This is a genomic window from Pseudanabaena sp. PCC 9330, assembly GCF_055795045.1.
The window spans coordinates 1-55,442 of sequence record NZ_JAYFES010000101.1 but is presented as its reverse complement, the minus strand read 5'-3'; the positions used below and the strand labels follow the sequence as shown (position 1 = coordinate 55,442).

Sequence of the window (55,442 nt, the reverse complement as noted above, 5' to 3'; positions counted from 1 at the left end):
CTGCTGGGGCTGGCGGCCTTTGTGCGGCTGATGGAGCCTGTCACCGGGGGGCGATCGGTGCTGGCTGGGGCGCTCACCCTGGCCCTGCTGGTGCTGCCGATCATCATTGTCGCCACCCGAGAGGCGCTGCGGGCGGTGCCCGAGGGCATTCGTCTGGCGGGGCTGGCTATGGGCGGCAGCCGCTGGCAAGTCGTGTGGGATCACGTGCTGCCCGCCGCCATGTCTGGCATTCTCACCGGGGTGATTTTGGCCCTGTCGCGGGCGATCGGCGAAACCGCACCCCTGATTGCGATCGGGGCGCTGACCCTGGTGCCCTTTACCCCCGGCTGCACCGAGGAGTTTCCCTATCTCAACCCCTTAGATCTGGTGCGCTGCCCCGCCGATGTGGTGCAGAGCCCTTTCACGGTGCTACCGATTCAGGTGTTTAACTGGGTCGGCCGTCCCCAGCGGGCGTTTCACGTCAACGCTGCCGCCGCCATCATTGTGCTGATGGCGGTGCTAATTGCCATGAACAGCGTGGCGATCGCGCTGCGCAGCCGCTTTAGGCAGACTCGGTAGTGCCTATCTGACCCCCCACGATCGCCCCTTGCCAGCGCTAAACTCAGGGCATCGATGGGTAAACGCCATGGCTCACCTCCGCGATCGCCGCCCCCAAAATGCAGCGGGCAACCTCTACGTCGATAGCTCCTGCATTGACTGCGACACCTGCCGCTGGATGGCCCCCGCCATCTTCACCCGCGAAGATGGTCAGTCTGCCGTGGGCCGCCAGCCCGCCACCGATACTGAGCGGCTGGCGGCTCTCCAGGCTTTGCTCGCCTGCCCCACGGCCTCCATTGGCACCGTAGAGCCGCCCAAAGCTATGAAGGCCGCCCAGGCCAGTTTCCCAATCCCCATTACCGCCAACGTCTACCACTGCGGCTACCATGCCGAAAAGTCCTTTGGGGCGGCCAGCTACTTAATTCAGCGGCCCGAGGGCAATGTGCTGGTCGATTCGCCGCGCTTTGCCGCCCCTCTGGTAAAGCAGCTCGAAGCCATGGGCGGCTTGCGCTATCTCTACCTCACCCACCGCGACGATGTGGCCGACCACCAGCAGTTTCGCGATCGGTTTGGGTGCGATCGCATTCTCCACGCCGACGACATCAGCAGTGGCACCGCCTCGGTAGAGATTCAGCTCCAGGGTGCTGACCCCGTTGAGCTTGCGCCCGACCTGACAATTATTCCGGTACCGGGGCACACCAAAGGCCATACGGTGCTGCTGTACGACGACCGCGTCCTCTTTACGGGCGATCACCTGGCCTGGTCGGTGCGGCTGCAACAGCTCTACGCTTTTCGTCGCCACTGCTGGTACTCCTGGCCTGAGCAGGTGACATCGATGGAAAAACTCGCTGCCTACGACTTTGAGTGGGTGCTACCCGGCCACGGTCGCCGCCACCACGCCGACCAAGCCACCATGGCTCAGCACATGCAAAAATGCCTCGATTGGATGAAAGCGTAGTAGAAACTATGGCCGGTATTCGCCTTCATGGCGGCAGCCCGATGGGTGAATTGGCCGATTTATTCCACCGCCAGAGAGACGCGATTGCCGCCGATCGCCCGCAGGTCGGTCAACAGCCCAGCCACTTCGCTGTAGGTCAGCTCGCGATCGGCCTTGAGCACCAGCTTGCCGTTGGGGTTTTGGGCAAAATAGCTCCGCACCTCCTGGCTGAGCTGATTGAAGTTGACGGGTTCGTTATCCAATAACGTTCTCCCGTCTTTGTCTAGGCCCACCACCAGGGCATCGACCTGGACGATCTGAGTTTCTTCGACGGCCCCATCTCCTTCTACCGACTGGGGCAAACGCACATTGAGCAACTGCTGACCGGTCAGACTCATAGAAATAATGATGAAAAACGTCAGCACAGTCATCAGCACATCCATCATGGGGACGAGGTTGACCTCAGGAATTTGAGAATTGACCTGGCGACGGCGGCGAGAGCGCATGGGAAGTGAGTTAAAGACAGATCTTGAGGCAGCTTGGTTAAAGATGAGACCAGCTGTCGCCCGACAGCTAAGAATGACACTACTATAGAACGCTAAACCTGGGGTGGAAGCAGATCGCAGCGGCTCACTTGAGCCAGTCGTTGGCGATCGCTTCTTTACTTGGATGCTTGAGCAGGGGCTGTTAACCCAATGATACCTAAGGAAGTTTATCGGCACGTTAACCGCAGTCTGGGCTATCTGGGTCGGCAGCCAGGTCTATGGCTGCTGTTGTGGGTAGGCCTCTTGCTGTGGATCAATAGCCCCCAGCAAACCCTGATGGCCCAAGATGAGGGCTACTACGCCCAGCAGGCCCGATGGATGCTCGATCGCAACGACTGGATCACCGTGGGCTGGTGGGGGCAGCCTTTGTACGATCGCACCATTGGCCTCCAGTGGTTGATTGCCCTGAGCTATCACTGGTTTGGCATCAGCGAGCTGGCGGCGCGGCTGCCCAGTATAGTGGCCTCGGTGGCGGCGGTGCTGCTGACTTGGCGCATTGGCACCCGGCTGGTGCCGCCCCATGCAGGGCTGTGGGGCGCTGCTATTTTTGCCGTTATGCCCCTGTGGATGCAGACCAGCAAGCTGGCTACCCAAGATGCCTGGCTGATCACCCTAGAGCTGTTGGCGATCTGGGCGGTGCTCCGCAGCGAAGACCAGCCTCATCGGCGCATGGCTTGGGGCATGGTGGCGGGCGCGGCTCTGAGCCTGGGGTTTTTGTTCAAGAGCGTCATGGTGGTATTGCCCGCCCTGGCGCTGCTGCCCTACCTGGTGCGCAGCCACAAGACCCACCGTCACCTCACCAATCGAGGTCTCTACTGGGGGGTTGGGTTTGGGGCCATTCCTACCGTGGTTTGGTTGGGGAACAGCGTGGCTCGCTACGGCTGGCTGCCCCTCCAGCAGCTATTTGGCAAATTGCTGCTGCTGGCCCAGGCCAATTCGCCTACGGCCGCCGCCTTTCAATCGACCTCCACGGTGACCTATTACCTGTGGCACATTCCGGCCACCACGTTTCCTTGGGTGGGGTTTGCCCTGGGGGGGGCCTGGCTGGTGGGCCGCAGTGCAACGGTGGGCCGTCGCACCCTGTGGTTGGGCTACCCGCTGGTGCTGTTGGTGCTGCTGAGTTTGTTTGATACCCGCACCTGGTACTACTCTCTCCAGATCTATCCGTTTATTGCCCTACTGGCGGCGGTGGGGCTCGACCACCTGGGGCGGCTGTTTCGATCGCGGGCACCGCACCGCTACCGAGTGGCGATGGGGCTGAGCTGGGCCGCTGGGGTGTTTGGCATTTTGCTGATGTCAGGTGGGGTGGCGCTGCTGATGACCCCAGGCGAACTGATCGGCGACGCTCTGCGCCCCTACGGTTGGCTGGGGGTAGCGGGAGGGCTGGGCTGGCTGTTGCCCTGGCGCATGACCCTTAACCGCCACCGCCACGTCACCCGCCACGAAAAGCGCCTCTGGCAGTGGGGCTGGCTGCTGGGGCCGTGGTTGGCCATGGCGGCAGCTTCGGCTACCGGTCTGTTTGGCAACTATGAGCCCGCCTTTGTGCAGAGCCTGGGTGAACCGCCCACTGTTAGTATTTTGGCCAATAACACTATAGATATGGTGCGGCCCTCGGGCGATCGCGAGACCATTCTCTTCAGCTTCTACACCCCCCACCTGGGTGCAGCTCTAGATAATTGGAGCCAGCTGCCCCCAGAAGGGTATGCCTGGGGCAACCCTGCCCTCGTGCCTTTGCCCGAGGGTTACGCAGTTGTCGCCACTGTAGAGGACTGGCTGTTGGTAAGAGCGCCCCTGGTACCGACAGCTGTGCCCAGGGCCTAGGGGATCAGGAAATTTCTGGAAAAGGCGCTGCCCCCACCGGGGGGCGCAAGCTCTGCACATTCGGGAAGAAGCAAAATCCTGCGGTATTTTCTCGGCCAGAATCGTCTTTTACCAAATCCGAGTCCCATAACCCCGATTCCCAAAAGGCCAAACCGTAGGGGCAAACGGTTGTTTGCCCTGGTGAATCGGGGGTAGCCAAGGCGGATTTCGTCTTACCCAGTGGTGATTAGCTGCTTTTTTAGCCAGATGTCGTGGAGGGCGTGGAGGTAAACGGGGTCAGACAATAGGGCGATCGCCCGGTTGTACGACTCCACCGCATTGCCGTAGGCCCCGATGTCGGTCAACAGCTTGCCCCGGTTAAACCAGGCCTGGTGATACTGGGGGTTGAGGGCCACGGCCTGGTCGTAGGCGGCTAAAGCCTCAGCTTTACGATTGAGGCCGCAGAGGGCATTGGCGCGGTTATTCCAGGCGGTACAGTAGCGGTTGTCGAGGGCGATCGCCTGGTCAAACAGATCTAACGCCTGGTGAAACTGAGCTTGCTCACATAGGGCGCAGCCCTTGGCATTGAGGGCTTCTACAGGGGTGTCGTGGTCGGGCATCGGGTTCATAGGGCAATCGCTCGGGGGGCTATCTCTTGGGCAACAGTCCCCATTGTGGCCAAGGCGGAGAGTTGGCTGGAGGGGGGGTGTTACCCGATTTGGGTACGGGTTACAGATCGGCGGATGGGATGGGGAGATCGGTATTTTGCTTTAATCTAGACTCACGGTTGCATCTTTCAGTCTTTCCCCATGCCCCAGGTATCTCTAGCTGAGTTTGTCGCCGCTGTGCGGTCTGGAGAGTTGGTGAGCTTTCCGACCGATACGGTGCCAGCGCTGGCGGCGCGGCCTGAGTCAGGCGATCGCATCTATGCCGCCAAAGGCCGTAGCCCCGACAAACCCCTGATTTTGATGGGCGCATCTCTGGCAGATCTGCTGCCCTACGTCACCGGCAGTGGGGTTGAACTAGCCCAGTGGCGTGCCACCGCAGAAGGCTACTGGCCCGGGGCTCTGACTCTAGTGCTGCCCGCCAGCGATCGCCTACCCGCCGCCATGAATCCCCAAAATACCGGTACTGTCGGTCTGCGCGTGCCTGCCCATGCCCTGGCGCTGCATCTGTTGAACCAAACCGGCCCCCTGGCCACTACCAGCGCCAACCGCTCGGGCGATCCACCCCTAGAGACCATGACGGCGATCGCAACCAGCTTCCCCCAGGTATTTACCCTATCCCCAGCCGCCCTAGCTGATATCTATGCAGAACTAGGTCGCGAAATGCCTGCCCTCGATCGCCCCCAGGGGTCTGGGCTGCCCTCTACCGTGGCCCAGTGGCAAGGGCGAGAGTGGCAAGTGCTGCGATCGGGCGCAGTCACCCTTCCCACCATTGACAACCCTTCACCCTAGTTCCACCCCATCTCCCCATGCACTACCCCCAGGGCAACGACTTCACCGACCTAGCGGCGCTACAGCTGGCCTACGATCGCCTCCTGCACCAGTTTCAGCACCAGAGCGCTTTTTTGGGCACCGCCTCCCACGAGCTGCGATCGCCGATCAACCAGATCATCAGCCTGCACCAGCTCATTCTCGAAGACCTGTGCGAAAGCCCCGCCGAAGAGCGAGAGTTTATTGGCCAGGCCAACCAGGCCATTCAAACGGTGCTAAAAAATCTCGACCTGCTGATCACCCTCTCCAAGCTCGACATTGGCACCCTCACGCCCCAGCCCCGGCCCACCGCTCTCGCCCCGATTTTGACTCGGGTGCAGCGCCTGATTGAAATGCAGTGCATCAATCGCCAATGCCGTTTTGCCCTTAGCCCATTGGATGAGAGTCTGACGGTGCAGACCGATACCGCCTGGCTAGAGCAGGTGCTGGTGATGCTGATTGAGGCGGCGCTGCATGAGGGTAGTCCTCAAATTAGTCTGACCGTGGCAGACGCCCCTGCCAGTGGCGATGTCGTTTTGCACCTGGGGGCCAACCCGGCTGAGCACCCAGCCCCAGAGATACCGGGCTTCTCCCCTGAGTTTCGGCGTCGGCTCGCCGCCCGCCTCGTGCCCCATCTCAACGCTACCCTAGACGCCGAGGGTGAGTCGGGTCACCAGTGGCGGCTGTGTCTGCCGCGATCGGCAAAATAGCCGAGCCTACCATCTCAACGCCTCCATTCCAAAAACTTTGGGTATAGTTTGGGCAACCCTGTCTCCGGAATGCCGGACGGGCTCTCTGTAGTCACTGCTGAAGCTACGTTAACCCTGTGTGTCCCTGCGATCGCCTGCCGCCTTAAAGTCCTGAAACTAGGTCACAGACAAGCTTATGGAACTTGGAATTGTTCTGCTGTTTATTTTTGTCGTGTGGACAAACGAAAAGCTGTTTGGCAAGTCATTGGTTACCCCAGTGCCGCCCAAAACTGCAGAGGAAGAATTTACCACCGCCCTGAAGAAGTTTTTAGAGAAAGGCATTCCTGTACGCACCATCGAGAAGTCCGACAAGGGAGGTAAGTGACCCTTGGCTATGCCTCAGAGAGGGTGTTTAGGCGATCGCTGGGAAAGATAAATACCTTCTGTAGGGGCACTGGGCCTGCATCTTCGGGCAGCAACAAACCAGCCTTTGGCTGGTTTGGGCCACCATCCTGGGGTTGGCCTCTTGAGACGTCGGGGCTATGTGATGCAGATTTGGGATAAGATGCATCTGCACTAACCCACATCCAACCCCACCCCCATGACCGACGATTTTCAGTCGGGGTCTGTGGCCCCAAAGGCATCTTCAGAAGCATCTCTAGAGGCTGCTACCGACCCCACCCCTAGCTTTGGTTGGAACCGCTATGCCGAGCGCATCAATGGTCGCTTTGCCATGGTTGGGTTTGTGGCCCTGCTGCTGCTAGAGCTAGTGACAGGGCAAACCTTTTGGGCCTGGCTGGGGCTGCGCTAGCTGGCCCGGCCACGGTCGTGGTTGAGATGGTAGGCTTAGGGATGATTTTTGGGATGACATGGCCGTGGTTAACCCCAACGCAGAAATTGGCCGCCTGCGGGAGCTGATGCCCGCCACCGCCCGCATGAAAACCAAGCTCATGCTCAATGAGCGCCAGCTAGACGTTATCAAGGCCGAGTTTCCGCGCCCGTGGCAGCAGGCCTCCACCGTCTCGATTAATTTTGAACGCTGGCAGCAGCTACCCGTCGCCGAGCGCGACCTACTGTTTTTGCGCACGGTGTGCTGGGTGACCCTGGCCAATGTGCTAAAGCCTAACTGGTACCAGGCGCTAGCCGCTGCGGGGCTGGCTGGAGGCTTTGTTGAGCTACTCCAGGGCGATGCGGTGGGGGTATTGACGGCGGCCAGCGTCACCGCTCTGGCGGGCTGGCAGATCTGGCGGGGGGTAACTGGCCCCCAGGTCGATATTACAGCTGACGACAAAGCGGTGCAGGTGGCTCAGCGGCGGGGCTACGGGCAAGCGGCGGCGGCAGAAGCCCTCATTCGGGCCATTGAGGCGGTGCCCCCCCTGGAAGGACGGCAGGTGCTCACTGTCAATGAACTGCTGCGCTGTCAAAATCTGCGGGTGCAGACAGGGCGATCGGAGTTTTCGGTGCCGGAGAGCTATCTACGCTAGGGCGCTATGGTGCAACTGTCGTCAGGGCAACTGTCTTCAGGACAACTATCGTCAGGGCAACTGCGGTCTGATCAGCCGGGCTGGCAGGGCATTGCTCGTCTGGGTTATGCAATGCAGGGCGATCGCTGTGTAGCTACCGAGGCCTATACTCGCGCCCCACTGCGGGTGCAGCGCCCGCTCTACCCCGAGGGCGATCGCCTCTGCCATACCGTATTGGTGCACACCGCTGGTGGCCTGGTGGGGGGTGACAGTCTGGCGATCGCGGTGACCGCCGCCCAGGGTAGCCAAGTCCTGATCACCACTGCTGCCGCTGGCAAAGTCTACGGCAGCCATGCCCATGCAGCTACCGCCCAGCAGGTAGAGATCAGCCTGGCTGCCGACAGTTGCCTAGAGTGGATGCCCCAGGAAACCATTGTGTTTAACCAGGCTCACTACCGCCAGGGGCTGCGGGTTAATCTAGCCCCTGGGGCCATCTGGGCAGGCTGGGAGATCACCCGCTTTGGCCGCAGCGCGCGGGGGGAGACCTTTGAGCAGGGGCAGTGGCGATCGCACCTCGAAATTTGGCAAGGGAATTACCCCCTGTGGATCGATCGCCAGCACTTGGCAGGGGGCAGCGCACCTCTGCACAGCCCCAATGGGCTAGCCGGAAACCCGGTGGTGGGTAGCTTTGCCCTGGTGGGCTACCATCCTGACCCGGCCCAAGTAGCCATACTACGTCAGCTCTGGCCGGTCGATGCCCCCGGCAGCGTGGGCGTCACTCGCCTCCAAACCGGTCTACTCTGCCGCTACCGAGGGCCATCGAGCCAGGCAGCCCGGCGGTGGTTTGTGGCCGTTTGGCAGCACCTGCGCCCCCAATACCTGGGTCGAGCCGCCGCCACCTCTAGAATCTGGCCCCGTTAGCCGACAGCCAAGATATGGGCTATCTGCTACGGTTTACTTTGCCAGATTTTTCCTATGAGACAGGGAATTTACTCCCTGATGGTTGCGGCTGAAGCCCATCAGGAAAGCTTCACAAGTTTAAGTTTTTCCCACAATGCTTTGAGGCCAAAAAATAGTCAACTAAGATCGAAGAGTAATATAAGTCAAGCAACGGCAGAGGTATGCATTAGAGACACTGGCTAATCTGCTCACTTTTATTTTCTTTAGGCGATTAAAGGTTTTCACGTCAAGAAAACAGCGATTTTTTGGGTGGTCAACCGAGGCTTTATAAGGACTAAATTAAAACTCCTTAAGGTCGGGCTTGCCAGTATTGCAACGATCTTTTGGCCAATTCATTGCTGTTGAGGTTAGCCCGACCAACTGACTTTTTCCCTAGGTAAAGGCGCTAAGCGTAACCCGTACCCCTGAATTTGTTGAGCGCGGACTCTAAACAGCGATGACTCTAAACAGCACTGCCTCTAAACATTTTGAAACTGTAGTTTAACTGCCGCTTAAGAGTTAAGCCCATCCTTTTATCAGGAGACTGCCGTGGACGTTCAAATCGTTTACCAAGATGGTGTCAAATTTCAAGCCAGTTGTCGAGGGCACAAAATTCTTAGCGATCAGCCTCTAGATAGCCACGGTGAAGACAAAGGTATGACTCCGCCAGAGTGGTTTTTGTCGTCCCTAGGGGCCTGCGTAGGGTTTTATGCCGTGAAATATTTAGAAACCCGCCACCTCGACCCAAAAGGTCTAGAGATCTCGGTCACCGCCGACAAGACCGAAAACCCTGTCCACATCGACAATATTCGCATTCGGATCACCAGTCCCATAGCCCTAGAGCCTCGTCATCAACAGGGGCTAGAGCGAGCGGTGGATGCCTGCATTATTCACAATACTCTCACCCATCCGCCGACCATGACGACAGAGGTTGTGCTGCCTGCGATCGCAGGATAAATTGCTATATCACCAAGCCAGACGCCAAAATTCCCCGCCCGTGCATTCCGCCGTAAGGACTAAACCATGTCGACCTGCCCCGATCCGGTGACGGATCTCTGGAAAACCGGGAGTCACCCCCTCGACCCGATCTTTGCGCCCCGTTCAGTGGCGATCATTGGAGCAACAGAACGCCCCGGCAGCGTAGGCCGCACGGTGCTGTGGAATTTGATCAGCCATCCCTTTGGCGGCACGGTGTACCCGATCAACCCCAAGCGGCGGAACGTGCTGGGCATCCAGTCATTCGATCGCATTTCCTCCCTGCCCGAAGTGCCTGATCTCGCCATCATTGCCATCCCGGCCCCTGGGGTGCCTGCGGTCGTACAAGATTGTGTAGAGGCGGGGGTGAAGGGGGCGATCATTCTCTCAGCGGGGTTTAAAGAAATTGGCCCCGAGGGCATTGAGCTGGAGCGCAAGATTAAAGCCATAGCCCAGGGGCACATGCGGCTGATTGGCCCCAACTGTCTGGGCATTCAAAACCCGCTGACGGGGCTCAACGCCACCTTTGCCAGCCAAATGGCGCAGCCGGGCAATGTCGGCTTTATTAGCCAGAGTGGAGCACTGTGCACCTCCATTCTGGACTGGAGCCTGCGGGAGAATGTAGGGTTTAGCGCGTTTATTTCCCTGGGGTCGATGCTGGATGTGGGCTGGGGCGATCTGATCGACTACCTGGGCGACGACCCCCACACCCACAGCATTGTGATCTATATGGAGTCGATTGGCGATGCGCGATCGTTTTTATCGGCGGCGCGGGAGGTAGCTCTGAGCAAACCGATCATTGTGATCAAGGCGGGGCGTACCGCAGCGGCGGCTCAGGCGGCGGCCTCTCATACTGGCGCTTTGACCGGCAGCGATGCCGTGCTGGATGCGGCCTTTCGTCGCTCTGGGGTGCTGCGGGTTGACCATATCGAAGAGCTATTTGACACCGCCGAAGTGCTGGCTAAACAGCCGCGCCCGCGCTCCCCGCGCCTGAGCATTATCACCAATGCCGGGGGGCCAGGGGTGCTGGCTACCGACGCGCTAATCCGCGCTGGGGGCACCCTGGCGGAGTTGTCCAGCGCTAGCCTAGATGCGCTCAACGCTGCCCTGCCCACCCACTGGAGCCACGGCAACCCCATCGATATTCTGGGCGATGCAGAGCCGGCGCGCTTTGCCGAGGCGCTAAAAACTACCCTGGCCGACCCCGGCAGCGATGGCTGTCTGGTGGTGCTCACCCCCCAGGCCATGACTGACCCCACCCAAACGGCCCAGGCGGTGGTCGAGACCTGGCAGGCTAGCGGCTCGACCCGGCCGATTTTGGCCAGCTGGATGGGCGGGGCTGAGGTGGACGCGGGGGAAGACATTCTCAACCAGGCGGGCATACCCACTTACCGCTACCCCGACCAGGCGGCGCGGTTGTTTGGCCTGCTGTGGCAGCACAACTATGCGCTGAAAGGTCTCTACGAAACGCCCTCGCTAACGCTAAACCATGGGGTAGATCGGGCGGCAGTGGCCAAAATTCTGCAAGCAAATCAGGCCGAAAATCGCGCCCTTTTGGCCGAGGCCGATTCGAAGGCGGTGCTGGCGGCCTACGGCATCCCGGTGGTAGAGACCAAGATTGCGGCGACAGTAGAAGAGGCGATCGCCGCTGCCGACGGTATTGGCTACCCCGTAGTGCTCAAGCTCTACAGCCACACCCTCACCCACAAAACTGACGTGGGGGGCGTGCAGCTCAACCTCGACAGCAGCTACGCCGTCGCCCGTGCTTTCGATCGCATCCACACCAGCGTGGCCGAAAAAGCCGGAGCCGAGCACTTTCAGGGGGTCACCGTGCAGCCGATGATCCGGGTCGATGGCTACGAACTCATTCTGGGTAGCAGTCAAGACCCGCAGTTTGGCCCGGTGCTGCTGTTTGGCACCGGGGGGCAACTGGTAGAGGTGTTTCAGGACAGTGCGATCGCCCTGCCTCCCCTCAACAGCACCCTAGCTCGCCGCCTGATCGAGCAAACTCTGATCTACAAAGCCCTGCAGGGGGTGCGAGGGCGGGCGGCAGTAGATCTCGACCAGCTAGAGCAGATGCTGGTGCGCTTTAGCCAGCTGGTCGCCGAGCAGCCCGACATCGCCTCCATCGACATCAACCCCCTTCTGGCCTCCCCCAGTGGCCTGCTGGCCCTAGATGCCCGGGTCATTTTGCGAGACCCCGCTACCCCACCCTCCCGCCTGGCTATTCGCCCCTACCCGACCCAGTATGTCTGGCCCTGGCGCGACGGCATCACCATTCGCCCCATTCGCCCCGAAGACGAGCCCCTGATCATCGACTTTCACCAGGGGGTGTCAGAGCACAGCGCCTACCTGCGCTACTTCCACGCCATGAAGTACAGCACCCGTGTCGCCCACGATCGCCTCGTTCGCATCTGCTTCAACGACTACGATCGCGAGATTGCCCTGGTGGCCGAAGTCACCGACCCTGACCCAAAAATTCTCGCGGTCGCTCGCCTCACCCAAAAGCATGGCCTGCCCGAGGCTGAGTTTGCCATGCTGGTGGCCGACCCCCACCAGCGCCAGGGGATCGGCACCGAGCTGCTCAGCCGCCTGGTTGACGTGGCCCGTGCCGAAGGGCTACAGCGCATTACCGGCGAAGTTTTAGCCGAAAACGACGGTATGCAGCGCCTCTGCCAGCTAGTTGAGTTTACGCTCAAACCCACGGCAGAATATGGCATTGTGTCGGCCACCCTAGACCTATAGCTAGGCAGACCTAGCGCTAGGCGGCGACCAAGCCCCGGTGACGCAGCAGGGCCTGGGTGCTGGGTTCGCGCCCGCGAAAGGCCTTAAACACCTCCATAGGGTGGCGACTGCCGCCCAGGGCCAGTACCGTATCGCGGAAACGACGACCCGTATCTGCGATCGCCCCCTCGTCCTCCAATCCGGCCTCCTCAAAGGCCGCAAAGGCATCGGCGCTCAGCACCTCGGCCCAAAAATAGCTGTAGTAGCCTGCCGCATAGCCCCCGGCAAAGATGTGGGTAAAGGCACAGAGAAAAGCATCCTCTGGCAGGGGCTTGAGAATCGAAGACTGCTCCGCAATCCGCTGACTCACCTGCCGCACGGTCTCGCCGTTGCCGGGGCTATAGCGATGATGTAGCTCAATATCTGTCCAGCCGAAGCGCACCTGGCGCAGAATGGCGCTGCCGGTCATAAAGGTGCGGGCCGCCACAATCTTTTGATACAGGTCTTCGGGCAGGGGCGCACCGGTATCGACATGGCGAGCCAGGGTGAGCAGGGTGTCACGGTGGTAGCACCAGTTTTCCATAAACTGGCTGGGTAGCTCCACCGCATCCCACTCCACATTGCTGATGCCCGCCGCTCCGGTGTAGTCCACCTTGGTGAGCATGTGCTGGAGGCCATGGCCAAACTCATGGAACAGGGTCTCCACATCCCTGAAGGTCATCAGACTGGGTTTGCCATCGACTGGAGGAGCCTGGTTACACACCAGATAGGCCACGGGCAGACGCACCTGGCCGTTGATCTTGCCCCGGTTGATGCAGTCATCCATCCAGGCCCCACCGCGCTTTTCGGCGGGGCGGCTGTAGGGGTCGAGGTAGAAGTGGGCGATCGCCTCTCCGCCGCTGTTATTCACCCGAAAATACCGCACATCGGGGTGCCACACGGGAGCTTCGCCATCGGCAGGGGCAATGGTGACATCAAAAATGCGGTGGGCCAGGGCAAACAACCCGTCGAGCACCTGGGGTAAGGGGAAGTAGGGGCGCAGCTCTTCGTCATTGAGGCCATATTTTTCTTCGCGAATGCGCTCGGCCCAGAAAGCGGTATCCCAGTGGGTCAGATCCTCGGCTTCGGCGGCCCCCTTAGCTTGAGCGAAGGCGCTGAGTTCCTCTAGCTCTTTGACGGCGGTGTCGTAGCTGGCGACCCGCAGCTCGCCCATGAGCTTGTCGATCGCCTCCACCGAGGGGGCCATTTTGCGGGCCAGGCTGAGATCGGCGTAGGTGTCGTAACCCAGCAGGTTGGCCATTTCGTGGCGCAGTTCGAGAATTTTCTCGATGTTGGGGCTGTTGTCGAGATCGCCCTCGGAGGCGCGGGTGACAAAGGCCCGGTAGAGCTGCTCACGCAGGTCGCGGCGGCGACTGTGCTGCATAAAGGGGCCAAAGCTGGGGTAGTCGAGGGTGATGCGCCAGGGGCCAGCCTCGGGTGTGGCCCCCGCTTCTCCAGCGTCGCGGGCCAGCTGAGCCGCTAGGGCCAGCAGGCTGGGGGGCAACCCGTCAATTTCATCTGCCGTGGTCAACGTCAGGCTAAAGGCCTTGGTGGCGTCAAGCACGTTGTTAGAAAACTTGGTGGTCAGCTCCGCCAAAGCCTGCTGAATCTCGTTGAAGCGGTCTTTCTCGGCCCCTTCTAGCCCGACCCCAGACAGCTCGGCTTCGCGCAGGGAGGATTCAACAATGCGCTGCTGGGCGGGGTCAAAGCTGGCCCACTCGTGGCTAGCCCGCAGCTGCTTAAAGGCGTTGTAGAGCGGCTTGCTCTGGCCCAGGCGGGTGGCAAACTGCACCAGGCCGGGCTGCACCTCTTCATAGGCGGCGCGCAGCTCGGGGCTATTCTTGACTCCCATCAGGTGGCCGACGATGCCCCAGCTCCAGCCCAGGCGCTCTTCGATGCGGGTGAGGGGCTCAACTAGGCCCTCCCAGGTGGGCAGCACCTCGGCCTCTAGCTTTTCTAGAGCTGCCGTGAGGTCGTTGAGCAGGGTGGCAATGCCCGGCACGATATGGGCGGTCTCAATGCTGTCAAAGGGCGGAAGCCCCGCGCCAATTAGAAGGGGGTTTGGAACGATGGTAGCTGTCATAGTCGCAGAATCAATCGAGGTAGGAGGGTTAAGGAAAACAAGGATCGCGATCGCTAGGGATCAAACCCCAGCGTCTCTCGAAACTGATAGGAATGGGTCTGGGTAACAGTCAATTTAGATGGAGTTAGGCGAAGTCATTATGAGTTTAATTAAAAGTGTATCTCATTTTGCTATTTGCCACACTCTTTAAGCAGTGGGCTGTCAATTACCATAGCCTTTATTCGAAAACTGATCCGAATCTCCCTTGGGGCTAGGAGGCTGGGCGGAGGTATGGATGAGGAATAGGCATTCTCTGAGAAATAACAGCTCATTTCGGCGGATTGTGGCGGGAATTATCTTTTTCTCGCTGACGGTGGTGATGGCTGTGGTCGGCTACATGCTGGCAGGCTGGAACTTCTTAGATGCCATCTACATGGTGGTGATTACGATTTTCGGAGTCGGCTACGGCGAGGTGCAGCCTCTAAACTCGCCCCCTCTGAAGGTATTTACAATTTTGGTGATTATTGCCGGGGCGCTGTCGGTGGCCTATACGGTGTCAGGCTTTGTGCAGCTGATCACTGAAGGCGAGATTCGTCGCGCCCTCAACCTAAAACGGATGAGCCAAGAGATGGAAAGCTTGGAAGACCACGTCATTATCTGCGGCTTTGGCCGTATTGGGCAGCTCATTGCCCGCAAGCTAAAGGGCGATCGCGAGTCGTTCATCATTGTTGACAATGATTCTGAACGGGTGGCCATGGCCCAGGAGCTGGGCTACCTGATCTACCAGGGCAATGCCACCGACGAAACCGCCCTCGAAGCCGCTGGCATTCACCGAGCCAAATCTCTCGCTACCGTGCTGCCCAACGATGCCGCCAACGTGTTCATCACCCTGACGGCCCGAGAAATGAACCCCACCCTGATGATTTTGGCCCGGGGCGAGATGCCCTCCACCGAAAAAAAGCTGAGACTGGCGGGGGCCAACCACGTGGTGCTGCCCGCCAGCATCAGCGCCCTGCGTATGGCCCACCTGATTCGCCATCCCTCGGCGGTCGATTTTTTGTCGCAGACCGATGGACAGCACGGGCTCAATGAGTTTTTGGCCGAGCTCGATATTCAGCTCAACGAGATGGCGATCGAGGCGGGCTCGCCTCTGATCGGCGGCACCATTGGCGATATTGAAGTCAAGGGCCAGGGCAGCTTCATCACCGTCGCCCTGCGCCGCGCCAACGGCGAGGTGATCATTCACCCCAGCCGGGCCACCTACCTGGCCCTGGGCGACTCGATCATTCTCATGGGCCACCAGGGCGATATGCCCAGCTTTGCCCAGCAGAACGCGCTTAAGAAGGAGATGCGGTATCGGGGGGCGAGGGTGCGGTAGGGCGATTTTAGATTTTGGCCGGTAAACCGCTAGCCTTTGTCAGGAATCGATACCGTGACGGCGGCGATCGCCACGTACATATCGTCATTCTTGTCGTCTAGCTCGGCGATCGCGCGCCCGGCGACCACCATGCCGCCCTCCTTGAGAATCAGGGTCTTTTGGCCAAAGGGCAGCACGGCTAGCACCTCCTCTTGGCGCACCTGGTCGGGAAAGGGAACGGCCACCTGCACCTCTACCAGCATCTCGCTGGGGTGGCTGAGGCCAGCGACTTCCCAGACGCCGGGGAGGGCATTGTGGGCGATCGCATTGCGCACCGCTCGGGCCGCCGCTACCGTCGGCTCTTGACCGTGCTGGTCAACGCCCATGCCCATTTCTATAATCAATCGCTTGTGGGTCACGGTCAGTCCTCAGGGTTGAATAGTTATGTAGATATACCAAGTCAGGCCCGAGCTTAGCAGCTTTCCCTGGGGCAAAATTCCATTTCTAGACTTGGTTGAGGTTGATTGCAGCCCCACAGGTGGGTTTACTAGGCTCAAAGCATCGCCCAGCCTATTGTTCTGCTCTTTCATCGCCCTGTCCTATGTCATCTTCTCCGCTGCCCCCTGACTGCCCCATTACCGACTTGGTGAGCCAGTTTATTCAGGCCCGCACCATTTCCCAGGCTCAATACCAGGAGCTGACGGCGCTGGTTTTAGCCGATGGCACCGTAGATGAGAGCGAGCGCAGGCAGGTGAACCGCCTGTTTGACGCGATCCAGACCGGACGAGTGAAGATTGTGGATTAAGGAGATTCCTAAGAGAGAAGATACATTATGTCGGTGCGCAGAGCCTGCGGTCGGGAGGCAACAAAAATACCGGAGGTTTTTGTTGCCTCAATTGGCCTAAGTGCCCACAGATGAACGCTTGAAGGCTACTCCGTAATCCGCCCCGTCAGCGGTGAGCTAGCGCTGGCAGCCCCCTGCACCGGAATGCGTCCGGCCCGGTAGGCGAGACGGCCAGCGAGGGTGGCCAGACCCATGGCCCGGCCCATGGCGACGGGGTCGGCAGCTTTGGCGATCGCGGTGTTGATCAGCAGAGCATCGGCCCCCATTTCCATGGCCTGGGCGGCCTCGCTGGGGGTGCCAATGCCCGCATCTACTACCACCGGCACCTTGGCGGTCTCGATGATGATCTGAATATTGGCGGCGTTGCGAATGCCCTGGCCCGAGCCAATGGGCGACCCCAGGGGCATGACCGTAGCGCAGCCTGCCTCCTCTAGGCGTTTGGCCAAGAGCGGGTCGGCATTGATGTAGGGCAGCACTGCAAAGCCCTCTTTGACCAGTTGTTCTGCCGCTTCTAGGGTGCCGATGGGGTCGGGCAGCAGATACTTGGCGTCGGGGATGACTTCGAGCTTGACGAAGTTGTTGTCTTCCTGACCCAGCAGCTTGGCCATCTCGCGGCCCAGGCGGGCGACCCGAATGGCTTCCTCAGCGGTTTTGCAGCCAGCGGTGTTGGGCAGCATCCAGATGGTTGACCAGTCGAGGGCTTCGGCTAGCCCCTGGTGACCGGGGGCGTTGGTCTGCACCCGCCGCACCGCCACGGTGACAATTTCGCAGCCGCTGGCGGCAATACTCTGGCGCATGGTGGCAAAGTCGTCGTACTTGCCGGTGCCGGTCATCAGCCGCGAGCCAAAGGTACGCCCAGCAATAGTGAGGGATGAGTCGGCGATCGCGAGCGGGCTGGGCGAGTCGGTGACTAAGGGTAGAGGGGCTTGGTCGATAGTGGGCATAGCCAGAGGAGTAGAAGGAACAGCGGGTAGGACAACGGACGGCGGCGCAGGCTGATGAAAGCGTCGCCAGGAGAAGGGCTCTAGCTCAGCTCCCCCCCGACCCAGGATCGACTGGGCCACCAGCTGGGCGGTGATCGGGGTAAGCAAGATGCCGTTGCGGTAGTGGCCAGTGGCCAGGGTCAGATTGGCGGCGGGGCCAGGGCCGAGAATAGGCCACTCGTCGGGGGTGGCCGGGCGATAGCCCCACCAGGTCTCGTCGAGCATAAAGTCGGCTAGCTGGGGCAACAGGGCGATCGCATTTCCCAATAGCTGGTTCACCCCTGCCGCCGTATTGCCGGGGGCAAAGCCCACATCCTGACTGGTGGCCCCCAGCACAATGCGGCCATCCTGGCGGGGCACGATGTAGATGTCTTCGCCAAACAGCACCCGCCGCAGGGGCTGGGGGGTGTTGTAGCCGGGGGGCACCAGCAGACTGGCCATTTCGCCCTTGCGGGGAAACACCGGCAGGGGCAGCAGCTCCGCCGCCCAGGCCCCAGCCGCCAACACCACATGACTGGCACTAAAGTCGCCCGCCTGGGCGGTGCAGACCCGCTCCACCCGGCCCTGGTGCTGGGCCAGAGCGATCGCCCCCACCCCTTCGTGGATCGTCACCCCCCGATCGATTACTGCCGATCGCAGCGCTTGTACGAGCAGGCGATTGTCGATCTGGCCCTCATCGGGATACCAATAGCCCCCCTGCACCGCAGGCCCTAAGCCGGGCTGGTAGTGGCCCAGGGTGGCAGTAGAAAGCCAGCCCAGGCTGGCTTGATCTGGTGCGGCACAGCGCGGCGCTAAAATACCACAGGGCCAATAACCCACCGACTGGCCGGTGAGCGCTTCGAGTTTGCTCACCCAGGTGGGGTATAGAGCCAAACTGGCCAGGGCTAGATCGCTCAGAGGGCCAGGGGGCAACTCCTCAGCCTGGGGGGCTAGCATCCCAGCCGCCGCATGGCTAGCGGCCTGGTGAAAGTCGCGGCTCAGTACGGTGACCTTGGCCCCCAGCTGATGCAGCTCTAGGGCGATCGCCAAACCAATAATGCCGCCCCCCACCACCAGGACGTCGCTCCCCTGATTTGCCATGCCCGCCAGCTCAACCTGCTCAATTGCTCTACGTCATTTTAGGTCACCTGAGGCTAGAGTCGCTGCTGCTCTACCAAAGGGCCGGAATGGCATCTAAGTCAGAATCGTCTCGCTGTGGCCCAGCCCCAGGTTGCACCAGCTCAGGCTGAATCGGGGCAATATCTCCCCCAAAGGTGGGAGAGGTATTGGCTTGCCCCGTGCGCGGAATGACGTTGTTGTTGTTGTTGGCACCAGCAGTGCCTGTCGTACTACCTGGGGCAATGATGGCCCGCTCTCCGGGCGTCATCCCCGAGCCTTGATTGTTAAACACGGTGTCTGAGATCGCCGCCGCACCGCCGTTGGCCAGATCGCTCTGTCGTCGTACCAGTTGACCGGCCTGTTCAACCGGCAGGCTGCCCAGGTCGTCCACCTCTGTGGTTGAGGGCTCTAGCCTGGCAGATTCGGGTTGGCGATCGGCAAACAGCCGATTTACCCCCCCCATCAGCAACACTACAATGGCTGCCAAAATGCCACCAATTACAAAGCGATTCATGGCTTTAATTGCCCATACTTTTGCTCTATCATGGCGCAGTTTGTCAGGTTTGGTGCAGCAATTGATCGAGAACAGATACCGATCTGGACTGGGTTATCGATGAGGTTCAAAAGGTCTAAAAGAGTTAGAGCCATACAGCTAGGCAGGCTGTACGATGGCGATCTCGATCTCCAGATCGTTGTAGTCATCTAGGGTTTCGTTGTCTTCAAACGCAACCTGAAACAGATTGCCGTTGGCATAGCGAATACGCTTGACCTTGACCCCAAAAGCATTGCGCCAGGGGCTATTCGCAGTTACCCGATTGTCGCCGTCAAAGTAGTAGGTAAATACCCCTCTCTCTGGGGGGACGGCAAACCAGCCGGTAGGCGCATTGGTCGTGATTTCTCGCCGTAGCTCCGACTCGGGAGGCAGCTGATTTTGAGGGCGGGGGCCAGCGTTTTCTTGGTATATGTGTAGTCGCTGGCGAAACAGCGCATCGCCCCCCGAGATGCGGTACCACACTTGGTGGGGCACATTGGCGTTGGTGGTGTAGACCGAGTAGGCCGTCGCCCCCGGCATCATCACCGGTTCGTACTCTCGGGCGTTGCCGCTCAGCGGTGGTGAACCGGCGGTGGTTGACTGAGCTAGACTGGGCAACCCGAGCGGCAACGCCAACAGCAACGCCACCCCCACTGAGATCAGAAAACCGTAAATGACGCTGCGCCGTTTAAGGGGCCAATTCATGCTCTGAGCCGCTGGGAAAAGATTGCCCAAAGAATAACGCAGATTTTGAGGTTAAGAACGTCCTCCCATCAATGGCTTAAGCCACTGCTACCGCCCCGCCCCTCTGCCCCGCTCCGATATCTAATGTGCTGGCCCGGGGAGCCGGTCAGTTAGCTGGCGCTGGGGCCGACCCTTGAGCTATAGGTCAGCTGCCCTTGGCGGCTGGTCTATGCTGTATAGATGTACCCCTCGTCTGTGGAGGAGGGTCGTCCCGTTCTCTAGGGCTTTTGCCATGTTCGCCACCACTGCCCCACCGCTGCCCGTCAACCGCGATCGCATTCGTCCGGCCATTCAGTCGCTGCAAGGTCAGTTGGTCACCTGGCGGCGCAGCCTGCACCAGCGGCCTGAGCTGGGGTTTAAAGAATGGTTGACCGCCGACTTTATCTGCGATCGCCTCACCGAGTGGGGTATTGACCATCAGCGCGGCATTGCTGAAACAGGCGTAGTGGCGCTGATTGAGAGTACCCGGCCCGGCCCGGTGCTGGGGCTGCGCGCCGACATGGATGCCCTGCCCATTCAAGAAGAAAATACGGTTGCCTACTGTTCACAGCACGATGGGGTGATGCATGCCTGCGGGCACGATGGCCATGTGGCGATCGCCCTGGGAACCGCCTACTACCTGGCCACCCACCGCGACAGCTTTGCGGGCACAGTCAAAATTATCTTCCAGCCCGCTGAAGAGGGGCCGGGGGGCGCTAAGCCCATGATTGAAGCAGGGGTGCTTACCAACCCCGATGTCGAGGCCATGATCGGCCTGCACCTGTGGAACAACCTGCCTCTGGGCACCGTGGGCGTGCGTACCGGAGCGTTGATGGCGGCCTCAGAATTTTTTACCTGCACCGTGCAGGGTAAGGGGGGGCACGGCGCCCTGCCCCACCAAACAGTCGACTCTATTGTGGTGGGAGCACAGATCGTCAACGCGCTGCAAACCATCGTGGCTCGCAACATTGACCCAACCAAGGCAGCGGTGGTGACTGTGGGCACCTTCCACGCGGGCAAGGCCCAAAATGTGGTGGCTGACACGGCCACCTTTGGGGGCACCGTGCGCTACTTTGACCCTGCCTACGCCGACTACTTCGCCCCCAGAATGGAGCAGATCATTGCCGGTATCTGCCAGAGTCACGGAGCCAGCTATAGCTTCGACTATCGGGCGTTGTATCCACCGGTGATCAACGATGCGGCCATAGCCGATTTGGTGCGCTCTGTTGCCCTGGCGGTGGTCGAGACCCCGGCAGGGGTGGTGCCCGACTGCCACACCATGGGCGGCGAAGACATGGCCTTCTTTTTGCAGGAGGTGCCCGGCTGCTACTTCTTCTTAGGCTCTGCCAATGCCGAAAAAGCTCTGGCCTACCCCCACCACCATCCCCGCTTTGACTTTGACGAAACCGCCCTGGGTCTGGGGGTGGAGATGTTTGTGCGGTGTGTGGAGGCCTATGGCGGTACGGAAGAACGGGTTAACTTCGATTGAGGGGGGCGATCGCTCGCCGCTGAAGTTGGTAAGCTTGGCGGTTAGAGCGTGAGGGTTTTGCTATGGGGCACGGAATGCGACGGTGGCGGGTATGGGCAATGGGGGCGATCGCCCTGGTCATCAGCGTGCTTATGACCCAGGCTATTCCCCACTTGGGGCACAACTTCTCTCTGGCCCAGGCCCAGCAGGGCAACCCCACGCCGCCGAGTCTGGCTCCGGCCCTGCCGATGGTGAGCGGCAGCTTTGAAGACCCCCAGCAGCGGTTTCAGATCGGCATTTTAGAGGGCTTTAGAGTTAGCTCTGCCGGGGGCAGTCCGCTGTTTCAATCTGCTGACGGCAGTTTGGCCTACACGGTGGCGGTGACCCCCCTCACCACCGCCGAGTCGCCCGATGCCGCCTTGGTAGACGCCGCCCAGCGTATCTTCGGCAATGGGGAAGGCTTTGTTACCAGCGACGTGCAGCCCCTCCCCGGCGGCGGGGTGCGCATCAACTGGGCGGGTCGGCTCAGTCAGGGGGCTGCCCCGCCCCAGCCCATTACCGGCAAAATCTTTGCCCGGCAGCGGGGTCAGGAGGTGTTTTTGCTGCTGGTGGCCGCCACCGACGGGGCAGCGGCCCAGCTGTCAGATGCGATTACTGCCCTGGGTAGCACCTTGATTGTGCCCTGAGGGCGCAGTCTCTGCGGGCGCTTGCGGAAAGGGCGCAGGCGCTGCGCCCCTACGGTGACCGACAAAATCCCTATTCCCCACTCCCTCATCCTCTTGACCCATGACTCTACGTCAACCTACTTTCTGGACAGCGCCCCAGACCTACCTACTGCTGGGCGGCACGGCCCTGGGCTATGCCCTGCTGATGGTGCTGGCTGGGCCAAGGCCAGTTGCGGGGCTGGCCGGGGCTGGGGTGGCTGCGGCCATGGTGGGTAGCTGGGTGGTGGGGTTTCGCCCCGATGAGGCGATCGCCACCGGCAGCGACCTGCTAGACGATCGCACCTTTGCCGCCCAGCTCGCTCCCCTGGGGCAGCGGGTACCGGCAAAGTCGCAAAAACCCTGGCGCGAGGTGCAGACCTGGGCGATCGAGTCTCAGCGGTTTGCCGCCCGCATCTACGATCGCGACTCGCTACTCCAGGTCGAGCTGCTCGATGCCATGCACACCGTGCTCGACCTCTCGGGCCAGGTGGCCGATGGCCTGGCCGTCATCGACCAGATTGAGACCCCCGCCTACAAGCAGATGGCCCAGCAGCGCCTGGCGGCTAGCCGCGATCGCCTCCAGGCCACCCATGCTCAGCTCCAACAGCTGCAAGACCAGGTGGCGCTCTCAACCCTTGACGACAGCAGCAGCGACCCCCTGCCCCAGCGGCTGCAAACCCTTATTGACGCCAACAAAACCATTCTCCAAGACCCTCCAGAGGCTCCCTAGAACTGCTCTCGCCTATTCTTTAAGATTTTTTCAGGCGATGAGGAAACGGCGGTTGGTGTTGTGAATGTTATGGGTGGGGTTTGTGTGATTTAGATTCGGAGGTCGCGCCGCAGAGTTGTCTGCCTTTGGCAAAGCCTGGGGTGTCTGACCCACGCCACCCAACCCAAAATCCTGGAGCAAACATCTGGGTTTATCCCTCAGTCCCCCATAGCTCATTCACCCATCCACTTGCCACCCCATTACCCCATGCGACGACTTCCCCTCATCCCCTTTGCCCTTGCCCTCTGCGCCGTGCTGCTGTGGAACTGTAGCCCACGGGTACCCCAGGTCAACTCGGTTGACAGTGCTCGGCAAGCTCTCGAGCAGTCGGTCATGCCTAAGATTAACGTGGGCGAAGACTTGATCTCTGACGAGCTAGCGACTCGCTACACCACCGACCAGATCGAAGACCCGCTGCCCGATGTCAACGCCCTGCCTCTCTATGCGGCCCAGCCCGGCGGCAGCAACACCGTCTACTTAGAGATCTACAGCTCCTCAGAGAAGGCCAACGTCGATCGCCAGAATGAGCGCTGGCTGGTGGAGGTGGCCGAGGCCTTTAACCAGCGCCAAGAGACCCTACCCTCGGGGGAGGTGATTCAGGTGGGGGTGCGCAAGATTGCGTCGGGGACCGCCGCTCGGGTGCTGGGGGCCGGTGCCGCCCAGCCCCAGGGCTTTAGCCCCGCCAATGACCTGTGGGTGGCAATGGTGCAAAGCCAGGGGGTCGATACGGTCACGGTGGCCGATCGTCTGGTGCCCAACACCGCTGGGTGGGTCATCCCTAAACCGGTCTACGACAGCCTGGCGGAGGGTAGTGCTGGAAGTGGCACGGTGAGTTTTGACCGCTTGCTGAATGCGATCGCCTCGGGCCAGGTCACTGTGGCCTACCCCAACCCCTACAGCAGTTCTACGGCGCTAAATCTGCTCTACACCTTGTATTGGCGGGCGGCGGGGCATCAAGACAACGGCGGTCAGCTCACCGTGGCCGAGCTGCAAACCCCCCAGGTCAACTCGGTGTTTGACCAGTTTCAGCAGCAGGTGCTGATCACTACTCCTACTACCCTCGACCTGCAAGAGCTGTTTTTGCGCGACCAGAGCAATCTGCAAGCCTTTCCGCTGGAGTACCAAAACTACCTGGCCCTGCGCCAGGTGCCCGGCTTTACTGACACCGAGTTTGTGCCCTTTGGGGTGCCCCACAACAATCCCCTAGTCGGCTTTGGGTGGAATACGCCCCAGCAGCAGGCCGCCTTACAGCGCTTTGGCCAGTTTGCCCTATCCCCTGAGATGCAGACCCTGGCCCAGCAGCAGGGCTTTGTCGAGACTGACTACCTCAAGGCGGCCCAGACGCCGCCGTTTCCCAATGGTGAGACTCTGCTGGCGGCCCAGTCAAACTGGAAGCTGCGCAAAGACGGGGGCCGCACGGTCTATATGGCCCTGGTGATCGACACCAGCGGCTCGATGGAGGGCGCTCGCATGGAGTCGCTGAAGGAGGGGCTGAGGGTCGCCGCCGGGCAGATCAACTCGGGCAACTACGTCAGCATTGTCACCTTTGCCGACAACCCGGAGCGCCGACTGCCCCTGGCTCCCTTTGACCAGCTGCATCAGCAAAAATTCTTAGCCACCGTCGACCAGCTGCGGGCCGATGGGGCCACCGCCATGTATGACGGGGCTATGGTCGGCCTGGCTGACCTGCTGGAGAAAAAAGCCGCCGACCCCACCGGGCGCTTTTATCTGCTGCTGCTGACCGATGGCGAGGTCAACCGGGGCTTTACCTTCGACGCCATCCAAGACATTCTCACCTACAGCGATGTGCGGTTTTACCCCATTGCCTACGGCGAAGTCAACCAGGGAGAATTGCAGGCGATCGCATCTCTGCGCGAGTCCACCGTGCAGCAGGGCACCCCCGACAACGTGCAGACCCTGTTTAAGGATCTCTTCCAGGTCAATCTCTAACCCATGCGCCACCCCAACCAACGACTGATTCGCACCCTGGGCCTGGGCTGGCTGGCCTTTGCTGCCCTGGGGTTGGGCCTGCGCCAGATTTTGGCCAGCCCCAGGGTGACGGTGGTGATCGATCGCAGCTATTGCGCCCCGGCCCAGTGGCAGCAGCTGGGCGATCGCTACGCCGACCTCTATGCCCAGCAGCAGCAGCGCCAGATTACCATCGATCGAGTCATCTACGTCAGCGACCTGGGCCAAGAAGAGGCCGCCACCGTGCCCGACCCCGAGGCGGTCAAAGCCCTCAGCACCTACGGACGCCCCAACCCTGGGCAAATGCAGCAGGCCACGGCAGATTACCCCGAGGCCACGGTGCTCACCTGCGGCAACTAGCGCGGCTGCACCTGAGATTCTAAAATTGCCCCGTAGAGGGGGCTGGTGGCCATCAGGTGGTCGTGGCTGCCCTGGGCCACCAGCCGCCCCTGATCCATCAGTAGAATGCGGTCGGCGGTGCGCACGGTGCTGATCCGCTGGGCTACTACAAAGGCGGTGCAGGTGCGGCGGCGCATCAGGTCATCGAGGGCGGTTTGAATCTGGGCGGCGGTTTGGGCATCTACCGCTGAGGTGCTGTCGTCGAGAATGAGAATGCTGTAGTCGGTGACCAGGGTGCGGGCGATCGCAATGCGTTGTTTCTGCCCCCCCGACAGCCCCACGCCCCGCTCCCCCACCAGGGTGTCGTAGCCCTCGGGCAACCCCTCGACAAAGTCGTGAATTTGGGCGGCTTTGGCCGCTTCGATCACCTGGGCCAGGGTGGCCTCGGGTTGAGCGTAGGTAATGTTAGAAAAAATCGTGCCCGAAAACAGGGTGGTCTCTTGGAAGACGGTGCTGATGTGCGATCGCAGACTTTCGAGGGTAAAGTCGCGCACATCGCGCCCGTCAATGCGCACCGCACCGCTGGTGACATCGTAGAAGCGGGGAATCAGGTTGGTGATGGTGCTTTTGCCCGAGCCGGTCATGCCCAGAATGGCGATCAGCTCGTTGGGCTTAGTCTCGAAGGAAATGCCCGTCAGGGCTGGGGTGGTGGCACCGGGGTAGCGAAACGACACGTTCTCAAAGGTGATGCGACCGCCGCAGGTGGTAAAAGGCACCGCCTGGGGGCGATCGCGAATCTCGATCTCAGCATCTAGCACCTCGTAGACCCGATCGGCCGAAGAGGCCGCCTGGGCGATCGCCGGAGCAGCAAAGCCAATCAGCAAGATCGGCTGCAAAATCAGCAGCAGATAGGCGTTAAACGCCACCAGCTCACCCACCGAAAACTGGTCGTTTATCACCGCCACCCCGCCGTAGCCAATCACCGCCACAATCACCAGGTTGCTGGCCAAAAAGATAAAGGGAAACGTGTTGCGGATGGCCAAAATGGTTTTCATGTTGGCGGCCACCAGCTCTGTATTTAGCTGGGTGTAGCGATCGCGCTCCACCTCCTCCCGCACAAAGGCCTTGACCACCCGCACACCGAGCAAGTTTTCCTGCAAGACGGTGTTGAGCTCGCTCAGCTGCTCCTGCACCTGGCGAAACAGCCGATTGTTTTGGGTAAAGAACCGCGCCATCAGCCACCCCGCCAGGGGCACCACCGTCAGGCTGATCAGCGCCAGCCGCCAGTTCATCACCAGCAAAATAGCTGCGATCGCCAGCAGCGTCACCCCGCCGCTGATCACCTGCACCAGGCTGGTGCTGAGAAAGGTGCGAATCTGCTCAATGTCGCTGGTGACTCGGGTGAGCAACTGGGAGGTCTGGGCCTGGTCGTGGTAGCTAAAGCTGAGGGTTTGAATCTTACTAAAAATGCGGTTGCGCAGATCGTAGACCACACTCTGGGACATAGCCTCGGCGCAGAAGCTCTGGCCAAAGTTAAACAGCCCCCGGGCTAGGGCCGCCACCACCAGCCAGCCCCCGCTCTGGAGCACCACGGTGAGATTGCCCTCACCAATGCCCTGATCGATCGCCCAGCGAAACAGCTGCGGCGTAGCCGCGTAGGCCACCACCAGCAGCAGGGCGCTGACCAAAGCCCCCAGGGTGAGCCAGAGGTGGGCAGCCAGACTATTAAAAACTCGTCTCAGGGGCGGCTGCATCAGCGTAGATCTGCCAGCACTGAGCGCACCAGGTCGTCGGTGACGGCATCGGTGATGCAGACCTGGCCCAGGGCCTCGGGCAAAATGAAGTTGACCCGGCCCGACTCTACCTTTTTATCGCTCTGCAACGCCTGCACAACGGCGTCAATTTCCAGTGTTGAGGGCAGCTGGGTAGGCAACTGGGTCTTGCGCAGCAGGGCCATCTGGCGATCGGCCAGGGCCGCATCCCACTGGCCCAGGGCGACGGCGATCGCCCCCGCCGCCACCATGCCAATGGCCACCGCCTCGCCGTGGTTGACCCCCCGGTAGTGCATCAGGCTTTCTACCGCGTGGCCAACGGTGTGACCATAGTTGAGAATGGCCCGTAGCCCCGCCTCTTTTTCGTCTTGGGAGACCACCTCGGCCTTGGCCTGGCACGATCGCGTCAAGATGGTGTGTAGCAGGTCGTCGCCAAGGTAGCGATACTGGTCAAGGCGGGGAGCCGCCTCCAGGGTCTCAAACAGGTCTTTGTCCCAGATCACCCCGTACTTGATCACCTCGGCCATCCCGGCCCGAAACTCGCGCACCGGCAGCGTTTTGAGCACCGTCGGATCGATCATCACCAGTCGCGGCTGGTGAAACGCGCCAATCAAGTTTTTGCCCTGTGGATGGTTAACCCCAGTCTTGCCGCCAATGGAGGCGTCAACCATGGCCAGCAGCGAGGTGGGCACCTGCACCACCGCCACCCCCCGCAGCCAGGTGGCTGCCGCAAACCCGGTCATATCGCCGATCACGCCGCCCCCGAGGGCGACCATGGCTGACTTGCGCTCTAGGCGAAAACCTAAGGCGGCATCGTAGATTTTTTGAATAGATTTCAGGGTCTTGTAGCGCTCCCCTGGGGGCAGTAGGCAGGTCTGCACCGAGTAGCCCGCCTGGGTAAGCGAGGCCATAGCGCGATCGCCGTAGTGCTTAAAGATAGCCGGGTTTGACACCAGCAGCAGCTTCTGCCCCGGCTTTACCAGGGGGGCTTGTTCCTGGGCTAGCCAGCCGCCGAGGTGGTCAACCCCGCCCTGGGTCACCACCACCTCGTAGGGATTGCTCGGCAAAGGGACCGGAATAATAGATTTCATAGGTATAGGTTTAGAAGAGGTAAATAGTTTAAAACTCTAGCGTGCGGGGGGTAAGGGGTTGGATGGGGGAGGGGATAAGGGGGTGAAGATGTCGTGAATTCTAAATATCAGCCTGATCCAATGCCAAAAGCAGGGTTCCTTCCTTCCCACTCCCCGCTCCTTCCTCTCCACCCTCCCCCTGCCATGGTTCAATAGAAACTGTAGCTGTTGTGGAGAGAAACCATGGGTGGAGTCATTGCCTACGTAGCATTTTTGAGCGTAATGGTAGGAACAGCGATCGCGCTGTTTTTTGGTCTGCGCCTCGTCAAGCTGATTTAGGCGTCAACCCCAGCAGCAGGTGGCCCATCGCCTGAATGCTGCCCAGCAGCAGCCAGCCCAAAATATTGATACGGCCATCGTAAAAGGCCAAATCAAAAAAAGCAAAGGCCACCGTGCCGCCAAACCCCGTTAGGTAGCCCGCCAGTAGCGCCATGCTCTCGGCGGGCAGGGGTTGACTCACCAAAATATAGGCGCTACGCCCCATCACCCAGCCCACCAGAGCCGTAAATCCTAGGGCGACAGGGATGCCCGCCTCCGCCGCTAGCATCAGCCAGAGATTGTGGGCGTGGGGTAAAAAATCGTCGGCCACAGGAAACTGGCTGGGGTCGTAGAGGAGCTTAAAGGTACCCAGGCCGCTGCCCAGCCAGGGATGCTGAGGAATCATTTCGAGCGCCAGATGCCACACGCTAAACCGCAGTGAAATGGTGGCAAAGGCCTCGGGCAGACTGCGGCCACCGATACCCCAGATCAGCGAACTGAGGGCTAGCAGAGCGATCGCCCCCAGACCGACCCAAAAAATATACCGATAGGGGCGCAGCAGCCCTCCAAATATCAGGAGCTGTAGCCCAACAATTAAAAGTCCGCTGCGCGACCCCGAGCAAAAAATGCCCACCACCACCAGGGCTGTGGCACCGCAGATCCACAGCCCCCGAGCCCTTAGATCTCGCCGCTGTAGGTAGTAGGCGCACAGCCCGAGGCCGAGGCCAAGCACTATTACCATGAAGTTGGCCAGGGCGTTGGGGTGGCCAAATACTGAGCTGGCCCGGTGGCCATAGTCGGTCTGTTGGTAAAGCCACTGAAGCCAGGGATGATCATTCCAGCGGCTACGGACTGCCGCCGATCGCAGGTAAAACTCGGCCACTGCCCCCAGGTTGATGGGTATCGTCGCCAGCAGTAGAGCCAGCGCCCAGTGGTGAAACGTTTTGAAGGGCTGGGGAAACTGGGGCAAAGCCACAGCGATCGCCGCGTAAAACACAAAAAACGGCACAAAGTTCAGCACTTGCAGGGCAGACTCGCCCGGCGATTGAGAAAAGCCCACCCCCACCACCATGGCTAGGGCCAGCCACAGCCAGCCCTGGGTGTACAGCAATCGACCGATGGGGCGATACCAGCGGTGCAGGCTGACCAACAAAAAACAGCCCAGACCGGCGATCGCGCCGTAGATCACGTAGGGCAACGCCACCAGGCTGGCAATCACCAGGCGCTCAAGGGTCAACCCTTTTACCCCCCCCCCGCTGGATTGTTGTCCCCCTCGCTTAGTAGGCTCCATCGCCGATGACCACAACCCAAATTGTTTTCAGCAAAATATAGATGTCTAGCCAGACCGACCAGTTTCGCACATAGTAGGCGTCTAGGTTAACCCGCTCATCGTAGGAAACATTGTTGCGCCCTGACACCTGCCAAAGGCCCGTCATGCCCGGCAAAACCTTAGTGTAAAGCCTGTATTTGTCGGCGTAGCGGGCAATTTCCTCTTCTACAATGGGGCGCGGCCCGACCAGGCTCATCTCCCCCCGCAGCACGTTCCATAGCTGGGGTAGCTCGTCGAGGCTGGTGCGGCGCAAAAAGTGGCCAATGCGAGTAATGCGAGGGTCATAGCGCAGCTTGTGGTCTTGCTCCCACTGCGATCGCAGGTCAGGGTGTTCGGCCAGGTAGCGCTCTAGCACTTGCTCGGCATTGGGCACCATCGATCGAAATTTCCAGGCCACAAAGGGCTGACTATTTTGGCCCAGACGGTGCTGGCTATAGAAAACCGGCCCCGGCGAGTCAAGTCTCACCACCAGGGCAATGATCGCCAGCAGCGGCAGCAGCAGCAGCCCCAGCACCAGAGTCAGGCCCAGATCTAGAAAGGTCTTGATCAGCCGTGGCCCCGGCAGCAATAGCTGCTGACGTATTTCTAGGCCCAAGATACCGCCTAGATCTTTAGAGCTGACCCAGAGGCTGGCCACCCCAAACAGGTCAGGAATCATCAGCAGGTGGGGAAAGGTGCGACCATACTGCTCTAGCACCCGCAACAGATGCTGCCGCTGCATCCCCGGCATCGCCACAATCGCGTAGTGAATGTCGTGCTTGTAGGCTAGCTGGGGAGCCTTAGACAGGGGGCCAACCACCGGCACCCCGCAGAGGCTGCCGGTCTTGGTGAAACTATCGTCGAGCACCGCCACTGGCTTGAGCCCAAAGGTCGGCTGATTTTTGAGGGTGCGCACCACCAGCTCGCCCGTGCGCCCGGCCCCCAAAATGATCACTTGGTAGCCCCACCAGGGGTAGCGTGAGAACACCTGCTTTACCAGCAGCCGCCCCGCCAGCACCAGCACCAGCGAAAAAATCCAGGTGAGCAAAAACACCCCTCGAGAGTAGGTCTCACTCTCCCGGGTTAAAAATAGCCCTGCCCCCAGCACCAGGTAGGTAAACGTGGTTGACAGGCAAATGCGCCGCAGCTCATCTACCGGGCTGAGCCCTACCGCCGGGTATAGCCCCGCCACGGCGTAGGCCAGCAAAAACACTCCTAAAATAGGCCACAGCTGACCATACAGACTGGGCTCATAGCGACCATCAAAAAAAAGCCGCAGGTATACGCCCACCGTGCCGGCCAGGGCCAGAGCCACCATATCCGACAGACTGAGCAGACCAACCATCGGCAGCGAACGGGTTGACATCCGCAAGGAAATCAACACCGGCTTAACTGTGCGCCCTAGAGGAAACATAAATTTCCCCAATACTCCTGCAACACCGACACTACTCTAGTTCATCACCCCGATTAAATTGCAGCCACTTGTGGGTCAAATATGTGGTGAGTTCCTGAAAAAAACGTGGTTCAGAAAATGTTTCGGCCCACTGGCGAATGGTTTCGGCCACAAACTGCGATCGCTGACTGTCAAAGTGCTCTACCGCCTGCACCAGATCGTCAACGGTCTGGCGACCAAACAAAATCCCTGTTTTGCCAGGCTGTACAGTCTCGGCACAACCTCCTCGACCGTAGGCAATGACCGGCGCACCGGCCGCCTGAGCTTCTACCACCGTGATGCCAAAATCTTCTTCCGCAGGAAATATAAATCCTCGACAGCGCTCCATATAGTCAGACACCATTGCGTCTGACGGGTTCCTGATAAAGGAAATATTGGCCTTGGCAGCCCGCTGCAAAGCTTCCAGGGCGGGGCCGTCGCCCATCACCACCAGGGGCAGACCCAGCCGGTTAAAAGCCTCAACGGTAAGGTCAACTCGTTTATAGGGCACGCAGCGCGATACCGTCAGGTAAAAGTCTGCGCGGGGCTGTTGCCAGCGAAAGCGATCGATCGCCACGGGAGGGTAAATCACCGTGGCGGGGCGGCGATAGGTTTTCCAAATGCGGCGGGCCACGTAGCGAGAGTTGGCGACAAAGCAGTCAACCCGGTTAGCGGTAGCCAAATCCCACAGGCGCAGGTAGTGCAAAATCAGCCGAGTTACTCCCCCTTTGATGTTCATGCCCCCAGACAAACCCGCCTGTTCTAAATATTGGTGCTGCAAGTCCCAGGCGTAGCGAATGGGTGTGTGCACGTAGCTCACGTGGAGCTGGTGGGGCCGGGTGAGCACCCCTTTGGCGACGGCGTGGCTGCTAGAGAGCACCAGGTCGTAGGCCGAGAGATCAAACTGCTCGATCGCCAGGGGCATCAGCGGCAGATATTGACGAAAGTGCCGCCGCGCCCAGGGCAAGGTTTGAAGAAACGAAGTCTGAACGCGGGTGCCGGGGGGAATGAGCGATCGCGCTTCAGGCTCTAAGAAGTTGACCAGGCTAAAGACATCGGCCTGGGGGCACACCGTCAGCATCTGCTCGACGACTTTTTCTGACCCGGCGCGGCTGACCAACCACTCGTGCACCACGGCCACGGCAGTGGGTAGGGGTTCAGGAGACATGGAGCATGGGTAGGGGGTGGATGGGTAGGGGGTGGATGGGTCTACCTTGACGGAATTGGGCTATGCGTTTTGGCATGGGGTGGGGTAGACCTACGGGGGCGGCCCTAGCCTTCGACCTTAAGCTCTCCAGCCGCAACCTTATCGCTGACCAACTGCCGCACTAGCGCTAACTCTTCAAAGGTGACTTGGCCGTCGGCCTTCATAGCGGCGGTAATGGCATCGCGCTCAGCAGCGGTGAGCACGCCATCGGCGATCGCCCGTTCGACAGTCTGCCGCAGGGTGTCTAGCTCCTGCTGTTCTTCGGCGCTTAGTTCTCGAGCCATGGGGTACTCCCGTTGCGGTATCAGGCTCAATCTTATCAGGGCGGCTCTCGCTTACTTACAGGTGCCTGTGCCTTCAATGCCCTCGTAGCTCACGGCGACCTGGGATCCGCTGCGAGGGTTACCCCCCGAGAGGTCGGTCAGCTCTACGGCGTAGCTGCCGCCAGTGGGCGGGCTCATGGTGCCCCGATAGAGAGGCTGGCCCTGGTTGCTGCTGCCCTGGCGGCTAAGGCTGCCGTCGAAGGTGTTGCGAGTTTCGAGGTTGGTGAAGCGCACCTGGTTAAACCCATTGGCGTCATAAAAGGCGATAAAGGTCATGGCCTCCATTAGACCCTCGCAGGTGCGGCTGGCGCTGGCCTGGGGCGACAGGGGCGTGGCCCGCCCGGCGATGTTGATAAAATCGCCGCGAATCCAGCCCTCGGCACCAGATTCTTCAAATTTGACAAAGTACCAGGTGCCGTCGCTAGCCTGGGCCGATCGCAGCAGTTGTACGGGGTCGCCCACTACCCCGTAGCCTTCAGCGGTAGAGCTGGTGGTGGGCTGCGATCGCAGATTGATTCGAGACCCCGGCTCGGCTGCGATTAGCTGGGCCGCCTGGGGTGGGTTCATCGCCGTACCCGTACCGCCAACGCCAGGCTCTGGCTGAGTGGGTGCAGCCGTGGGGGCCGGGCTGGGGGCGGGGTCGATCACCAACGGCTGTTCGTCGATCTGCTCTTCTCCAGCGGGCGGTACTTCTGCCGCCTGGTCGTTGTTGCCCCGACAGGCCGTCGCTGTCAGACTGACGGCACCACATAGCACCAGTGCCAACCATCCCTTACCCCTGACCATAGCCATTCCCCCACCGGAAATCCAGAGATATAGCATAGCGCCTGCCCCTGGCAGATTTGAGGGTTAGGATTTGAGATTTTACACTGGCACAGGAGCTAGGCTACTGGGCCAGCCAAGCACTAGGGACCTGATAGATTACTGTCCAGGTTTACCGCCAGTAAAGGCCACCACTGCCCCATCAGCCACCACGTAGGCGGTCTCTCCCCTCGCTAGAGCAATGTCGTAGCCACCGGTAAACTCGCCAAAGGAGGGCAGGGTCAGGCGGTTTTGTCGGGGCTGCCAGTGAAAGCAGGGCAGACGTAGGCGATCGCACCCCATTGTCAATCGCAGGCAGGGGTGAATATGGCCGCAGATATTCAGACGCTGCCCATCGCCGTGGGGCTCATGGCTAAACAGAAGGTCGTCTACCTCCACCGCCTCAACCCAGCACTGCACCGAGAACTGGCTAAGGGTATCTTGCAGGGGGCGATCGTGGTTGCCTAAGATCAGGTGGGCACTCACCTGATTGCGCTGCAAGAACCTCAGCCAGGCATCAATTACCCCGTCGGCCATACCCTCGCGCCCGTGAAACAGGTCGCCCAAAATCCACAGCCCAGCGGGTTTGCACTGATCGCACAGCGCCTCCAGGCGCGCCAGGGTGCCCTGGTTGACCTGGCTGGGCACTGGCAGCCCAAAGTGCTGAAAGGTCTCGGCCTTGCCCAGGTGTAAATCAGACACCAGCAGGGCGCTCTGAGTGGGCAGGTAGAGGGCGCGATCGCTCAGCAGATGCAGCTGAGTGTGACCTACCGCGAGAATCTCTGCTGAGGCAGTCGAAGATGGCATAGATGACAGCGCTATTCCTCAGATTGCAGTATGTCATCCATTGACCGCGTCAGCGTCAGCTCGGGGAAGCTGGTCGAACCGATCGCCTCCCTAAAATCGTGCCAGAGCCTACTGGCCCCGATCGTGGAGGATCTAGACCAACACCGGGCTGCCCAGGTAACTAAGGCTGTCTAAATCTAAATGTTCATGATCTTAGACACCATAGCCAGACTCTCTTCGTAGAGCACATCTTCGCCCCAGCGCTGGAGCTGCTGCCCTAGCATAAAGTCAGCCTTTTGATCGGTCAGCGCCGTCACTTGCTCTACCTGACAGGCCTGGGCACCGCCACCGGCCTCCATCCGCATGCAGCCAGTGGTCTCTGAGCACAAAATCGTGCAGCAGTTGGCATTTGTATCGGTAGAAGTTAGCCGCAGGCCGGTCAGATCGCCCACCACCTCGCCCGAGTCAGCCACCGGAATGGCCGCCAGCTCCGCCTCAACAGGCAGGTCGTTAGGCCCTGTGAAGTGAATCTTTTTAATATTGTAAATGCCCCCCTCTTCCACGTAGTCGACCAGTTGCCAACCCAGACGACTGGCAAACCAGCCCAAAAATAGCAGCGCCTGGGCCGCATTGCCCTGCTCGTAGTCAATGCTAATACGATCGACATCGAGCAGCGACTCGCGCCGTTCGGGGGGGTCAAAGGCAGCGGCGGTCAGCTCTTGCCAGGGGGCCAGACGGTGCCAGTTGAGGTCGGCAATGTAGGTGCCCGACTCGATTAACTCCTGCATTTTTTGCAGCTCGGACTCAGCATCGCTAAAGAAGCTAGAGTCCACAATGATGCAGTTACTCGACTTTGCCAGGTTTTGAAAAATTAGCTGCTCTGGGCTAGGGGTTGCCTTCCACCAGACAAACTTAGGCAACTCTGGCAGAGTGAGCGAGTTAATTAGATCGCTTACCCGCTCTAGGGCAGCCTTAGTGCCGCGCAAATTAATGTACTCGCAGCACACCAGGTTACCTGAACTCTTCTTCTGCACCGGGCAGTACACCGACACTTGGGCCGTCACCCCGGTATCTTCGCCAAAGGTAGGACAGAGGCTGATGACCCGGCAGGGGTTGTGGGCCGAAATGGACTCACTTAGGCTAAAGCCCCGCTGATCGAGGTTAGTGTACTGCTTTTGAGCTGTAGACAGCTTGGCATATTCCTGACGGATTCGAGCCAGCGTCGGGGGGTCGACTCGGCCCGTTACCCTCAGGTCGTAGGCAATCTGGGCCTGGCGAATGGCCTCGCGAGTCTGGTTGCCGTGATTGCTGTCGATGTAACCTTTATAAAACCCCAGCGCCGCCAACACCTGCTGCACCTCCTCTGGTTCATAGATCACCATGGTGAAGGTGGTGGCTCGGGTAGCCATTTGGGTGGCCAAGCCCGAGTCTTGCTGGTGCCAGATCTTTTGCAGCTCTGACTCAATCTCGTCGAGGGAAATATCCTTAGGTTTTTGCAGGGTAACGGTGGGAGTAGTGGTCATAGGGCAAGAGCGTTAGGGGGCAGAGATAGGAGATGTTGAGTTTTGACTTTAGACATTGAGCATTAGCTCAAAACTAAGCTCTCAAAACTGGTCTAAAGGCGTCGCCAGCGGCGGCCGTCTTTGTTGAGCAAAAATTCGGCCTCCATCGGCCCCCATGTACCCGCCTCGTACAGAGGAATGGCCTGCGGATCGGCGGGGGCATCCCAAGCTTCGAGCAGGGGGGTCAGCAGCCGCCATGAGGCTTCTACCTCGTCTCCCCGGGTGAATAGGGTCTGGTCGGCCAGCATACAGTCAACGATCAGCCGGGCATAGGCGTCGGTGTTGGCCTGGCCAAAGGCGGCATCGTAGCGAAAATCCATATCCACCGATCGCGTTCTGAGCGAGTTACCCGGCGTCTTCACCTCAAAGCGCATGGAGATGCCCTCATCGGGCTGAATGCGCAGGGCCAGCACGTTGTGGTTCATCTGCTGGGCCGCCGACTGAAACATCAAGTGAGGCACATCTTTGAAGTGAATGGAAATTTCACTCACCTTCTTGGGCATGCGCTTACCGGTGCGCATGTAGAAGGGCACTCCCTTCCAGCGCCAGTTGTCGATCTCGAGCTTAAGGGCGCTAAAGGTCTGCACCGTCGACTCGGGGTTGGCCCCCTCTTCTTCGCGGTAGCCCGGCACCGACTGTCCCTTCATCCAGCCGCCAGAATACTGCCCTCGCACCGCCGACTGACTGAGGTCTTCAATGTCGGCCAGACGGGTGGCTTGCAACACCTTGGTTTTTTCGTTGCGAATGGCGTCGGCGTCGAGGGAGTTGGGTGCCTCCATGGCGGTGAGGCAGAAGAGCTGCATCAGGTGATTTTGCACCATGTCGCGCAGGGCTCCGGCGGTTTCGTAGTAGCCCGCCCGGCCCTCTAGGCCTACGGTTTCGGCCACGGTAATCTGTACGTGGTCAACAAACTGGCGGTTCCACAGGGGCTCAAAGATGGCGTTGGCAAAGCGAAACACCATCAGGTTTTGAACGGTTTCTTTGCCTAGGTAGTGGTCGATGCGGTAAATCTGGCGCTCGTCGCAGACATCCTGCACTACCCGGTTGAGCACCCGCGCCGAAGACAGATCTTTGCCGAAGGGCTTTTCAATGATCAGCCGCTGCTTGTCGGGGTTGTCGAGCATACCTGCGGCCCCCAGCTGCTGGGTGGCCTCGCCAAAAAAGCGCGGTGCCACTGAGAGATAAAATACCCGGTTGCCCTTGGTGCCCCTGGTCACGTCAATCTCGGCTAGCAGGGTTTTGAGCGCCTGATAAGAAGCCGGGTTGTCAATGTCGCCGGGGCAGTAGAACAGGCCTTTGGCAAAGTCGTTCCACACGGCTTCGTGGCCCAGGCCGTTGCCAAATTCTTCGACCCCTTCCCGCAGGTGATCACGAAAAAAGTCGTGGCTCCACTCGCGGCGGGCTACCCCCACAATGGTGAGCTCGGGGGGCAGCCGTCGCTCGCGGCGCATCTGGTAGATGGCGGGTACGATCTTGCGCTGGGTGAGGTCGCCCGAAGCCCCAAAAATTACTAAGATCTGGGGTTCAGGAATTCGATCTTGCTGAAGGCCAGCGCGCAGGGGGTTTTCAAGCAGGGTCACCATAGGCCGTTAGGGGGTCGTAGTGGATTCAGCTATATTCTGCCAGGCACCTCTCAAAAGCTAGGGATACTACAGACCCTCTTAAGCAAACCAGGGGCAAACCGGAGTCAGCAGTAGTAAAAAATACGTTTTTAGCCCGATTTTGTGGGGATTGATACAGTCTCTGCTAACCTGCGGCCCCGGTATTTTGGAGGCGACGACTGTGGTCTTGAATGAACGACTCTACCAGGGCGACGTCGTCTTTGCTGCCCACCACAAAGGGCGTGCGCTGGTGAATTTCGCCGGGCACCACGCCCATAATATCTGCGGTGCCGGTGCTGGCCCGGCCACCGGCCTGCTCGATCAAAAAGGCTAGAGGAGCAGTTTCATACAGCAGCCGCAGCTTGCCCTCGGGCTTTTTAACGGTGCCAGGGTAGAGAAACACGCCGCCCTGGGTGAGAATGCGGTGAAAGTCGGCCACCAGTGCTCCGGTGTAGCGGGCCGAGTAGCCGTCGTGGCGATGGACGTAGCGGGTAAAGTCGCGAATGGCGTCTTCCCACTGCCAGAAGTTGCCTTCGTTGACGCTATAGGTGGGGCCGTGGGCAGGGGTTTGGATATTCTCGCTGGCCAGGATGAATTCGCCTAGGCTGGGGTCGAGCACAAAGGCGTGGACGCCGTTGCCAATGGAGTAGACCAGCATGGTGCTGGGGCCGTAGAGAATGTAGCCAGCGGCGAGCTGCTGGTGACCGTCTTGCAGTAGGTCGGCCCCGGTTTGCTCAAGGTCTTCGCCCTGCTGGCGGCGAATGGAAAAGATTGACCCTACGTTGAGGTTAATATCGACGTTAGACGACCCGTCGATGGGGTCGTAGAGCAGAGTGTAGCGGCCAATAGGGCAGTTTTCAGGAATGTAGTAGGGCTTGTCCATCTCTTCGGAGGCGAGGCGGCATACGAGGCCGCTCTGCTTAAATACTGAGATGAAGACGTCGTTGGCGTAGATATCCATTTTTTTGACGGCTTCGCCCTGGACGTTGGTGTCGCCGGTAAAGCCCAGGGCCGACTCCATCAGCCCGGCGCGGCTGAGGTGGCGGGCGATCAGCTTGCCCGCCAGGGCGATGCGGTTCATCAGGGCGCTGAGGTCTTGGGCGTCGGGGCCAAAGCTATGGAGCTGTTCGAGTACGTGGCGGGTGAGGGTTTTGCAGTCGCGATCGAGGGCAAAGGCGGTGTCGGCGGGTTGGTAGTCGGCCATCGTAGGGTTCCTTACATCTTCTGTTGGGGCAGGGCGGCGGCGTCTAGCGAGGGCGATAATCCCCTGGAGCTGTCTTTATGGTATTGAGGCTGGCTGCGATCGCAGCCAGCCTTTAGAGACACTTTAGAAATGGAACCCCGCTGAGAAGGGCGAATTGGCCCAGAATTTGCGGCCACTGGCAGGTTTGAAAGTGCCGTGGTCGCCTGGCAGACACCAGGCTCCGGCAGCTTTGGTCTCTCCCTGCCACCCTAGCACTAACAGATTCCCTCGCTGAGAGGCTTGGCTTTGGGGTAGCGGTCGACGGCTTGAAAATCGGGGGTAGCGGGGCCAGCAGTTCGCTGCTGGTCCTGGGCGCATCTACCAGCGGCAACCCCTTGAGCTTTTTTCATGGCTAACCAAAACCTCGGGCAAAAAGCTCGCGATCGCGTCGATCAGCACCTCACCGAGGCGGGCTGGGTGGTGCAGGGCAACCGAGCGGTCAACTCTAACGCTGGCCCCGATATTTTGGTATCGATCGATACCAAAAACTTGGGGGAGCAGGCCGAACAAGGGGTGATGGTGTTTTTGCCTAACGACGACAATCGCAAGCTTACCGAGCTGTGCACTGTGCAGTGGCTGAAGTCGTCCTTGGTGGCGAAGCATAGCCAGCGCATGGATGCCAGGTCTATTAACGGCTCATGGCGTGGCCCAATACCGCTTAATCCGAGGTTCGGTTGGCGGCTTATGCGGCACAGAATCAGCATATCGGTTCACAATTAGTGGTGGAAGCCGAACCTGTTGTTGGGGACAGGTGTGGCAGGGCTTGTTCCACAAGGGTTTTGGTTGCAATTGATGACACGCCCTAAACCAGCGTTGGCGAGAAATTCGGAGCCTAGGTAAGCAGACTATGATGTCAGCTAGAGTAAGCGAGGATCGCTCGACCCAGCACCCTCAGGCCAAAATCGCTATTCCCTATGACCACCGCCTCTTTTCCTGCCACCTGCCCTATTCCTCTGCAACAGTACCCCCACGTGCTCATGGCCCATGGCGGGGGCGGTCGCTTTATGCACCAGCTGATTGAGCAAATGTTGCTGCCTGCTCTGGGCACCCACCCCGACTGGCAGCACGATGCCGCCCGGCTCGACCTGCCCCACGGACGCCTGGCCTTTACCACCGATTCCTACGTGGTGTCGCCGCTGTTTTTTGCGGGGGGCGATATTGGGGCCATGGCCGTTTATGGCACTGTCAACGACCTGTCTATGGCCGGGGCTAGGCCTCTCTACCTCAGCCTGGGCTTTATTCTCGAAGAGGGGTTGCCCATGGAAACCCTGTGGCGGGTGGTGCAATCGATCCAGGCGGCAGCGCAGCGGGCGGGGGTGGCGATCGTTACGGGCGACACTAAAGTGGTGGAGCGGGGCAAGGGCGATGGATTGTACATCAACACCGCTGGGGTCGGCAGCATTGACCACCCCTGGCAGATCACCCCTAAGTCAGTGCAGCCGGGGGATGCTATTTTGCTCAGCGGCGATATTGGTCGCCACGGCATTGCAATTATGGCCCAGCGAGAAGGGCTCGGCTTTGAAACTACCCTAGAAAGCGATCTAGCCCCCCTAAATCAGACTGTTCAGGCCCTACTAGCGGCGGGCCTTGAGCTGCACTGCCTGCGCGACTTGACTAGAGGCGGGCTGGCTACAGCGCTGAACGAGATTGCGATCGCAGCCCAGCTCGACATTGAACTGGACGAACCCCGCATCCCCATCTGCGACGCAGTGCAGGGAGCCTGCGAAATTCTTGGCTTAGACCCCCTCTATGTCGCCAATGAAGGTCGATTTATTGCGATCGTCCCTGAGGCTCAGGCCGACGCTGCACTCGAAATCTTGCAAGCCACTAGCCCGGCTAGCCCAGGTTTTTTAGCACAGCAGATCGGCCGGGTGAAGCGGCCGACCCGACCCGGTATTTCTCCCGGACTAGTGACGCTGAACCATGGGATCGGTGGTAGTCGCATTCTCGACTACCTCAGCGGCGAACAACTCCCCAGAATTTGCTAGTTGCTCTGGTTTCTTACTGGTTACCCCGTCGCTTGAGGGCAGCCACCATCTGCTGCCGTACAGCCTTGGCCCACTGGTCAAACTTAACCTCTGGCTGAGAGTCATGATCTAGGGTGGCGTTGGGTCGGCTACGATCTTGGGTCATGACAATCTCCTCTGCGGCATTGGTGTAGTTTTTGTTACCAACTTAATTATTCCCGCAAATAATTGCTTTGGTATAGCCCCTCAGGTAGAGATCTCATCACCTGAAGGTGACAGAGATGGCTGAAACTTTGGTCAGCTACAGCATAGGGCCGGGCCAGGGATATCTGCAGCAACCACCGGAGGGTAACGGTAGGCGGGCTGATCTTGGCTCACCAGCCAGTAGGTGTTAAGCCAATGGCCGCTTTTAAGCTGCATTTCCCCCCGAGGCTTGAGGGTGAAGTGGTCTTTGAGGTACGGGTAAGACAGCTCAGACACCTGAATTTTGCTGGCTTCCCCGGTGGTTTCCATGAAGCTAGCGATGTTGACCGTGTCGCCCCAGAGATCATAGATAAACTTGCGAATGCCAATGACCCCCGCTACCACGCTACCGGAGTTAATGCCGATGCGCAGCTGAAAAGGCTGACCGTCGGGCCGCCGAAAGTCGCCGATGGCAGACTGCATGTCGAGGGCCATCTGGGCGATCGCCCGAGCGTGATCAGGCCGCGCCATTGGCACCCCCGCCGCCACCATGTAGGCATCGCCAATGGTTTTGATTTTTTCTAGTCCGTAGAGGGCGGCCAACTCGTCAAACCGAGAAAAAATCTTGTTGAGCAACTGCACCAGTTCGCAGGGGGTGAGCTGCGCCGCCACGGTGCTAAAGCCCACAATATCGGCAAAGAGAATGGTGACATGGTCGAACTGATCGGCGATCGCCTGTTCGCGATCTTTAAGGCGCTGGGCAATCTGGAACGGCAGCACATTGGTCAACAGCTCTTCTGAGCGCTGTCGCTGCCGTCGCAGATCGGCCTCGGCCTGCTCTCGCTCTTTGATCTCGACCTGGAGTCGCTGGTTTTGAACCTCTAGCTGCTGCTGCTGCTGGCGAATAGCCAACTGATGCTTGACCCGCAGCAGCACTTCGTAGGCCATAAAGGGTTTGATAATGTAGTCTGCTGCTCCCAGACTAAAGGCCTGCTCTTTTTCTCGCTCCGCATCACGGGCAGTGAGAAAAATGATAGGGATGCCCTGGGTCACTTCGTTGGCCTTCAGCCGACGGCACACCTCGAAGCCATCCATCATGGGCATGGTAATGTCGAGCAAGATCAGGTCGGGTGGGGCCAAGTCTATAGCCTTGAGAGCTAGGGCCCCGTTAAGGGCTTTGCGGCAGCGGTAGCCCTTAGCTTCGAGAATAGTAGACAAGACGCGCAGATTGTCAGGAATATCATCAACCAGCAGAATGTCAACGTCCTCAGGGAAGAGAGAGGTCGCGGTGTTCATATCGGGTACTACAGGGAAACGGACACAAGGGGAACAGCCGTGAGGTTAATGATAACGTCAAGGCGAAAGTCATCGACCAGCCGGTCAAGCCGCTGGGCTAAGGGCTGATATTCGACCGGTAGATCGGCAATCAGGTGACGCACCCGACGGTCATCGGCGGCTTGGGCCGCCTGGTGCATGGCGGCCAGCCAGTCAGGGGCGAGGGCACTCAAGTCAGCCTGGGTGAGGGGGGGCTGGTCTCGAGCCGAGCTTTGCCCATCGGGCCCTGCCCCCAGACCTGGGTCGACAGCGGCGGCGGCATACTGGTAAGTCAGGCCTAGGCTACGCCCGACTTGCTCTAGCAGCACCCCCCGCTGAAGCGGTTTTGACAGCACGACATTGCAGCCCGCCTCAATGCAGTCTGACTGATGCTCTTCAAACACGCTGGCCGTGACGGCAATGATCACCGTGGCATCGCCGCCGGGCGACTGCCTCACCTGACGAGCGACCCCGTAGCCATCGAGCACAGGCATGCGCATGTCGAGGCAGATCAGGTGGGGCTGCCACTCAGCCCAGATGGCCAGTGCTTCTTGCCCATGGCAGGCTTCGCGCACCTCAAACCCGACCCCTTCTAGCCAATGGCGCATCAGCAGTCGACTCTCGTCCACGTCGTCAGTGACAAGAATGCGGTAAGGCGACTGGTGGGGCGCGAGCTGCACAATCTCTTGCTGTGAGTCAGCAGGCTCTGGGGTCGTTAATGCCCCTGTGCCCACGGGCAGACTCACGGTGAAGGTTGAGCCTATGCCGATCGCGCTGGTGACGGTGATCGTGCCACCCATGAGTTGGGCAAAGTTGTAGCTGAGAGACAGGCCCAGGCCAGTGCCCTCGGCGGAGTGCCGCCCCGACTGGGTCTGCTCAAAAGGCTTAAACAGGTGGGCTAATTCTTCGGTGGCTATACCGACACCAGTATCTTGCACCGAGATCTCAAGACGATAGTCTGTAGAATTCTCGGAATTCTCTTCTGTCGCTGGAATATTCTGCTGAGAAGTATTGTCTGGCGGGCCTCCGCTGGGCGTGACCAGGCGCGATTCTACAGTGACACTGCCCTGGGCCGTAAATTTGATGGCGTTGCCGATCAGATTAATTAAAATTTGCCGCAGCTTGCCCTCATCGGCCCGCAGACAATAAGGCATGGCTGGGGGTTGAGCCACCTCTAGCTGCAACCCCTTGGCCTTGGCCTTAAGTTGCAGCATGTCATCCACAGCCTGGAGGGTCTGATGCAAGTCAAAGCAGGTTTCGTTGAGGGTGATTTTGTTGGCCTCAATCTTAGCCAGGGACAGCACATTGTTAATGAGCCCCAGCAGGTGGTTGCCGCTGCGGTTGACAATGCCAATCAGATCGCGATGACTGTCGGCCAGGCTATCGTCATCGTGCAAAATTTGGGTAAAGCCCAGAATGGCGTTGAGGGGGGTACGTAGCTCATGGCTCATGCTGGCCAAAAAGTCGCCTTTGGCCTGGCTGGCGTCATCGGCGGCGCGTTTTGCTACTGCCAACGCCTCGGCCTGCTGCTGCGTCTGACGCAGCAGGTTAGCCTGCTGTACTGCCGTGCCCAGATGGGTACCCACCTGGAGCACCATTTTGACCTCGTGGCGGCTCCAGCTGTGAGGTTTGTGGTGGTAAACCCCCAGCAGCCCCCACAGCTGGCTGCCGGCAAAGATTGGCACAATCACGTAGGCGCGCACCTGCCACTGCTCTAGAAACTCCAGGTAGCAGATGTCGAAGCCTTCGGTATAGATATCGTTAACCCGGTGGTAGGTGCGGTCTTGGCGATAGGTCTCAGCTTGGGTCTCCTTTAGATATGTGTCTTCTAGCTGGAGGTAGCCCTCGTCAAAGGCACTGTTTTGCATGGCACGGGCACCGCAGTTATCGCGTTCGATCAGCGATTGGGCGGTATTGGCCGCCGTTAAGGTCGAAGGGGCATTGGGGTCAGCGAGATCTTCGGCCACCACTGTGCCACTCCAGTCGGGGTTGAAGCGGTAAATCCAGACGCGATCGCAGCCCACTGCCTGCTGTAACTCCTGGGTAGTCGCCGTAAAGATCGTCTCCAGGTCAAGGGTTTGGCGCATGCGCTGAACAATGCGCATCACCGTTTTTTCGCGGTTGGCCACCGCCCGCACCGCTTCTTCGGCCTGTTTTTGCAGGGTGATGTCGCTACAGGTGCACACTAGCCGCTCTACCTGGCCAGCCGCATTGAGCTGGGGGTCAACATTGACTAGCAGCCACCGTATTAGATCCCTGTCGGTAGATAGGGCAGATGAGGGGGCGCTGACGCCAATGACCACGTCACCTAGGGCCATCTTTTGGGCGATCACCCGCTGCACCGGCAAGTCGGCGGCGGCCAGCGGTGAGCCATCCTCTTGACAAAAGATCGCAAACTGTCCAAATACTGGGGGCTGGTCGCTGGGCTCAGGCAGGTACAAAAACTGTCGAGCCGCCTGATTGCTGACGACAATCTCGGCCTGAGCATTTAGCATCAGCACCCCGACGCCCATATCGCGAATCAGGGTGCGAAACCGCTGTTCGCTCCTGGCCAGGGCTTCTTCTTGCAGCCGCTGGGTGGCAAGCCGCTGGTTAAGTCTGAGCATGATCAGGGTAATGACTAAAATCAGCCCGGCGCCTAGGGCGATCGCCAGGGCTAGCCAGCGAGCATCTAAGTCGGGCATGGCATCGGCCCTGGTAGATACATCTGCCAGAGTAGGGGAAAACACCGTGCCGATCATGCCCGTGTAGTGCAACCCACCGATGGCAATGCCCAGCATGACCACGGCCAGATTAGTGGGCCACAGACTGCCCTGGGTAGGATTGCGGCGAGACCACAGGGTCAAACCTAGGGCCACCATAGAGGCGCTGACCGCAATGATGACTGACAGAGCCACCAGCGACCACCTATAGCTGATTCGGGCGGGCATATCCATGGCGGTCATGCCGGTGTAGTGCATCCAGGCGATCGCCAAACCCATGACCAATCCCCCTGTCCCCAGGCTCAGCCAGCTGAGACCAGGTCGGCTAACGAGCACGAGGGCTACCGCTGCCGCCAGTACGGCATAGACCAGAGAGAGCCCGGTGGGAATCAAGTCATAGGTGATCGGCAGGGGCATCTCTAAGGCCAGCATGGCCACAAAATGGGTCGCCCAAATGCCAGTCCCCATGGCCACAGCACCGCCCCACAGCCAAGGCCACTGCCGCCACCCTGTAGTCGCCAAAATACGATGCCCCAGGCTGAGGGTGGTGTAAGACGCTAGGATAGCAATACCAAATGACAGGCTGACTAAGCCGATGTTGTAATGACCAACTAACTCATAGGTCATTGAGCTAATTTCCACCGAAGAGTGCAAGACTTATCTGTGTAGATGCTTAACTTAGCATTCCCCAATCCAGGACTCCCTTAACAGCAGTTTGTAGCAAAAATCACAATCTTATTCAAAGTGCGTCATTTTGATGAATTAAGGTCTAGATCTAAGCCTCTTTCGATCACTTGGATCTAGTCAAACAGAAATTTAATTGATCCTCAAACCCAGACTTAAACCCAGAGAAGTTCGTTAAACTTCCTGAAAAAACTCGATATAGCTTGAGGATGACTCAAGTTAGTCGCCCTTCTAGATATTGCTGCCCTCTAAGCTTGAGGAAGTCGCACGTTAAGCATCTATTCGGCATTTTTCTGGGCAAAAGACTAGATATACTCGCTCCCTAAGTAGATCCATCTTGAAGCCTAAAGCTCTCCTGCAACCATTGGGCTAACGATGTTCTAGAATCGCGGCGAGGGGCGATCGCCGTTGCTTGCGGCAAGCTGATAGCCAAGCGTATCGCGCACTAGCTGACGATCTTGACAGGCCTCTTACTTATTGTCTTGGGGTATTTAGCAGTGGCGGCGATACAGTAGGCCCTACTGCGCCGTGCCCCGCAGCACCGCTTTACCGTTGACAAACTCTAGTCCGTCGAGGGTCATCCCCGCCTGAGGCAGAGCCAGGTTCACCTTTTCGCTCAGCTGGACGGGGTCTATGCCGGTTAGTCGGGCCACATCCGCCAGCGACAGATTGATGCGACCAATCTGCACGCGGGTGTCATCGCCTAGTACCAGGCGCCCGTTGTCGATGCGAGGGCTGCCCTCAATGCCCACGTAGAGAGGGCGATCGCCCAGCATAGGCAGCGTATTTAGGGCGGTTTCTAGAGTTTGGCGGGCCTGAGGCGGCAGGCTTTGGGTGGGCAGGTCAGCGGGGTTGATCACCATGCCACCAGAGATGCGATCGCCTGTAATCGTCGCATTCAAGCTCTCGGCGGCGGGCAAAAATGGCGCTGCCTGGGGGGTCTGTGCTACGCCCTGCCGCAAGAGCTGGGTCAGTTCGGCCTCAGTGAGCGAGATCTCAACTCGGCCATTGTCGCCGTAGCGCACCCCCTGTCCACTGGCTAGCTTGTCACGCAGCAGGTTGCCGCTGCTGGTGCTAATGGTTTGAGCCACGGCGGTATCGGCCTGGCTGGTGTTGTACCAAGTGGGCAAGGCCGTGGCCCGGTTCCAGTAAAAGGCGGTAGCCGCCGCTGCCCCCGCGCTCAACCCTAGCACCATCGATAGGGTAAGAATGACGATTCGTTTTGCCCCCATAGCAGTTGCCTCTCTCGCTGTTTGGTCGAGCCCGTGTAACGCAACACTGTAGCTCAGCTCTCCTACGCTAGCAAAAACCTACCAGGACGGTTGCGGTAAAGATCCTAAAGTGGCCTATCGTAATAGTGCAAAGACGTAGAGATACAGACAGCATGGGCACGAAATACCAGGACATGCGAGGCGTCATGAAACTGGGGCAGCAAATTGTGGCCCTGTTTGCGATCGCGCTACTCACCGTTGGCCTGGGTAGCTGCGCCAAGCCCATTGAGCCCACTGTACTGATCTCAGAGCCTACTCCCCAACCCAACCGTCTCACCGGTCAAATGGCCGAGGTTTCCCCCCCCGAAACCCTAGAAAGCCTAAAACAAATCATCGACGCCTACACCCCCCAGGTGCGCATTCTCAGCCCTCGTCCTGGCGAGGTAATTGACGACACCACCGCCACGGTGCGCCTCCAAGTGCGTGGTCTGCCCCTATTTAAAAATGACACCTACCAGCTCGGCCCCCACCTGCACTTGTTTCTCGACGGCGAACCCTACCGGGCTATCTACGATCCGTCAGAGCCAATTTCCTTCGAGGGGCTCTCGCCGGGTACCCACACCCTGCGGGTGTTTGCCTCCCGCCCCTGGCACGAGAGCTTCAAAAACCAGGGTGCCTTTGACCAGCGCACCTTTCACATCTACGCTCCGACTCTGCAAAACGAGGTCAATGCCAAAACGCCCCTGCTCACCTACAGCCGCCCCCAGGGCAGCTACGGAGCCGAGCCGATCATGCTTGACTTTTACCTCACCAACGCTCCTCTGCACCTGAGTGCCCAGGCCGACCCCAGCGACGACCTGCACGACTGGCGCATTCGCTGCACTGTTAACGACCAGAGCTTTGTATTTGACCAGTGGCAGCCGATCTGGCTGAAGGGTTTTAAGCCCGGCCGCAACTGGGTAAAACTTGAGCTGATCGACGAAAGCGGCAACCCCATCGACAACCGCTTTAACAATACCGTGCGTGCCATTGATTATCAGCCCGGCGGCAGCGATGCCCTCTCCCGTCTGGTACGCGGTGAGCTGACCCTACAAGAGGTCGCTGGCATTATCGACCCCACCTATGTCCCCCCGACCCCAGAGCCAGTCGTCTCAGACAGCCCGGCTACGGATACAACACCCACTCTCCCATCTGCTGCTGCTCAGCCGGGGACGCCTGAATCCGCACCTGAGCCGGTGCCTCCCCAACCCAAGAGTGAGACCACCCTCCCGCCCGAGAACAAAGTAGAAGCCCCGGCCCTGCTAAGCCCTCTACCTCAGTCTGCTGAGCCCGACCCGCTCGACTTGAAGACGCCTGAGAATCTGACCCAGCCTGAGGACAGTCTGGCTGAGCCTCAACCCAACCCCTTCTTGCTGCCTGAAAAATCCCTCGACCCCAGCCCTGCTGCCAACGCTGAAAAGACCCTGATTGAGGAAATTCAAGAAATTCTAGATGAAGCGAGGGCAGAGGACTTGTCCCCGAGCCCCCAAGGGCCTAACCTCACCGATTTGAGAGATGAGATTGATTGGGTAACACCTGCTGAGCCTGAAACTTCCCAGGGAACGGCACCCGCGATCGAAGCCTCTCCTGAGGGTGGCATGGATGGCCTCCTCAATCGCTTTAAGCAGTGGCGCAGGGAAGTAACCCCTGAATCTGCCCAACCCCCCGTCGATCGCTCTGTAGAACCCAGCCCGGCTACCCCCGACCTGTTTGCGGCTCCTCAGTCACCACAAATCCCAATCCCTAGCGATTCTCCGCCTCGTGAGTCTGAATTGGCCCCTAGCCTACCTCGGCTAGAAGTCGATGAGCACTACGCCCCAGACTCTTTTTTGACGTCGCCCCGCTTGGCTTTGCCAAAAGAGGAAACAAAAATCACCCCACCGGATGCCCAAGCCCCGGTAGAGTTACCGCAACTGAAGTCCGAACGCCCAATACCGCGATCGCCCCTGGCCCCAGAAATCCGCCCCTTTATCTAACCTAGCTATCTACTCACTACTTGATCAGTCGCAGGGTGAGGGGGTAGCGGTAGGCCACCCCCTCATTGGCTCTCACTGTCGCCACAATAGTCAGCACCAGCCAGGCGACCACTAGGGCGATCGCCGCCAAAATCAACACAGCCAGCAGTGGAAACCCAATCAGCACCACCGTCAACACTAAGGAAATCGCGATTAGAACGCCAATGACCGTGCCGTAAATCAGGGCTGAAATGTTGAAGTTGAGCGCTTCCTTAGCCTGGTCATCGACAAAGGGTAGCTCATCTCGTTTGGCCAGCCAGATCACCAGCGGCCCAACGACACAGCCAAAAGGCACTACCAACCCGCACAGCGCACTGATGTGCGCCAGGGCCGCCCACATGCGCGATTCTGGAGTCGAGCTCAGCTGGGTCATGGGACAGACCAAAGGGATAGATCTGTCGCCAAGCTAGCTTAAAAAGCAGGGCATGCGATCTACCCTGCTTACAAAATGTAGTATTCCTAACCGGTCTACCTGGGGCAACGCCTCAGGTAACGAGACGAAGGGATTTTACTCCTCGTCGTCATCTTCATCGGTGGGGTATACAAAGCTGTTAGACCGGCCAGTAAGTACAGACTTACCCAGCGACATAGCCCGCTGAGCCTGGAGCGCTGCAGTGCGTTTCCAGGTGGCACGACGTTGGTCACGCTTTTGTTTGGAGGTTTTCTTCTTGGGAACCGCCATGACAGCAACAGTTAATAGTTCACAACCTTTCAAGCATAGAGCAAGAAGCCTTTCAGCGCAAACATTGGAAAAGTCTCTGCGGCTATAGCTACTTATATTGCTCCTTTAAGCTCAGAAAATAGCGTTCAAGTTGGGCTGTGAGCCGGTCGAACAGTCGAAGTCTGTTTTATCCTGAGCAAGGCCAAGCCCGGGACAGATTTCAGAGTGAACGGCAAATATCCCCAAATGGGAATTGCTGCTGTAGACAACTCAGACGATTGAAGGCCATGCATTTCACGATACTATGGTGGTTTGTTAGGTCTTTGCTGTCACCAACCAGCGGCTTCGCTGGTGCCACCCCCACCCCACTGCTATGGTTAATCCCTCTACGCTTCCCAGTTCGACTTTGGCCCCTCAGCAGGCTGTTAAACATACGTTGTCGGTGCTGGTAGAAGACGAGGCCGGGGTTTTGAGCCGCATTGCCGGTCTCTTTGCCCGACGCGGCTTTAACATTGAGAGCCTGGCGGTGGGGCCAGCTGAGACTCCAGGTATTTCGCGCATCACCATGGTGGTGCCCGGCGATGATGGCGTGGTTGAGCAGCTGACCAAGCAGCTCTACAAGCTGATCAACGTCCTCAAGGTTAACGACCTGACCGACACGCCCTGTGTGGAGCGAGAGCTGATGTTGCTCAAGGTCAATGCCACCAGCACCAGTCGATCTGAAATTATTGAGTTTGCGCAGATCTTTCGGGCGCGGGTGGTCGATGTTTCCGAAGATTCACTCACCCTTGAGGTTGTGGGCGACCCCGGTAAGATGGTGGCGATCGTGCAGGTGCTCAATCGGTTTGGCATCCGCGAAATTGCCCGCACTGGCAAAATTGCTCTGCCCCGCGAGTCTGGGGTCAACACTGAATATCTCAAGTCTTTGGAACGTAAGTTTCAGTAGTTGTTAAAGTCTTCTCAACCAAGTCCCATCCCGCTCCATTCCTGTGGGGACAGAGCCCGAAGCCCACTGAGAGGTCGACCCCGGTGACTGGCGACTTAACTTCTGGGGGAAGGCTAATTTTTCTGTTTACCCTATCTACTGACGGTTGCCTATGTCTTCTCAAGCTACTATTCCTGTCGTCGTCAACGGTGCCTGCGGCAAAATGGGCCGCGAGGTGATTAAGGCCGTGGCCGAGGCAGAAGATATGACTCTGGTGGGGGCGATTGACAAAAACCCGGCCCACCTAGGCGAAGACATTGGCGAGGTGATTGGCTATCGACCGCTAGAAGTGCCGATTATGAATGATCTGGAGGCGACCCTGGTGGCGGCTCAGAGTCAGGGGTTAGCGGTCATGGTCGATTTTACTCATCCTGATACGGTCTATGAGTCGGTGCGGGCAGCGATCGCCTACGGAGTGCGCCCCGTCGTCGGCACCACGGGCCTCAGCAACGAGCAAATTTTAGACCTGGCGGAGTTTGCCGATAAGGCCAGCATTGGCTGTCTGATCGTGCCCAACTTTTCCATTGGGGTGGTGCTGATGCAGCAGGCAGCCCAGCAGGCGGCCCAGTATTTCGACCATGTAGAAATTATTGAGCTGCACCACAACCAAAAGGCCGACGCCCCCAGCGGCACGGCGGTGCAGACGGCGCAGATGCTGACGGAGGCGCAGAAAACTTTTAATGTGCCGTTGGTCAAAGAGACCGAAACCATCCCTGGAGCGCGGGGCGGGACGACGGCTGAGGGCATCAATATTCACAGCGTCCGGCTGCCGGGGCTGATTGCCCACCAGGAGATTTTATTTGGCTCGCCGGGGCAGTTGTACACTCTGCGCCACGACACTAGCGATCGCGCCAGTTTTATGCCCGGTGTGCTGCTGTGCATTCGCCGGGTGATGCCGCTGAAATCGCTGCTCTACGGTTTAGATAAAGTTCTTTAGCTTGACGTGAGTTCGGCAGAGAATGATTTGGAAAAACAGCCTAATTATTCCCTCTTGGGAGGGGTAGAGGTGGATCAGTTTTTCTGCTGCATAGAATTTTATCAAGGTCAGGTTTATAGTGCTGGCCAGTTCGCGGAGGAAAGAACTGACCGCCTGGGGCTTGAACTGGGATGGCGAACTGGCGGATGGCGATCGCTTTGAGGGTGCCGATGAAACTGTTCTAACCTGCGTGGCGGTAGCTATAGCTTGGGCTATTGACAGCCAATGGCTCTCATTCTCGCGCCAACCATGCCCCGGACGACGGTGCCTTGTCAGCGAGACGCTAGAGGTTCTGCAACTTTTTCTGCTGCCGCGCCAGACGCCGCGATCGCACCCGTCTGATGAGTGGTAAGCCGCCGTAGTAGGTGGCGACTCCGGCGACGACGCCAACGACGGCACTGCCCAACATCAGCCGCACCGATACCTCGGTACCCATATCCATCCAGCCGCGCAACGAGTCGAGGTGTTGAAACGTTTTGACCGGGCCGCCCCCCAGCAGCACAGCGCCCACCTGATAGTTGAAAGCAAAAATAGGCACGTAGGTGAAGGGGTTGCTCACCCAGGTGGAAGCCACCGCCATAATGCGGTTGCCCCGCAGCAAAGTAGCTCCCGTTACCCCGATGATCATCTGTAGGCCAAACAGCGGAAAACTGCCCGCGAACACCCCAGCTGCCATGCCCCGGGCGAGCTGTTCGGGGGTGCCTTGGAGCCGCAAAAACCGTAGATAGATATAGCGCAGTTGGCGTCGCCACTGGGGTTGAGTCAACTTGCGCATAGAGGACTTTGGACTAGGAGGCACATCGGCAATTGTAGTCATGGACGGGGTGTGAGAGAGGGATGAGGTTGAGGTAATCGAGTTCGCCAGGGCAACCGTGAAGGTGAGCTAGGTATAGCCATCATTGGCCAGGGCGAAAGAATCAGCACGCAAGGCCCAGAGTAGAATCTTAGAGAGTTGTAAATATTCTTTTCTATTCTACCCAGGAGACTGACACTGATCAGGCTTAGGGGGAGGGATTCACCGTCAATTTACTGTGCAGGATGAACGCTATGGATGGCACCCGTGCCACCACTCAATCTGGTTCCCCTTCTCTCCCAGGCCAGGGCTACTCCGAACCAGGACGGGGTAAACCCACTCAGGGGGAAACTATTGCGGCGATCGCGACGGCCATTGCTCCTCAGCAGGGCAGTGTGGGCATCGTGCGGCTGTCGGGGGCGACGGCGGTGGCCATTGCCCAGGCGCTGTTCTACGCGCCGGGGAGGCAACCTTGGGAAAGCCACCGCATTCTCTATGGTCAGGTGCGCGACCCCGCCACCGGGCAGCCGGTGGATGAAGCGCTGCTGCTGCTCATGCTGGCCCCCCGCTCCTACACCCGAGAAGACGTAGTGGAGTTTCATTGCCACGGCGGGCTGATGGCGGTGCAGCAGGTGCTACAGCTCTGTCTGGGGGCGGGGGCCAGGCTCGCAGATCCAGGGGAGTTTACTCTGCGAGCGTTTCTGAATGGGCGGCTGGATCTAACCCAGGCCGAAGGGGTGGCGGATCTGGTGGCGGCGCAGTCGAACCTGGCGGCCCGCACCGCTCTGGCTGGGTTACAGGGCAAGCTGACTACCGCCATTCGCCAGCTGCGATCGCAGTGTCTAGACGTATTGGCCGAAGTCGAAGCTCGCATCGACTTTGAAGATGACCTGCCGCCCCTGGATGAGTCAGCGGTTTGTCAACAGCTGGCGGCGGTGCTGGCTGAGGTGAATCGACTGCTGGCCACGGCGGAGTCGGGAGAGCTGCTGCGCACGGGGCTGAAGGTGGCGATCGTGGGCCGCCCCAACGTGGGCAAGTCGAGTTTGTTGAATGCCTGGAGCCGCAGCGATCGCGCCATTGTCACCGATCTGCCCGGCACCACCCGGGATGTAGTGGAGTCGCAGCTAGTAGTGGGGGGCATCCCTATCCAGGTGCTCGATACGGCGGGCATTCGCGAGGCCAGCGACCCGGTGGAGCAGATGGGTATTGCGCGATCGCGCCAGGTGGCCCAGGCCGCTGACCTGGTGCTGCTAACCATAGACGCCACCGCCGGGTGGACTGAGGCCGACGCTCAACTTTACGAGTCTGTGGGCGAGAGTAGGCTCATTCTGGTGGTGAATAAGATCGATCTCGTATCGGTCGAAACACTATCGGCGGTGGCAATTCCCCAGCGCCTGCCCACTGTTTATACTGCCGCTGCCCAGCAAACGGGTATTGAAGCTCTGGAGCAGGCCATTCTCAAGGCGATTCACGCTGATCAGCTAACCCCAGGAAACCTGGAGTTTACCGTTAACCAGCGCCAGGGGGCAGCCCTGACCGAGGCCCGCAATGCCCTCCATCAGGTGCAAGAGACCATTGAGAATCGGCTGCCACTAGATTTTTGGACGATTGATCTGAGAATTGCGATCGCCGCCCTGGGCTCCATTACCGGCGACGAGATCACCGAATCAATGCTGGATGAAATTTTCAGCCGCTTTTGTATTGGTAAGTGAGACCAGACTAAACAGAGGCTGCTGTTCTTCGGTGCAGAGACCCTAGTTTAGGGTTTGGTCCGTAGTCAGGCTAAATCTGAGTAGGATGACAGGATGACGTCTTATACCATTCTCTCCCCATGACTCCAGAGCCTTCTCCCCAAGACCAGCCCCCCAACGGCATGAGCCCTGAGAAATATGCCCGACTCAGGGCCGAGGCCGAGGCTCCCTACAAGGGTCTGCGCAAGTTTATCTACGGCGCAGTGGCAGCCTCGGGGGCGCTCGGGGCATTTGTCTTCTTTGCCCAGCTGCTGGCCGGGCGTGATGTCAGTAGTGCCCTACCTAACCTGGGAGTGCAGCTGGGGGTAATTGCGATCGTCGTGGTTCTATTTCGCCTAGAGAAGAAGGATTAGGGTGAATAGATCGGTCTGCCCAAAGGGGTTTTGGCAACGTAGATGAACCGGCGAGGAGATGGCTGCGATGACCCTAATCACCGTGCGCCCCGAGGGGCTCTACTGCGAAAAAGGCGGCTTTTACATTGACCCCTGGCGCGGTGTGGAGACGGCGCTGATTACCCATGCCCACAGCGACCATGCGCGATCGGGTTCTACTCAGTACGTCGCCACCGCCCAGTCGGAGGGCATTTTGCGCCGGCGCCTGGGGCAAGACATTTGTCTCCAGGGGGTGACCTACGACGAACGGCTCAAGCTCGGCGAAACCTGGGTGTCGTTCCATTCGGCGGGACATGTGCTGGGGTCGGCCCAAATCCGCGTTGAGCACAAAGATGAGGTGTGGGTGGTGTCGGGCGACTACAAGCGCTGTGCTGACCCCTCCTGTGCGCCGTTTGAGGTGGTGCCCTGCGACACCTTCATTACCGAGGCTACCTTTGGTCTGCCGATCTATCGGTGGGATAGCGGGGCGGAGACGGCCCGGCGGATCTATGACTGGTGGCAGGGCGATCGCAATCGGCCCTCCATTCTTTTTTGTTACGCCTTTGGCAAGGCCCAGCGCATCCTCAGCGAACTCGCAAAATTTACTGACCAAACTGTCTATGTTCATGGTGCCATCCATGCCCTGACCGAGATCTACCGCGAGCAGGGGGTGATGATGGTGCCCACGATCTGCACTTCAGAGGTCGCCCGCACCCACAAATACACTGGTGACCTGGTGCTGGCTCCCCCCTCGGGTCATCGATCGAGCTGGATGAAGCGATTTAAGCATCCCCAAACGGCCTTTGCCTCAGGGTGGATGGCGGTGCGAGGAGCGCGGCGACGTCGCGGCTATGAGCGGGGCTTTGTGCTCTCTGACCATGCCGACTGGCCAGGGCTGATTCAGACTGTTGAAGAGACTGGAGCTAAGACCGTCTACGTTACCCACGGCCAGTCAGATGTGGTGTCGCGCTACCTGAAAGAATCACTGCATCTGGAGGCGATGCCTTTGGCCACTCTGTTTGAGGGTGAGGGAGATATTTAATCGCCAGCTAGTGATCCTCTGCTCAGCCTAGCCATAGGCTAAGAAACTCCGGCCACGACTCACTCTACAAAGTTTACTCCCTGAAAAATGGCATGAGGTTTGCTTAGCTTGACCTTTTGAATCAATGGATAACGTCGAGCTTAGGGATGGGACAACAAAAGAGCGCCCTCCTCGCGAAGAGCGCTCTTTACCTAATCAATCAATAGGGTAGTCAATCAAAACTAGCCAATGATTTCAGGAGCCTCGGCGGTAGCCAGGTCGAGGGGGAAGTTGTGAGCATTGCGCTCGTGCATCACTTCCATACCCAGGTTGGCGCGGTTGATCACGTCAGCCCAGGTGCCAATCACACGACCC

At 59.3% G+C, this 55,442-nt stretch carries 53 protein-coding genes and 1 pseudogene (1 of these 54 running past the window's edge); 28 read left to right on the top strand and 26 right to left on the bottom strand.

Going from position 1 to position 55,442, the window contains the following annotated elements; translation table 11 throughout:
- Both pstA and AC0QKW_RS11740 read left to right on the top strand, forming a co-directional pair.
- Positions 1 to 558, top strand: partial view of a phosphate ABC transporter permease PstA gene (gene pstA, locus AC0QKW_RS11745; RefSeq protein WP_473151262.1) — the 3' portion only. 423 nt of this gene lie to the left of the window's left edge; the window shows 558 of its 981 coding nt (coding positions 424-981); the start codon falls outside the window, past its left edge; it ends in the stop codon at positions 556 to 558.
- A 67-nt stretch (positions 559 to 625) separates the two neighbouring features.
- Positions 626 to 1,495 carry an MBL fold metallo-hydrolase gene (locus AC0QKW_RS11740; RefSeq protein ID WP_473151261.1) on the top strand — a complete coding sequence of 290 codons (870 nt, stop codon included), beginning with the start codon at positions 626 to 628 and terminating at the stop codon, positions 1,493 to 1,495.
- 59 nt (positions 1,496 to 1,554) lie between these two features.
- On the opposite strand, the gene AC0QKW_RS11735 is transcribed toward AC0QKW_RS11740, so the two are convergent.
- Positions 1,555 to 1,980 (bottom strand): ExbD/TolR family protein, encoded by a 426-nt coding sequence (locus tag AC0QKW_RS11735; protein WP_473151260.1) that lies wholly within the window; start codon positions 1,978 to 1,980, stop codon positions 1,555 to 1,557.
- A 189-nt stretch (positions 1,981 to 2,169) separates the two neighbouring features.
- Here AC0QKW_RS11735 and AC0QKW_RS11730 point away from each other — a divergent pair, with 189 nt between their 5' ends.
- Positions 2,170 to 3,840, top strand: coding sequence for an ArnT family glycosyltransferase (locus AC0QKW_RS11730; RefSeq protein ID WP_473151259.1), 1,671 nt, complete (start codon positions 2,170 to 2,172; stop codon positions 3,838 to 3,840).
- A gap of 212 nt (positions 3,841 to 4,052) precedes the next feature.
- Here the strand turns inward: AC0QKW_RS11730 and AC0QKW_RS11725 are convergent, their stop codons facing one another.
- Positions 4,053 to 4,448, bottom strand: coding sequence for a tetratricopeptide repeat protein (locus tag AC0QKW_RS11725; protein WP_473151258.1), 396 nt, complete (start codon positions 4,446 to 4,448; stop codon positions 4,053 to 4,055).
- 180 nt (positions 4,449 to 4,628) lie between these two features.
- Here AC0QKW_RS11725 and AC0QKW_RS11720 point away from each other — a divergent pair, with 180 nt between their 5' ends.
- From AC0QKW_RS11720 to AC0QKW_RS11685, 8 genes are all read left to right on the top strand, one after another.
- A complete protein-coding gene (locus AC0QKW_RS11720; protein ID WP_473151257.1) occupies positions 4,629 to 5,276 on the top strand; it encodes an L-threonylcarbamoyladenylate synthase in 648 nt (215 codons plus the stop codon).
- A gap of 17 nt (positions 5,277 to 5,293) precedes the next feature.
- On the top strand, positions 5,294 to 6,004 hold the full coding sequence (locus tag AC0QKW_RS11715) for a sensor histidine kinase (RefSeq protein ID WP_473151256.1): 711 nt from the start codon (positions 5,294 to 5,296) through the stop codon (positions 6,002 to 6,004).
- 175 nt (positions 6,005 to 6,179) lie between these two features.
- The gene (locus AC0QKW_RS11710) at positions 6,180 to 6,368 is read left to right on the top strand and encodes a hypothetical protein (RefSeq protein ID WP_473151255.1); all 189 of its coding nucleotides are present in this window, start codon (positions 6,180 to 6,182) and stop codon (positions 6,366 to 6,368) included.
- A gap of 216 nt (positions 6,369 to 6,584) precedes the next feature.
- A complete protein-coding gene (locus AC0QKW_RS11705) occupies positions 6,585 to 6,794 on the top strand; it encodes a chlorophyll a/b-binding protein (protein ID WP_473151254.1) in 210 nt (69 codons plus the stop codon).
- Between the two features lie 58 nt (positions 6,795 to 6,852).
- On the top strand, positions 6,853 to 7,467 hold the full coding sequence (locus tag AC0QKW_RS11700; protein WP_473151253.1) for a DUF3318 domain-containing protein: 615 nt from the start codon (positions 6,853 to 6,855) through the stop codon (positions 7,465 to 7,467).
- A gap of 6 nt (positions 7,468 to 7,473) precedes the next feature.
- Positions 7,474 to 8,367: an urease accessory protein UreD gene (locus tag AC0QKW_RS11695; RefSeq protein ID WP_473151252.1), complete on the top strand. Its 894-nt coding sequence runs from the start codon at positions 7,474 to 7,476 to the stop codon at positions 8,365 to 8,367.
- A gap of 567 nt (positions 8,368 to 8,934) precedes the next feature.
- Entirely contained in the window at positions 8,935 to 9,342 is a 408-nt protein-coding gene (locus AC0QKW_RS11690; protein WP_473151251.1) for an OsmC family protein, read from the top strand.
- A gap of 66 nt (positions 9,343 to 9,408) precedes the next feature.
- Positions 9,409 to 12,105 carry a bifunctional acetate--CoA ligase family protein/GNAT family N-acetyltransferase gene (locus AC0QKW_RS11685; protein WP_473151250.1) on the top strand — a complete coding sequence of 899 codons (2,697 nt, stop codon included), beginning with the start codon at positions 9,409 to 9,411 and terminating at the stop codon, positions 12,103 to 12,105.
- Positions 12,106 to 12,121: 16 nt separating this feature from the next.
- On the opposite strand, the gene AC0QKW_RS11680 is transcribed toward AC0QKW_RS11685, so the two are convergent.
- Positions 12,122 to 14,206, bottom strand: a complete 2,085-nt coding sequence (locus AC0QKW_RS11680; protein ID WP_473151249.1) for a M3 family metallopeptidase — start codon at positions 14,204 to 14,206, stop codon at positions 12,122 to 12,124.
- Between the two features lie 274 nt (positions 14,207 to 14,480).
- On the opposite strand from AC0QKW_RS11680, the gene AC0QKW_RS11675 reads away from it, so the two are divergent.
- Positions 14,481 to 15,563, top strand: a complete 1,083-nt coding sequence (locus tag AC0QKW_RS11675) for a potassium channel family protein (protein WP_473151248.1) — start codon at positions 14,481 to 14,483, stop codon at positions 15,561 to 15,563.
- Positions 15,564 to 15,592: 29 nt separating this feature from the next.
- On the opposite strand, the gene AC0QKW_RS11670 is transcribed toward AC0QKW_RS11675, so the two are convergent.
- A complete protein-coding gene (locus tag AC0QKW_RS11670) occupies positions 15,593 to 15,961 on the bottom strand; it encodes a Lin0512 family protein (protein WP_473151247.1) in 369 nt (122 codons plus the stop codon).
- 182 nt (positions 15,962 to 16,143) lie between these two features.
- Here AC0QKW_RS11670 and AC0QKW_RS11665 point away from each other — a divergent pair, with 182 nt between their 5' ends.
- Complete coding sequence (locus AC0QKW_RS11665; protein ID WP_473151246.1) at positions 16,144 to 16,347, top strand: hypothetical protein; 204 nt, start codon at positions 16,144 to 16,146, stop codon at positions 16,345 to 16,347.
- Positions 16,348 to 16,472: 125 nt separating this feature from the next.
- On the opposite strand, the gene thiO is transcribed toward AC0QKW_RS11665, so the two are convergent.
- The 3 genes from thiO to AC0QKW_RS11650 all read right to left on the bottom strand — a co-directional run bounded on the left by thiO (position 16,473) and on the right by AC0QKW_RS11650 (position 19,704).
- The gene (gene thiO / locus AC0QKW_RS11660) at positions 16,473 to 18,449 is read right to left on the bottom strand and encodes a glycine oxidase ThiO (RefSeq protein WP_473151245.1); all 1,977 of its coding nucleotides are present in this window, start codon (positions 18,447 to 18,449) and stop codon (positions 16,473 to 16,475) included.
- A gap of 70 nt (positions 18,450 to 18,519) precedes the next feature.
- Positions 18,520 to 18,981 carry a hypothetical protein gene (locus AC0QKW_RS11655; protein ID WP_473151244.1) on the bottom strand — a complete coding sequence of 154 codons (462 nt, stop codon included), beginning with the start codon at positions 18,979 to 18,981 and terminating at the stop codon, positions 18,520 to 18,522.
- Between the two features lie 138 nt (positions 18,982 to 19,119).
- A complete protein-coding gene (locus AC0QKW_RS11650; RefSeq protein ID WP_473151243.1) occupies positions 19,120 to 19,704 on the bottom strand; it encodes a hypothetical protein in 585 nt (194 codons plus the stop codon).
- A gap of 271 nt (positions 19,705 to 19,975) precedes the next feature.
- Between AC0QKW_RS11650 and AC0QKW_RS11645 the strand changes: the two genes are divergently transcribed.
- The 5 genes from AC0QKW_RS11645 (at position 19,976) to AC0QKW_RS11625 (ending at position 24,991) form a co-directional block, all read left to right on the top strand.
- On the top strand, positions 19,976 to 21,211 hold the full coding sequence (locus AC0QKW_RS11645) for a M20 metallopeptidase family protein (protein ID WP_473151242.1): 1,236 nt from the start codon (positions 19,976 to 19,978) through the stop codon (positions 21,209 to 21,211).
- A gap of 62 nt (positions 21,212 to 21,273) precedes the next feature.
- Positions 21,274 to 21,876, top strand: coding sequence for a hypothetical protein (locus tag AC0QKW_RS11640; protein ID WP_473151241.1), 603 nt, complete (start codon positions 21,274 to 21,276; stop codon positions 21,874 to 21,876).
- 100 nt (positions 21,877 to 21,976) lie between these two features.
- Entirely contained in the window at positions 21,977 to 22,624 is a 648-nt protein-coding gene (locus AC0QKW_RS11635; RefSeq protein ID WP_473151240.1) for a hypothetical protein, read from the top strand.
- A gap of 246 nt (positions 22,625 to 22,870) precedes the next feature.
- Complete coding sequence (locus tag AC0QKW_RS11630; RefSeq protein WP_473151239.1) at positions 22,871 to 24,613, top strand: VWA domain-containing protein; 1,743 nt, start codon at positions 22,871 to 22,873, stop codon at positions 24,611 to 24,613.
- A 3-nt stretch (positions 24,614 to 24,616) separates the two neighbouring features.
- The gene (locus tag AC0QKW_RS11625; RefSeq protein ID WP_473151238.1) at positions 24,617 to 24,991 is read left to right on the top strand and encodes a hypothetical protein; all 375 of its coding nucleotides are present in this window, start codon (positions 24,617 to 24,619) and stop codon (positions 24,989 to 24,991) included.
- Here the strand turns inward: AC0QKW_RS11625 and AC0QKW_RS11620 are convergent.
- Together AC0QKW_RS11620 and aroB are read right to left on the bottom strand one after the other, a co-directional pair.
- A complete protein-coding gene (locus AC0QKW_RS11620; RefSeq protein WP_473151237.1) occupies positions 24,988 to 26,724 on the bottom strand; it encodes an ABC transporter ATP-binding protein in 1,737 nt (578 codons plus the stop codon). The genes AC0QKW_RS11625 and AC0QKW_RS11620 overlap by 4 nt on opposite strands.
- Positions 26,724 to 27,833, bottom strand: a complete 1,110-nt coding sequence (aroB, locus tag AC0QKW_RS11615; protein WP_473151236.1) for a 3-dehydroquinate synthase — start codon at positions 27,831 to 27,833, stop codon at positions 26,724 to 26,726. The genes AC0QKW_RS11620 and aroB overlap by 1 nt, the downstream gene beginning before the upstream one ends.
- Before the next feature lie 222 nt (positions 27,834 to 28,055).
- On the opposite strand from aroB, the gene petL reads away from it, so the two are divergent.
- Positions 28,056 to 28,151, top strand: a complete 96-nt coding sequence (gene petL, locus AC0QKW_RS11610; protein ID WP_473151235.1) for a cytochrome b6-f complex subunit PetL — start codon at positions 28,056 to 28,058, stop codon at positions 28,149 to 28,151.
- On the opposite strand, the gene AC0QKW_RS11605 is transcribed toward petL, so the two are convergent.
- From AC0QKW_RS11605 to pdeM, 6 genes are all read right to left on the bottom strand, one after another.
- Positions 28,138 to 29,367, bottom strand: coding sequence for an O-antigen ligase family protein (locus AC0QKW_RS11605; RefSeq protein ID WP_473151234.1), 1,230 nt, complete (start codon positions 29,365 to 29,367; stop codon positions 28,138 to 28,140). The two genes, petL and AC0QKW_RS11605, sit on opposite strands and share 14 nt — an antisense overlap.
- 40 nt (positions 29,368 to 29,407) lie before the next feature.
- Positions 29,408 to 30,805: an undecaprenyl-phosphate galactose phosphotransferase WbaP gene (gene wbaP, locus AC0QKW_RS11600; RefSeq protein ID WP_473151233.1), complete on the bottom strand. Its 1,398-nt coding sequence runs from the start codon at positions 30,803 to 30,805 to the stop codon at positions 29,408 to 29,410.
- 79 nt (positions 30,806 to 30,884) lie between these two features.
- Positions 30,885 to 32,039 (bottom strand): glycosyltransferase, encoded by a 1,155-nt coding sequence (locus AC0QKW_RS11595; RefSeq protein WP_473151232.1) that lies wholly within the window; start codon positions 32,037 to 32,039, stop codon positions 30,885 to 30,887.
- A 104-nt stretch (positions 32,040 to 32,143) separates the two neighbouring features.
- Positions 32,144 to 32,362 carry a hypothetical protein gene (locus AC0QKW_RS11590; RefSeq protein WP_473151231.1) on the bottom strand — a complete coding sequence of 73 codons (219 nt, stop codon included), beginning with the start codon at positions 32,360 to 32,362 and terminating at the stop codon, positions 32,144 to 32,146.
- Positions 32,363 to 32,413: 51 nt separating this feature from the next.
- Positions 32,414 to 33,193, bottom strand: coding sequence for an SH3 domain-containing protein (locus tag AC0QKW_RS11585; RefSeq protein WP_473151230.1), 780 nt, complete (start codon positions 33,191 to 33,193; stop codon positions 32,414 to 32,416).
- A gap of 129 nt (positions 33,194 to 33,322) precedes the next feature.
- The gene (pdeM, locus tag AC0QKW_RS11580) at positions 33,323 to 34,009 is read right to left on the bottom strand and encodes a ligase-associated DNA damage response endonuclease PdeM (RefSeq protein ID WP_473151229.1); all 687 of its coding nucleotides are present in this window, start codon (positions 34,007 to 34,009) and stop codon (positions 33,323 to 33,325) included.
- 30 nt (positions 34,010 to 34,039) lie between these two features.
- Here pdeM and AC0QKW_RS11575 point away from each other — a divergent pair, with 30 nt between their 5' ends.
- The gene (locus AC0QKW_RS11575; protein ID WP_473151228.1) at positions 34,040 to 34,183 is read left to right on the top strand and encodes a hypothetical protein; all 144 of its coding nucleotides are present in this window, start codon (positions 34,040 to 34,042) and stop codon (positions 34,181 to 34,183) included.
- Positions 34,184 to 34,185: 2 nt separating this feature from the next.
- Here AC0QKW_RS11575 and opcA read toward each other — a convergent pair whose 3' ends face one another.
- The 3 genes from opcA to fbp all read right to left on the bottom strand — a co-directional run bounded on the left by opcA (position 34,186) and on the right by fbp (position 38,355).
- The gene (opcA, locus tag AC0QKW_RS11570; RefSeq protein ID WP_473151227.1) at positions 34,186 to 35,511 is read right to left on the bottom strand and encodes a glucose-6-phosphate dehydrogenase assembly protein OpcA; all 1,326 of its coding nucleotides are present in this window, start codon (positions 35,509 to 35,511) and stop codon (positions 34,186 to 34,188) included.
- A 92-nt stretch (positions 35,512 to 35,603) separates the two neighbouring features.
- Positions 35,604 to 37,133 (bottom strand): glucose-6-phosphate dehydrogenase, encoded by a 1,530-nt coding sequence (zwf, locus tag AC0QKW_RS11565; RefSeq protein ID WP_473151226.1) that lies wholly within the window; start codon positions 37,131 to 37,133, stop codon positions 35,604 to 35,606.
- Between the two features lie 163 nt (positions 37,134 to 37,296).
- Positions 37,297 to 38,355 (bottom strand): class 1 fructose-bisphosphatase, encoded by a 1,059-nt coding sequence (fbp, locus tag AC0QKW_RS11560; RefSeq protein ID WP_473151225.1) that lies wholly within the window; start codon positions 38,353 to 38,355, stop codon positions 37,297 to 37,299.
- A gap of 387 nt (positions 38,356 to 38,742) precedes the next feature.
- Here fbp and AC0QKW_RS11555 point away from each other — a divergent pair, with 387 nt between their 5' ends.
- Both AC0QKW_RS11555 and hypE read left to right on the top strand, forming a co-directional pair.
- Positions 38,743 to 39,114, top strand: coding sequence for a hypothetical protein (locus tag AC0QKW_RS11555; protein WP_473151298.1), 372 nt, complete (start codon positions 38,743 to 38,745; stop codon positions 39,112 to 39,114).
- A gap of 194 nt (positions 39,115 to 39,308) precedes the next feature.
- Positions 39,309 to 40,382: a hydrogenase expression/formation protein HypE gene (hypE, locus tag AC0QKW_RS11550; RefSeq protein ID WP_473151224.1), complete on the top strand. Its 1,074-nt coding sequence runs from the start codon at positions 39,309 to 39,311 to the stop codon at positions 40,380 to 40,382.
- Positions 40,383 to 40,395: 13 nt separating this feature from the next.
- On the opposite strand, the gene AC0QKW_RS11545 is transcribed toward hypE, so the two are convergent.
- The 4 genes from AC0QKW_RS11545 to AC0QKW_RS11530 all read right to left on the bottom strand — a co-directional run bounded on the left by AC0QKW_RS11545 (position 40,396) and on the right by AC0QKW_RS11530 (position 46,476).
- Positions 40,396 to 40,527, bottom strand: coding sequence for a hypothetical protein (locus tag AC0QKW_RS11545; RefSeq protein ID WP_473151223.1), 132 nt, complete (start codon positions 40,525 to 40,527; stop codon positions 40,396 to 40,398).
- 131 nt (positions 40,528 to 40,658) lie between these two features.
- Positions 40,659 to 41,840, bottom strand: coding sequence for an adenylate/guanylate cyclase domain-containing protein (locus AC0QKW_RS11540; protein ID WP_473151222.1), 1,182 nt, complete (start codon positions 41,838 to 41,840; stop codon positions 40,659 to 40,661).
- An 8-nt stretch (positions 41,841 to 41,848) separates the two neighbouring features.
- Positions 41,849 to 45,187 carry an MHYT domain-containing protein gene (locus AC0QKW_RS11535; protein WP_473151221.1) on the bottom strand — a complete coding sequence of 1,113 codons (3,339 nt, stop codon included), beginning with the start codon at positions 45,185 to 45,187 and terminating at the stop codon, positions 41,849 to 41,851.
- A gap of 575 nt (positions 45,188 to 45,762) precedes the next feature.
- Positions 45,763 to 46,476 carry a hypothetical protein gene (locus AC0QKW_RS11530; RefSeq protein WP_473151220.1) on the bottom strand — a complete coding sequence of 238 codons (714 nt, stop codon included), beginning with the start codon at positions 46,474 to 46,476 and terminating at the stop codon, positions 45,763 to 45,765.
- A gap of 152 nt (positions 46,477 to 46,628) precedes the next feature.
- Here AC0QKW_RS11530 and AC0QKW_RS11525 point away from each other — a divergent pair, with 152 nt between their 5' ends.
- Positions 46,629 to 48,470 (top strand): hypothetical protein, encoded by a 1,842-nt coding sequence (locus AC0QKW_RS11525; protein WP_473151219.1) that lies wholly within the window; start codon positions 46,629 to 46,631, stop codon positions 48,468 to 48,470.
- 16 nt (positions 48,471 to 48,486) lie between these two features.
- On the opposite strand, the gene AC0QKW_RS11520 is transcribed toward AC0QKW_RS11525, so the two are convergent.
- Both AC0QKW_RS11520 and rpmF read right to left on the bottom strand, forming a co-directional pair.
- Positions 48,487 to 48,882: a DUF4870 domain-containing protein gene (locus AC0QKW_RS11520; RefSeq protein ID WP_473151218.1), complete on the bottom strand. Its 396-nt coding sequence runs from the start codon at positions 48,880 to 48,882 to the stop codon at positions 48,487 to 48,489.
- 135 nt (positions 48,883 to 49,017) lie between these two features.
- A complete protein-coding gene (rpmF, locus tag AC0QKW_RS11515; protein ID WP_473151217.1) occupies positions 49,018 to 49,191 on the bottom strand; it encodes a 50S ribosomal protein L32 in 174 nt (57 codons plus the stop codon).
- Positions 49,192 to 49,543: 352 nt separating this feature from the next.
- On the opposite strand from rpmF, the gene ilvN reads away from it, so the two are divergent.
- A complete protein-coding gene (gene ilvN / locus AC0QKW_RS11510) occupies positions 49,544 to 50,116 on the top strand; it encodes an acetolactate synthase small subunit (protein WP_473151216.1) in 573 nt (190 codons plus the stop codon).
- A 151-nt stretch (positions 50,117 to 50,267) separates the two neighbouring features.
- Complete coding sequence (dapB, locus tag AC0QKW_RS11505; protein WP_473151215.1) at positions 50,268 to 51,092, top strand: 4-hydroxy-tetrahydrodipicolinate reductase; 825 nt, start codon at positions 50,268 to 50,270, stop codon at positions 51,090 to 51,092.
- A 322-nt stretch (positions 51,093 to 51,414) separates the two neighbouring features.
- Here dapB and AC0QKW_RS11500 read toward each other — a convergent pair whose 3' ends face one another.
- Positions 51,415 to 51,948, bottom strand: a complete 534-nt coding sequence (locus AC0QKW_RS11500) for a DUF2062 domain-containing protein (protein WP_473151214.1) — start codon at positions 51,946 to 51,948, stop codon at positions 51,415 to 51,417.
- A 230-nt stretch (positions 51,949 to 52,178) separates the two neighbouring features.
- Between AC0QKW_RS11500 and mnmE the strand changes: the two genes are divergently transcribed.
- The 3 genes from mnmE to AC0QKW_RS11485 all read left to right on the top strand — a co-directional run bounded on the left by mnmE (position 52,179) and on the right by AC0QKW_RS11485 (position 55,088).
- On the top strand, positions 52,179 to 53,636 hold the full coding sequence (mnmE, locus tag AC0QKW_RS11495) for a tRNA uridine-5-carboxymethylaminomethyl(34) synthesis GTPase MnmE (protein WP_473151213.1): 1,458 nt from the start codon (positions 52,179 to 52,181) through the stop codon (positions 53,634 to 53,636).
- A 119-nt stretch (positions 53,637 to 53,755) separates the two neighbouring features.
- On the top strand, positions 53,756 to 54,028 hold the full coding sequence (locus AC0QKW_RS11490) for a DUF3493 domain-containing protein (protein ID WP_473151212.1): 273 nt from the start codon (positions 53,756 to 53,758) through the stop codon (positions 54,026 to 54,028).
- Positions 54,029 to 54,095: 67 nt separating this feature from the next.
- Entirely contained in the window at positions 54,096 to 55,088 is a 993-nt protein-coding gene (locus tag AC0QKW_RS11485; protein ID WP_473151211.1) for a ligase-associated DNA damage response exonuclease, read from the top strand.
- A 221-nt stretch (positions 55,089 to 55,309) separates the two neighbouring features.
- Here AC0QKW_RS11485 and AC0QKW_RS11480 read toward each other — a convergent pair.
- Positions 55,310 to 55,442 (bottom strand): annotated as a pseudogene (locus AC0QKW_RS11480) (photosystem II q(b) protein); the annotation flags it as partial.

Coding starts and splice junctions, on each gene's coding strand:
- AC0QKW_RS11575 (WP_473151228.1), top strand. CDS start 34,040: ATGTCATCCATTGACCGCGTCAGCGTCAGCTCGGGGAAGCTGGTCGAA.
- AC0QKW_RS11725 (WP_473151258.1), bottom strand. CDS start 4,448: ATGAACCCGATGCCCGACCACGACACCCCTGTAGAAGCCCTCAATGCC.
- ilvN (WP_473151216.1), top strand. CDS start 49,544: ATGGTTAATCCCTCTACGCTTCCCAGTTCGACTTTGGCCCCTCAGCAG.
- AC0QKW_RS11620 (WP_473151237.1), bottom strand. CDS start 26,724: ATGCAGCCGCCCCTGAGACGAGTTTTTAATAGTCTGGCTGCCCACCTC.
- AC0QKW_RS11695 (WP_473151252.1), top strand. CDS start 7,474: ATGGTGCAACTGTCGTCAGGGCAACTGTCTTCAGGACAACTATCGTCA.
- AC0QKW_RS11640 (WP_473151241.1), top strand. CDS start 21,274: ATGGGGCACGGAATGCGACGGTGGCGGGTATGGGCAATGGGGGCGATC.
- petL (WP_473151235.1), top strand. CDS start 28,056: ATGGGTGGAGTCATTGCCTACGTAGCATTTTTGAGCGTAATGGTAGGA.
- AC0QKW_RS11630 (WP_473151239.1), top strand. CDS start 22,871: ATGCGACGACTTCCCCTCATCCCCTTTGCCCTTGCCCTCTGCGCCGTG.
- AC0QKW_RS11665 (WP_473151246.1), top strand. CDS start 16,144: ATGTCATCTTCTCCGCTGCCCCCTGACTGCCCCATTACCGACTTGGTG.
- mnmE (WP_473151213.1), top strand. CDS start 52,179: ATGGATGGCACCCGTGCCACCACTCAATCTGGTTCCCCTTCTCTCCCA.
- AC0QKW_RS11720 (WP_473151257.1), top strand. CDS start 4,629: ATGCCCCAGGTATCTCTAGCTGAGTTTGTCGCCGCTGTGCGGTCTGGA.
- AC0QKW_RS11500 (WP_473151214.1), bottom strand. CDS start 51,948: ATGACTACAATTGCCGATGTGCCTCCTAGTCCAAAGTCCTCTATGCGC.
- AC0QKW_RS11655 (WP_473151244.1), bottom strand. CDS start 18,981: ATGAATCGCTTTGTAATTGGTGGCATTTTGGCAGCCATTGTAGTGTTG.
- AC0QKW_RS11710 (WP_473151255.1), top strand. CDS start 6,180: ATGGAACTTGGAATTGTTCTGCTGTTTATTTTTGTCGTGTGGACAAAC.
- AC0QKW_RS11595 (WP_473151232.1), bottom strand. CDS start 32,039: ATGTCTCCTGAACCCCTACCCACTGCCGTGGCCGTGGTGCACGAGTGG.
- AC0QKW_RS11490 (WP_473151212.1), top strand. CDS start 53,756: ATGACTCCAGAGCCTTCTCCCCAAGACCAGCCCCCCAACGGCATGAGC.
- AC0QKW_RS11685 (WP_473151250.1), top strand. CDS start 9,409: ATGTCGACCTGCCCCGATCCGGTGACGGATCTCTGGAAAACCGGGAGT.
- AC0QKW_RS11555 (WP_473151298.1), top strand. CDS start 38,743: ATGGCTAACCAAAACCTCGGGCAAAAAGCTCGCGATCGCGTCGATCAG.
- pdeM (WP_473151229.1), bottom strand. CDS start 34,009: ATGCCATCTTCGACTGCCTCAGCAGAGATTCTCGCGGTAGGTCACACT.
- AC0QKW_RS11625 (WP_473151238.1), top strand. CDS start 24,617: ATGCGCCACCCCAACCAACGACTGATTCGCACCCTGGGCCTGGGCTGG.
- AC0QKW_RS11635 (WP_473151240.1), top strand. CDS start 21,977: ATGACTCTACGTCAACCTACTTTCTGGACAGCGCCCCAGACCTACCTA.
- aroB (WP_473151236.1), bottom strand. CDS start 27,833: ATGAAATCTATTATTCCGGTCCCTTTGCCGAGCAATCCCTACGAGGTG.
- opcA (WP_473151227.1), bottom strand. CDS start 35,511: ATGACCACTACTCCCACCGTTACCCTGCAAAAACCTAAGGATATTTCC.
- AC0QKW_RS11545 (WP_473151223.1), bottom strand. CDS start 40,527: ATGACCCAAGATCGTAGCCGACCCAACGCCACCCTAGATCATGACTCT.
- AC0QKW_RS11485 (WP_473151211.1), top strand. CDS start 54,096: ATGACCCTAATCACCGTGCGCCCCGAGGGGCTCTACTGCGAAAAAGGC.
- AC0QKW_RS11585 (WP_473151230.1), bottom strand. CDS start 33,193: ATGGCTATGGTCAGGGGTAAGGGATGGTTGGCACTGGTGCTATGTGGT.
- AC0QKW_RS11730 (WP_473151259.1), top strand. CDS start 2,170: ATGATACCTAAGGAAGTTTATCGGCACGTTAACCGCAGTCTGGGCTAT.
- zwf (WP_473151226.1), bottom strand. CDS start 37,133: ATGGTGACCCTGCTTGAAAACCCCCTGCGCGCTGGCCTTCAGCAAGAT.
- AC0QKW_RS11735 (WP_473151260.1), bottom strand. CDS start 1,980: ATGCGCTCTCGCCGCCGTCGCCAGGTCAATTCTCAAATTCCTGAGGTC.
- AC0QKW_RS11645 (WP_473151242.1), top strand. CDS start 19,976: ATGTTCGCCACCACTGCCCCACCGCTGCCCGTCAACCGCGATCGCATT.
- AC0QKW_RS11740 (WP_473151261.1), top strand. CDS start 626: ATGGCTCACCTCCGCGATCGCCGCCCCCAAAATGCAGCGGGCAACCTC.
- wbaP (WP_473151233.1), bottom strand. CDS start 30,805: ATGTCAACCCGTTCGCTGCCGATGGTTGGTCTGCTCAGTCTGTCGGAT.
- dapB (WP_473151215.1), top strand. CDS start 50,268: ATGTCTTCTCAAGCTACTATTCCTGTCGTCGTCAACGGTGCCTGCGGC.
- AC0QKW_RS11715 (WP_473151256.1), top strand. CDS start 5,294: ATGCACTACCCCCAGGGCAACGACTTCACCGACCTAGCGGCGCTACAG.
- AC0QKW_RS11530 (WP_473151220.1), bottom strand. CDS start 46,476: ATGGGGGCAAAACGAATCGTCATTCTTACCCTATCGATGGTGCTAGGG.
- AC0QKW_RS11675 (WP_473151248.1), top strand. CDS start 14,481: ATGAGGAATAGGCATTCTCTGAGAAATAACAGCTCATTTCGGCGGATT.
- fbp (WP_473151225.1), bottom strand. CDS start 38,355: ATGGCCGACTACCAACCCGCCGACACCGCCTTTGCCCTCGATCGCGAC.
- AC0QKW_RS11525 (WP_473151219.1), top strand. CDS start 46,629: ATGGGCACGAAATACCAGGACATGCGAGGCGTCATGAAACTGGGGCAG.
- AC0QKW_RS11680 (WP_473151249.1), bottom strand. CDS start 14,206: ATGACAGCTACCATCGTTCCAAACCCCCTTCTAATTGGCGCGGGGCTT.
- AC0QKW_RS11705 (WP_473151254.1), top strand. CDS start 6,585: ATGACCGACGATTTTCAGTCGGGGTCTGTGGCCCCAAAGGCATCTTCA.
- AC0QKW_RS11540 (WP_473151222.1), bottom strand. CDS start 41,840: ATGAACACCGCGACCTCTCTCTTCCCTGAGGACGTTGACATTCTGCTG.
- AC0QKW_RS11700 (WP_473151253.1), top strand. CDS start 6,853: ATGGCCGTGGTTAACCCCAACGCAGAAATTGGCCGCCTGCGGGAGCTG.
- AC0QKW_RS11650 (WP_473151243.1), bottom strand. CDS start 19,704: ATGAATTGGCCCCTTAAACGGCGCAGCGTCATTTACGGTTTTCTGATC.
- AC0QKW_RS11520 (WP_473151218.1), bottom strand. CDS start 48,882: ATGACCCAGCTGAGCTCGACTCCAGAATCGCGCATGTGGGCGGCCCTG.
- thiO (WP_473151245.1), bottom strand. CDS start 18,449: ATGGCAAATCAGGGGAGCGACGTCCTGGTGGTGGGGGGCGGCATTATT.
- AC0QKW_RS11590 (WP_473151231.1), bottom strand. CDS start 32,362: ATGGCTCGAGAACTAAGCGCCGAAGAACAGCAGGAGCTAGACACCCTG.
- rpmF (WP_473151217.1), bottom strand. CDS start 49,191: ATGGCGGTTCCCAAGAAGAAAACCTCCAAACAAAAGCGTGACCAACGT.
- AC0QKW_RS11535 (WP_473151221.1), bottom strand. CDS start 45,187: ATGACCTATGAGTTAGTTGGTCATTACAACATCGGCTTAGTCAGCCTG.
- hypE (WP_473151224.1), top strand. CDS start 39,309: ATGACCACCGCCTCTTTTCCTGCCACCTGCCCTATTCCTCTGCAACAG.